The sequence below is a fragment of the Kitasatospora sp. NPDC058492 genome, assembly GCF_042720685.1.
Taxonomy (GTDB): domain Bacteria; phylum Actinomycetota; class Actinomycetes; order Streptomycetales; family Streptomycetaceae; genus Kitasatospora.
On sequence record NZ_JBHXMU010000020.1, the window covers coordinates 1 to 56,435 of the forward strand.

Genomic DNA, 56,435 nt, shown 5'->3' on the forward strand with positions numbered 1-56,435 from the left:
GCCCCTCGCCCGTGCTGGGCGAGGGGCCGACGCGTGCCTGCGGCGGGCCGCCGACACGGCCCAGGCCGCCCGGTCGAGGTCGACGCGGGCGGCCTGGGCCGTTGTTGTGGTTGCTCGGGTGTTCCTTGCCCCGGGCAGGGCCTAGCTGTGGCGACCGCGACGGCGGGCGGCCAGGACGGCGAGACCGCCGAGGCCGAGCAGGCCGACGCCGGCCAGGCCGAAGACCATCGGGGCGTTGCCCGCGCCGGTGGAGGGCAGCTCACCGCCGCCACCGGGGTGGTGGCTGGTCGGGTGCTCGGACGGGTGGTGGCTGGTCGGGGCCGGGCCCGAGCTGGACGGACTGGCCGTGGGCGACGAGGACGGGGACGACGACGGCGAGGAGGAGGGCGAGGAAGACGGGGACGACGACGGCGAAGAGGACGGCGAAGAAGACGGGGACGACGACGGCGAAGAGGACGGCGAAGAAGACGGGGACGACGACGGCGAAGAAGACGGCGAGGTGGACGGCGACGGGCTCGGCGTCACCTGGCAGTCCGGCAGGTCCCCGTCGAACGGGTAGCTGTGGATCTCGTAGCCGCCGGTGCCGGTGTGGATCAGGTTGCCCGCGAGGTACACCCGGCCGTTCATCCCGGGCTGGGCGATGGTCGTGGTGCCGCCCGGGTTGCCGGCCAGGACCGAGCCCTGGAACTGGGCGCTGCCGAGGATCTGCGCCGAGGTCGCGGTCGGGAAGTTGTACATCAGCTTCGACCGCATGTCGGTGGTCTGGTCCCCGGCCAGGCCGGTGCCCGTGTAGGTGTTGATGATCGGGCTGTCCCCGAGCATGTTCACCACGACGGTGGCCCCGGCCGGGATGTTGTCGAAGACCAGTCCGATCTGCCCGCCGCTCGGCGAGGCGAGGTTCTGGGTGACGTTGAAGACCTGCTTCAGGCTGGTCCCGTCACCGGTGAAGGTCGCCTGGCTGGAGGAGATGTCGACGGTGCCGGTCGCGGTGGCCTTTCCGACGCAGTCGGAGATCTCCTCGATCTGGGTGAGCACCGTCTGGTACGGGGCGGCGGCGTTCGGGTCCTGGATCGCCTGGCCGGTGGGGTCGATGCTGACGGTGCCGGTGACGCTGCCCGCGTGGCGCAGGTTGCCGAAGGCCGGGCCGTGGGAGTCGCTCCCGCCGATCAGGATCGAGTTGCCGGTCACGACGTCGACGTTGCCGCCGGTGGTGACGAAGTCGCTGCCGTTGGGCGGCACGACGCGCGAGCCGACGCCGACGACGCCCATGTTGTAGATGCCGCCGCCGTTCTTCTCGACGGTCAGGTTCCCCAGCGTGACGATCTTGCCCTCGGCCTCGGCGGCGCGACCGGTCACGGTGTAGTTGCCACCGGTGAAGACGTTGATGCTGGCGTCCCGGCCGGGGAAGTCGCCGTTGTTCGGCGGCGGCCAGGTGGCGGGGCAGTCGGGGCCCGTGCAGGCGCCCAGTGGTGGGGCGAGCGGAGCAGCCGAACCGACCGTCAGCACGGCCGCCAGCGGCAGCGCCGCGACGACGGTCGCCACGGCGACCCGGACGGTCCGACGCCTGCGGGTGGCGGGTTCTCTTCTCACGGCGGTCGTTCTGTGATCCGGCGTACCGGTGCCCTGACCCATCGACACATTCCTCCGCGCATAGGAAAAAGAGCAGGCGCGCATAACCTGCCCCGTTCGTACTATCTGCTGGCGATCCCGCAGATCCGGGACATCCAACCTCAAATCGGGCGATTCCTACCCTACAGATCTTCAGATCCGATCCGAAAATCCACCGCGCGGCGCAGCGGTCCCCTCCCACCGGCCCTGCCTGGACGACGTCCGCGCCGCCCCCGCCCGACGTCCGCGCCCGTTAGGTTGGAGCAATGACCTCCGAGGCCCAGGACCAGAGCACGCCGCTCGTCGCCGTCGCGTCCGCCGACGCCGTACTGCGGCACCCCGAAGCGGGCGAGCACCTGCTCACCCCCCTCGAACGCGAGCGCGCCGCACGCTTCCGGCACGAGTCCGGGCGGATCGACTTCACCGCCGGCCACGTGCTGGTCCGGCTCTGCGCCGCCCGGCTGCTCGACGTCCCGGCGGCCTCGCTCACGCTCGCCCAGCAGTGCCCGGACTGCGGCCTGGCCGACCACGGCAAGCCGTACCTGCCGGACCACCCCGAGGTGCACGTGAGCCTGTCGCACACCCGGGGCGTGGTCGCGGCCGGAGCCGGCCACCAGCCGGTCGGGGTGGACGTCGAGCTGGCCGCGCGCGGCGGATCGCTGGGCGCGGTCGCCCGCCGGGTGCTCTCCCCCGCCGAACTGCGCCTGGTCGAGGCGGCACCGGAACCGGACCAGGCGTTCCTGCGGCTGTGGGTGCGCAAGGAGTCGCTGATCAAGATCGGGCGGGCCACCCTGGACACCCTGGCCTCCGTCGACCTGTCCGACCTGCCCCTGGACGTCCCGCCCGGCGCCCCGCTGCGCAGCCGCCACCAGGACCTGCACCTGCTCGACTGGGCCGACCCGGAGCACGGCGCCGCCGTCGCGGCGGTCAGCACCGCCGCGCCGAGGATCGTCCAGCTGACGACGGCGGGCTGAACAGGGCGGAGCACTGCAGTCCTGCGGAACGAGCACGCCCACCCGCGCGGCGGGCCCCCGGATAAGCGGTGTTAGCGTGCCTGATCGCGGGCGCGCCGCCACCGGACGCCCGTCGCACCAGCTGCCCACCGCCGGATTTAAGGGTGTCCCCGCCATGGCCAAGTTCCTGCTGAGCCTGCACGTCCTCGCGTCGGTCCTGTTCATAGGCCCGGTCGCGGTGGCCGTCAGCATGTTCCCGCGCCGGGCCAAGGCCGCGCTGGCCGGCGGGCCGGACCAGGCCTCGGACGCGGGCGTGCTGCGGATCCTGCACCGGATCACCCAGGTCTACGCCCTGCTGGGGGTCGCGGTGCCGGTGATGGGCATCGGCCTGGCCCAGGTGATGGACGTGCTCGGGCAGTCCTGGATCATCGTCTCGATGGTGCTCACCGCGATCGCCGCGCTCTCGCTGCTGCTCTTCGTCCTGCCCGGGCAGCAGGCCGCGGTGGACGCGCTCGGCGCCGACACCGCACCGGAGCAGCACGCCAAGGCCGTCCAGGGCCTGCGGCTGCTGCCGATGACGGCCGGGGTGTTCAACCTGCTGTGGGCGGTGGTCGTGGTGCTGATGGTCATCCGGCCGGGGTCGAGCACCGGCGTCTGAGCCGGACCCCCGAAGCCGTACCGAACGAAAAGCTCCACCGCCCAGCCGTGCCACCCGAATCCACGCCGACCGGGCCGGAAGGCCCTCTCCCCCGGGGCGGGCCCGGTCCAGTACCGTCCTGGCCATGACGATCATGGCGGGCATGGGCAGCCCGACGGGTACCGGAGTCGGACCGCTGCTGCGCGGCTGGCGCGAACGGCGCCAGCTCAGCCAGCTGCAACTGGCCCTGCGGGCGGACTCCTCGACCCGGCACCTCAGCTTCGTCGAGAACGGCCGGTCCCGCCCGAGCCGGGAGCTGGTGCTGCGGCTCGCCGAACACCTGGACGTCCCGGTCCGCGAGCGCAACACCCTGCTGCTCGCGGCCGGCTACGCCCCGCACTTCCCCGAGACGCCACTGGACGACCCGTCGATGGACGCGCTGCGCGGCGGCCTGGAGCGGCTGCTCGCCGCCCACGACCCGTACCCGGCGCTGGTCGTCGACGGGACCTTCCGGGTGCTGGCGGCCAACCGCTCGCTCGGGCTGCTCCTCGACGGCGTCGCCCCGCACCTGCTGGAGCCGCCGCTCAACGCGATGCGGATCGCCCTGCACCCCGAGGGGCTGGCGCCGCGCATCGTGAACCTGCCGCAATGGCGGCGGCACCTGCTGGAGCGGGTGGAGCACCGGATCGAGCTGCTGCGCGGCGAGGCGCTGCGGCGGCTGTACGAGGAGGTCGCCGGCTACCCGACGGCGGCGGACGACCCGGGCCCGGGCGGGGAGCAGGCGGACGGCGCCGGGCTGTCCCCGTTCGCGCTGCCGATGCGGATCCGGCACGAGGGGCGGGTGCTGTCGTTCCTGTCCACCATCACGACCTTCAACACGCCGCTGGACGTGACGGTCTCCGAGCTGGCCATGGAGACCCTCCTGCCGGCCGACGCGGAGACGGTGCGGTTCCTCCAGGACGCGGTCGGCCCGGAGCGCTGACCCCGGTTCAGGTGCGACGCCCCCCGGTGCCGCCCCCGTCGCGGCGGCGCAGTGCGGTGAACTGGAGGACGGCGAACAGGGCCACCACCGCCGCCTGCACCGGGATCCAGACGGCGCCGGCCGTGGTCGGCTCCAACCAGGCCGCCATCGCCACCAGGCTGAGCACCACCCAGACGGCGTTGAGGTCGATCACCGCCTGCACCGCGAGCCGCGGCGGCCGCCGGCGGGCGGCCAGGGCGCCGACCCCGAGGGCGTAGCCGGTGAGGAAGAGCCCGAGGGCGAGCAGGACGCTGCGGCCGACCCCGAGCAGTTCGCCGACCGGGCCGGCGAAGGCCAGGTAGACGAGGCCGTTGCCGCCGGTGACCAGGGCGTCCAGGACGAGCACGCCGCGCACCGTCCACAGGGGGGAGGCGGAGCCGGGGCGGGCGGGCGTGAGGGCGTTCGCGGACATGGCGGATCAGCCTCCTGACGGGGATGGGGCCCGGCGGCGGTGACGCCGGCCGGGTCCCCCCACCCTGCCCGCCCGGCCGCCGGGCGTCGATTACCCCGCAGGTAAGGGCCCGGGGCCGGGGGTGCTCAGGACCGCGCCCCCGGCGACCGGCCGCCTCAGCCCGCCGGGGCGAGCCCGAAGAGCGCGGCGGCGTTGTCGTGGCAGACGGCCCGCAGCCACTCCTCCCCCAGGCCCAGCCCGGCCAGTGCCTCCAGCTGGTGCACGTACCGGTACGGGATGTTGGGGAAGTCGCTGCCGAGCAGGACGCGGTCCTGGAGGCCGCGCAGGCGCGGCAGTTCGGCGCGCGGGAACGGGACGTCGGCCTCGGCGAAGTCCGTGAAGGCGATCGTGGTGTCCAGCCGGACGGCCGGGTGGCGCTCGGCCAGGTCGAGGAAGTCGCGGTACTCGGGCATGCCGAGGTGGGCGACCACCAGGACCAGTCCGGGGTGGCGCTTCAGCACCTCGCCGATCGGACCGGGGCCGGTGAAGTTGCCCGGCACCGGTCCGGACCCGCAGTGGGTGACCACCGGCGTGCCGGTCTCGGCGAGCAGCCCCCACACCTCGTCCAGCTGCCGGTCCGCCGGGTCGTAGCCGCCGACCTGCACGTGCGCCTTGAACACCCGGGCGCCGTCCTCGATCGCGCGGGCCACGTAGCCGGGCGCCTCGGGCTCGGGGAAGAACGTCGCGGTGTGCAGGCACTCCGGGGTGCGGGCGGCGAAGTCGGCCGACCACGCGTTCAGCCAACCGGCCATGCCGGGCCTGTGCGGGTAGAGCATCGAGGTGAACGCCCGGACGCCGAAGTCCCGCAGCCGCTGGACGCGTTGCTCCTCCGCCTCGCGGTAGGTGATCGGCCAGGGCTGGTTCACCAGCGGGCCGGCCGCGTCGAAGTACGCCCACACCTTGTCGAGGACCTTCTTCGGCATGAAGTGGGTGTGCACGTCGATGAGGCCGGGCAGGCCCAGGGCCTGCCAGAACGCGCGGACCTCCTGGGATTCGCTCACGCCGGCACCGGGCGGGCCCGGTCGATGATCCCGGCGGTGTCGACGCCGGACGGCAGGGTGCCGAAGGCGGAGCCGCGGTCCCCGGCGAGGCGGGTGGCGCAGAACGCGTCCGCCACCGCCGGGCTGCCGTGGCGGACCAGCAGCGCGCCCTGGAAGGCCAGCGCCATCGACTCGACCAGTCGGCGCGTCCGGTACTCCAGGTCGGCCTGGTCGGTGAGCTGCTTGCGCAGGTCGGCGACGGCCGCGTCCAGCCGGCGGTCCGCCCCGGCGGCGGCGTCGAGCTCGCCGAGGAAGGCCTCGACCGTCTCCGGGCGCTTGGCCATGGCGCGCAGCGCGTCCAGGGCGGCGACGTTGCCGGAGCCCTCCCAGATCGACACCAGCGGCGCCTCCCGGTAGAGCCGGGGCATCCCGGACTCCTCGACGTAGCCGTTGCCGCCCAGGCACTCCAGCGCCTCGGCGGCGTGCGCCGGGCCGCGCTTGCAGACCCAGTACTTGGCCACCGCCAGGCCCAACCGCCGTACCAGCGCCTCGGGTTCGTCCCCGGCCAGGGCCAGGTCGGTGCTCCGGGCGAGCCGCATCGCGACGGCGGTGGCCGCCTCGGACTCCACGACCAGGTCGGCGAGCACGTTGCGCATCAGCGGCTGGTCCACCAGCGGCCGGCCGAACGCCCGCCGGTGCAGGGCGTGGTGGACGGCCCGGGTCGCGCCGTAGCGCATGCCGGAGGCGGCGCCGACGGTGCAGTCCAGGCGGGTCATGTTGACCATCTCGATGATGGTCGCCACCCCCCGCCCCTCCTCGCCGACCGGCCAGCCGACCGCGCCGTCGTACTCCAGCTCGGCGGAGGCGTTGGACTTGTTGCCGAGCTTGTCCTTGAGCCGCATCAGCTGGAGGCGGTTGCGGGTGCCGTCCGGGAGGACGCGCGGCAGCATGAAGCAGCTGAGCCCGCCCGGCGCCTGGGCGAGCGTCAGGAAGAGGTCGGACATCGGCGCCGAGGTGAACCACTTGTGGCCGGTCAGCCGGTAGGTGCCGTCCGGGTGCGGGGTCGCGGTGGTGGTGTTGGTGCGGACGTCCGAGCCGCCCTGCTTCTCGGTCATCGACATGCCGGCGATCAGCCCGCGCTTGGTGCGCGGCTCGCGCAGCCCGAAGTCGTACGTGGTGGCGGCCAGCAGCGGCTCCAACTCGCCCGCCAGGGAGGGGTTCGCGCGCAGGGCCGGGACGGCGGCGTAGGTCATCGAGATCGGGCAGGTGTGGCCGGCCTCGACCTGCCCCCAGACGAAGAACTTGGCGGCCCGGGCGGAGTGGGCGCCGGGCCGCTCGTCCCGCCAGGGCGCGGCGTGCAGGCCGTGGGAGACGGCGGTGCGCATCAGCTCGTGCCAGGCCGGGTGGAACTCGACCTCGTCGACGCGGTGGCCGAAGCGGTCGTGGGTGCGCAGGACGGGCGGGTTCTCGTTGGCCAGCCGGCCCCACTCGGCGGCCTGCTCGGAGCCGGCCAGGCGGCCGAGCTCGTGCAGTTCGGACTCGGCCCAGCCGGCGCCGGCCCGGTGCAGGGCGGCGAGCAGGGTCGGATCGGCGGCGGTGTCGTGTCCGTACGGCAGGGGCACCTGGTTGGTGACCTCATGCGTCGCTGTCATCGCGTCCTCCCAGGGCACGCAGGGTGAAGGAGACCAGTGCGGGGACCACGTCGGTGGTGCCCGCCGGCTTCGTGGGCGCGGCCGTCCGTGCGGGCGCGGCCGTTGCCACAGGCGCAGGCACAGGCACAGGCACAGGCGCGGCCGCGAGCGGGCCGGCCAGCGCCTCGCCGACCGCGCCGACCAGCGCGGCGGCGGTCAGCACCGGGTCCTGCTCGGGAAGCTCGCCGCTCGCCACGGCGGCGGCGATCTCGGTGGCGATCACGTCCCGGAACGCCCGGCGGAACACCAGGCGCTCGCTGTCCACGACCGCGTCGGCCGGCTCGACCAGCAGCGCGTACGCCAGCCGGGGCGCGCGCAGGGCGCGGGCGGCGAAGGTCTCGACGACCGCGGCGATCCGCTGCCGCGGGCCCTCCCGGAGGGCGACGGCCGCGTCGACGGCGGCCATCTCGCGGGTGACCACCCGGCGGAACAACTGCACGGACAACTCGGCCTTGCTGGCGAAGTGCTGGTAGAGGCTTCCGGTGGCGATCCCGGCACGGTCCGCTACGGCGGCCATCGTGCAGCCGCCGTAGCCGCGCTCGGCGAGCAGCAGGACAGCTGCCTGCAGCACGGCCTCGCGCTGGGCGTCCAGCCGGGCTTGGACGGCGGGCGTGCGTCGGTAGGCCATAAAAGCATTGAAGCACTGATTCAGTACTTCAGATAGGGCCCGGCCCGTCCCGAGCGGGCCGGCCCCGCCAGATACGCGAGGAGGCCGCCCCCGGGCTGGGGGCGGCCTCATCCAAGGCGTCACACAGCGCTACGACCTGCCGGTCACAGCGGGTGGCGCTTTACAGCGGGTGGCGCTGCGACTCCAGCTTCAGGCCCTCCTCGTCGAGCGGGCCGAACGGCGGGATCTGCTGCTTCTTGCCGAGCGAGCGGGCGGCGTCCTGGTCGCCCAGGCCGGCCCACTCCAGCACCTTGGCGGTCGCCTCCGCCGACTGCGCGGCCGGCAGCTGGCCGATGTTGGAGCCGTGGTTGCCGCCCGGCACGGTGTAGACGTAGCTGTCGTCACTGCCCCGGCCGAGCTTGAACGGCTTGGCGCCCCACGGGTCGTTGCCGCCGTAGACGTAGATGATCCGCTCGGCGTCGTGCTTCACCCAGCGGTCGATGTCCCGCATCGCGTTCGGGTTGAAGGAGATCGGGATGTCCTTCGGCACGTACGACCGGGCCGAGTACAGCTCCTTGTAGTCGTAGTGCAGCACGCCCTTGAGGTGCGAGACGTCGAAGAACGGCGCACCCAGCTCGGTCGCGGCCTGGTAGTAGTACGCGGTGTACTTCGCCAGCGACTGGTCGCTGTTGCCGGTGATGCCGGACTGCGAGTCGAACCACGCGTACAGCGCGTCGTCGGTCGCGGTGGCCGCGGCCGGGACCTTGGCGCAGTCCGCCTCGGTGCTGTACTGCCAGAACGCCCAGACCACGTCGAGCACGCCCGCCTCGTACGCCCGGTCCGGCGTGCCGAGGGTGTTGAAGGTCGAGCCGGCGGCCTTGTTGTCGGCCACGTAGCGGGTCTCCAGGCGGTCGCGGCGCACCAGCAGCTCGCGCTGGGCGGCGTTCAGCGCGGCCCGGCATTCGGGGGTGCCGACGGTGCGGAAGAAGTTGGTGTAGGCCGCGTAGTCGTTGACGTCGGTGTTGTTCGGCGCCACGTACGCGATCGTGCCCACGACGTCGTCCGGGTAGAAGCGGCGGAAGTAGGTGGAGGACATGCCGCCCTTGCTGGCGCCGGTGGAGAGCCACTCCTGCTGGTAGATCCGCTTGAGCGCGGTCACCAGCCGGTGCGAGTCGGCGGCCTGCTGGCGGATGCCGGCCTTGGACCAGTCCGCCGGCTCGGGGCGCGACGGGGTGAAGTACCGGTACTCGATGGACACCTGGTTGCCGTCCACCAGCCGGGTCGGCTCGGTGCGCGACGGGTTGGTGCCCAGCGTGTAGCCGTTGGTGTAGAAGACGGTCGGGCGGTCGTAGCCCCGGTGCAGCACGCTGAAGCGCTGCTGGAAGGTGCCCAGCCAGGGGCGGAAGTGGTCGATCGGCTGGGTGTAGGTGAGCAGGAAGTAGCGGTGGCCGGTGGTGGTCGGCTTCTCCTCGGTGATCGTCACCCCGGGGATCGCCGCCAGGCGGTCCTTGATGTCGGCATTCGGGTCGTCGGCGGGGCTCCGGCCGTGGGCGGCCTCGGCGGTACCGGCGCCCTGGGCACCGGCGGCCAGCGCCGGGGTCGCCAGGCCGCCGAGCGCGAGCAGCGGTATCAGCAGGACGGAAACCAGCAGCCTTCGCAGCGTGGTGGTCATCAACTCTCCATTGGTCACACGGATATGACTGCCGCCCTGTCGGGACGACAGTGCGGCACGGGTGGTGCGCCGGCCGCCTGGTGGACGGCCGAATGGGCCACCCGCCGTTCACGGGTGGCCCATCGGGGATCGGTGCTGGTCAGCGGGGTCGCCCCGGTTCCGTCACCGCGGTTCAGGTCAGGGCCTTCGCCACGGTCAGGTCAGGGCCGTCGTGACGGTTCAGGTCAGGGCCGGACCAGGGTGCAGCCGGGCAGGGTGAGGTCGAACCGGTTGCCGGCGGCGAAGCAGGCCGGGATGCCGTAGGTCTCCTGGGCGTAGCCGATGCCCTGGTGCACCGTCACCGAGCCGTTCTCGTCGACCTCACACGGGTTGTCGAGGGTGCAGGACTCGCCGTTCTCGTTGATCGTGTTGTTGACCGCGACCACCTGCCCGGTGTTCGCGTCCACCACCGGCGAGCCGGAGGTGCCGCCGATCACGTTGCAGCCGGAGGTGTAGCGGACCGAGTCCTTGAAGGTCCAGTCCGCCTCGTTCAACTGGTAGGCGAAGCCGTCGATCGAGCAGGAGTAGATCTTCTTCCAGTAGCCCGAGACGACCTTGATCGAGGTGCCCTGCGTGGGGTGGGCGGCGGAGATGGTCAACGGGGCGATCCCGTACCGGGACTGGATCGAGGCGTAGCTGGTGTTCAGCTGGTAGATCGACACGTCGGTGTCGGTCATGGCGCCGTAGACCACCTTGGTCGCGCGCAGGGTGCCGAGCCCGCTGCCGCTGGAGCTGAGGAGGGTGAAGGTCCGGCTGGAGGGCTGGTTGAGGATCACCTCGCCGGGGCCGGGCATGCCGGACTCCAGGCAGTGGCCGTTGGACAGGACGAGGGCCGGGTCGCTCGCGGCCGAGCCTGGCATCCGGACCAGCGAACCGGAACAGTTGTTGAGGGCCACCGTCCCGGCGAAGTTGACGGCTCGGGGGGCCGCCTTGGTGTCGGTGACCTGGGCCTGGGCGCTCAGGGACTGGCCGTCCTGGGCCGCGACGGACACGGCGGCGGGGGCCTCCGCGGTGGCGGCCTGGGCCGGGAGGGCGCCGGCGAGGGCGGTTGCTCCGGCGACCAGGACGGTGGCGAGCATGCCTATGAGCGGCTTCTTCATGAGAGACCTCTCGGTGTGGGGGTGCACCAAAGCTGTCGCGGACATGACTCACTGTCAAGAGTCAAGACGACACCAAGAAAGCACTTCGGCCGCAATGGCTCGTTCGCGCGGTGGCGGCGGTCCGCCGGCCCCTCCCTTCGCACGGCCGATCGCGTCAACCCGCCCCACGGCCCCCGTCCGCCACGTACTGTGGCGACATCGGACGGGTGACCACAGGGGGCAGGAGTGACTACCGAGTACCGCAGCGACGCGCCGTCGGAGCCCACGGGGGCGGGCGGGCGGTTGCTCGCCGTGAGCGACCTGCACATCTCCTACCAGGAGAACCGCGACCTGGTGGAGAAGATCCGGCCCACCACCCCCGACGACTGGCTGCTCGTCGCCGGAGACGTCGCCGAACTCACCACCAGCGTCGAGTGGGCGCTCGGACTGCTCGCCGAACGCTTCGCCCGCGTGGTGTGGGCCCCCGGCAACCACGAGCTGTGGACCCACCCCGAGGACCCGGTGCAGCTGCGCGGCGTGGCCCGCTACGACCACCTGGTCGACCTCTGCCGGAACCTCGGCGTGCTCACCCCCGAGGACCCGTACCCGCTCTGGCAGGGCGCCGGCGGACCGGTCCGCATCGCCCCGCTCTTCCTCCTGTACGACTACTCCTTCCGCGCGCCGGGCACGACCACCAAGGAGGAGTCCCTGGCGGCCGCCTACGAGAGCGGCATCGTCTGCGCGGACGAGCGGATGCTCCACCCGGACCCGTTCCCGGACCGCGACTCCTGGTGCCGCGAGCGCGTCCGGCTGACCGAGCAGCGGCTGGCGGCCTGCGACCCGGACGTACCGCTCGTCCTGGTCAACCACTACCCGCTGGTCCGCCACCCCACCGAGATCCTCTGGTACCCCGAGTTCGCCCAGTGGTGCGGCACCGAACTGACCGCGGACTGGCACCGCCGCTTCAACACCGCGGCGATGATCTACGGCCATCTGCACATCCCCCGCAAGACCAGCTACGACGGCGTCCCGTTCGAGGAGGTCTCGCTCGGCTACCCGCGCGAGTGGCGCAAGCGCGGGCTGCCGGAGCCGCTGCTGCGCGAGGTCTTCCCGCAGGCGTAGGTACGCGCTGCCCCGCCGCCGGACCGTCCGGCGGCGGGGCAGATCTCCGACGGATCAGGCCTGCTGCTCCTCCGCCCCCGCCTTGTCCCGCGTCTCCTCCTGCGCCTTCTCCTGCGCCTCCTCGAAGGTCGCCGACGCCTCCGGCCGGGCGAGCGTGACCACCAGGTCGCCGTCGCTCACCTCCGCGATCAGCGTGTCGCCCTCCTGCACCGTGCCGTCCAGCAGCAGGTTGGACACCCGGTTGTCCAGCTCCGACTGGATCGTCCGACGCAGCGGCCGGGCCCCGAACTCCGGCTGGTACCCGCGGTTGACCAGCCACTCCTTGGCCGCCTCGGTGACCTCCAACTGCACGTCCTGCGCCTTGAGCCGACGCCGGCTGCGCTCCAGCAGCAGACCGACCACCGACAGCAGGTCCTTCCGGGTGAGCGCGTGGAAGACGATCACCTCGTCGATCCGGTTCAGGAACTCCGGCCGGAACTGCTGGTGCAGGTCGCGCATCAGGTCGCCACGGATCTCGTCCACGTTCCCGGCGTGGTCGAGGATGCGCTGCGAGCCGATGTTGCTGGTCATGATCACCACGGTGTTGCGGAAGTCGACCGTCCGCCCCTGGGCGTCGGTCAGCCGCCCGTCGTCCAGTACCTGGAGCAGCAGGTTGAAGACGTCCGGGTGCGCCTTCTCCACCTCGTCGAAGAGCAGCACGCTGTACGGCTTGCGGCGGACGGCCTCGGTCAGCTGCCCGGCCTCGTCGTAGCCGACGTACCCGGGCGGGGAGCCGACCAGCCGGGAGACGGTGTGCTTCTCCTGGAACTCGCTCATGTCGAAGCGGATCATCCGGTCCGGGTCGCCGAACAGCAGCGCCGCCAGCGCCTTCGCCAGCTCGGTCTTGCCCACGCCGGTCGGCCCGAGGAAGAGGAAGGAGCCGGTCGGCCGGTCCGGGTCGCCCATCCCGGCCCGGCCGCGGCGCACCGCCTGGGCGACCGCGGTGACCGCCTCGTCCTGGCCGATCACCTTCTCGTGCAGGTGCTCCTCCAGCTTGAGCAGCCGCTCCCGCTCGGTCGCGTTCAACTCCGCGACCGGGATGCCGGTCCGGGACGACAGCACCTGCGCGATGTCGTCGGCGGTCACGTCGACGACCTCCTCGCGGGACTCGGCGACGGCCGCCAACTCGTCCTCGGTCTGCCGCAGCTCGGCCTTCAGGTTGGCCGCCCGCACGAACTCCTCGTCCGCGACGGCCTCGTCCAACTCCCGCTTCAGCTTGGTGATCCGGTCCTGCACCCCGGTCGCCTCGGTCGAGCCGCTCAGGCTGCGCAACCGCACCCGGGCACCGGCCTGGTCCAGCAGGTCGATCGCCTTGTCCGGCAGGAAGCGGTCGCTGACGTACCGGTCGGACAGCGTCGCCGCCGCGTCCAGCGCCTCGTCGGTGAACCGCACCTGGTGGTGCGCCTCGTACGCGTCCCGCAGCCCCCGCAGGATCTCGACCGTCTCCTCGACGCTCGGCTCGGGCACCAGCACCGGCTGGAAGCGGCGCTCCAGCGCGGCGTCCTTCTCCACGTGCTTGCGGTACTCGTCCAGCGTCGTCGCACCGACCACGCTCAGTTCACCGCGCGCCAGCGCCGGCTTGAGGATGTTGCCGGCGTCCATCGAACCCTCGCCGCCGGAACCCGCGCCGACCACGGTGTGCAGCTCGTCCAGGAACAGGATCACGCTCTTCTCGGCCGCCGTGACCTCGTCGATCACCTTCTTCAGCCGCTCCTCGAACTCGCCCCGGTACTTGGAGCCGGCCACCAGGGCGGTCAGGTCGAGGGTGACGACCCGCTTGTCCCGCAGGCTCTGCGGCACGTCCCCGGAGACGATCCGCTGCGCCAGCCCCTCCACGATCGCGGTCTTGCCGACGCCCGGCTCGCCGATCAGCACCGGGTTGTTCTTGGTCCGGCGGGACAGGATCTCGACGGTCTGCTCGATCTCCTCGGCCCGCCCGACCACCGGGTCCAGCCGGCCCGAGCGCGCCGCCTCGGTGAGGTCCAGCCCGTACTCGTCCAGCGTCGGCGTCTCGCTCGGGTGCGCGCCCGTGCTGCTGCGCTCCCCGCCGACACCGCGCCCCTCCAGCACCGTCCTCAACGCCTCCTGCGAGGGCGCCGCGTTGCGCAGCGCCGTCCCCGCCCCGGACCGCTCCTGGTCCAGCAGCGCGCCGAGGATGTGCTCCGGCCCGATGTACGAGGCCCCGGCCGCCTGCGAACGGGCATGCGCCGCCAGCAGCGCACGCTTGGCCGACGGCGTCAGCGCGGGCTGCCCGTCCACCGCCGCCGGATCCCCGGACGGCAGCGACCGCTCCAGGTCACCGGCCAGCTGGTCCGGGTCGATCCCCGCCCGCTCCAGCATCCGGCGCGACGGCTCCACCCGGGTGGCCGCCCAGGCCAGGTGCCCGGTGTCGAGATCACTGATCCCGTCCTCGCCGGCCCGGTGCGCGGCCAACCCCAGCAACTCCTGCGAGGACTCGCTCAGCAACCGCCCGATCGGCACCCGCTGCACGGCGGGCGGGGAGGCCATCGGACTCATCCCGAAGAAGCGGCTGAGCAGATCGGAGAACGGATCACTCGATCCGAACGGGGGCATGGTCACGGAGGATCACCTCTCCCAAGCGGTGTGCAGCCACCCAAACACAGCCCACCCCACCCCGCCTCCCGAACCCCGGCCCCTCCCGCACGGGCGCCGGCGCGCCCGTCGACGCACGCGGTCAGCTCTGGGCGGCGTCCAGCAGGTCGTCGAACGCGGCGGCCACCGCGATGGCCTTGCCGATGTCCCTGGGGGTGGCCTCCGGGTTCGGCCCGCCGTACCAGACGTTGGCCTGCACCTGGTACTTCGCGATGTAGTCGATCGCCTGGTCGGAGGCCAGGCCCGGGTAGCCGGCCGCCACGTCGTTGAACATGTGGTCGATCCACGGGGTGGCGAAGCGGATGACGTCGATGACGTAGGGCTTGAACTCGTCGCTGTAGGTCGCGCAGAACAGCACCTGATGACCGTCGTTGACGAGCGCGACCCGCAGATCGTGGACCGTCCCGAGGCGGTTCTCCCAGTAGGGCGCCTCGATGCAGGCCTTCTCGGCGCGCTCCAGGAAGACGGCGGGCCCGGTCGGCTGGATGACCGGTGCGATCAGGGTGAATTCCGACCGGTTCACCGCCCGCAGGCCGACGCCCTCGGTCTGCTGACGGGGGCTCTGGAAGGCCTTGGCGATCTCCTCGACCGACACGTCCGGTGAGATCGGCTGGTAGGTCGACGGGTCGAAGTCGTACATCTGGATTCCTTTCGGGCGAAGCGTCAGGACGGGTCGGGAAGCACGTCGGCGGCCGAGGCCGGCTCGGCGCGGCGCCGGCCGTTCAGCTCGTGGCGCAGCACCGACGAGCGCCGGTACACCTCCTTGCGGACGGTCTGGACTGCTGGAGGTGCCGGTCGAAGTCCGGCTCCGGTGGCACGAGATCGGGTGAGTGCCGCACGGGGGTGAAGTCCTTCTCGGGCGGGGTCACCTGTCGTCCTCCGAGGTCGATGAGTGCGGCGCGGCGGACGGGCCGCCGGCCGGGTCCGGCAGTGCGGTGAGCCAGGCGATCGCGGCGAGGCCGGGCAGGAAGCAGTACTCGCCGCCGCGCACGGTCACGAACCGGGGCAGCCCGGTGAGCCGGCGCCGGACCGGGCGGGCCGGGATGGTGTGCACACCGGCGCCGCCGCTGTTGCCGACCAGCGGGTCCTGCTCGGGGCCGAGGCCGGCGAAGTCGCCGTCGTTGAGCCACACCTGCTGCACGAACTCGAACTGCCGGGACAGGCTGGCGCCCATGAAGATGAAGATGATCCCGCGCTCCGCACCGTCGTCCTCCAAGGCCCCGGCCGGCAGCAGCGGGCCGTACGCCGCGCCGCGCCGCAGCACCCGGTGGATGCCGGTCTCGACCACGGTGTCGGCCAGGCCGTCCCTCGGGTTGGCCCGCCGGATGTGCGCGCCGCGCGGGACGAGCAGGCCCCGCGGGTCGTCGTGGTAGCGGAAGTCGTTGTTGCGCGTCGGATCGGCGCCCAGGTCCGGATCGTCGTGCTCCGGCGCCAACGCCAGCGGCGCACCGCTGCGCCAGCGGCCGACGATCTTGGCTGCGAGCAGTTCCTCGTCCTCGGGCGAGCGGGCCTGGTCCCGCAGGTACCTGCGGAACGCGGCCACGTCCGCACGCATCTGACGGAAGGCCAGGTAGCAGCCGTTGCGGCCGAGCACGTCCGGCGCGGGCCCCGCCGGCGCCGCCCCGGACTCGTCCGGGTAGCCGAAGAGGAACTCGCCGGGCTGGACGGCGTCCTGGCCGGGCAGCGGCCGCTCGGCGCTGCCGAGCAGGTACGGGCTGGAGATGCCGTCCCGGAACCCGAAGTGCTCGCGCCCGGTGACCGGGGAACCGACGTCGAGCCGGTAGACCAGGCTCACCCCGGCCAGTCGGCCAGCCGCCGCCACCGGCTCGTGGAGCCCCTCGGGGGCCGTCGCGATGATCACCACCCCGATGTGCACGTCGGGGCCGCCCAGCGGCGGGGGCCAGTTACCGGGGTCGCTGGCACCGAGGTCTCCCAGCACCTCCTTCCGGGCGGCCATGCCGGCCCGGAACTCCGGGGAGAACGAGGCGAGCGAATCCGGCGGCACGCCCAGCCGGGCCAGCCCCCGGTACGTGAAGGCGACGTTGAGGGTGAACGGGCGGGGCCGCTCCCAGTCCGCCGCGCTGGTGACCTCCGGCAGGACCTCACGCAGCGACCGCTTCGCCGCGGCCGGGTCGTCGATCCGGTAGAGCAGGTACACACCGTGGTAGACGTCCGGACGACGCCGCAGCACGGTGCCCTGGATGTCCTCCAGCTCCAACGTCGGCACCGCACCGGCGGTGGGCCCACTCACCCGCGCGGGGCGAACGGTCGGAGGGTCAGGGGCATGGCGGCCTCCTCAGCACAGTCACAAACCTGCGCACACTGTGCAATGCGGACATCGCCCACAGTGGGAGTTCACGCAGCGTGTCGAGCCGGCGATCTCACGCCGGAACCACCAGGCAGATCACAGCCACGGGAAGGATTCCGACCGCCGGCACTCGAAGGCCCGGGAGTCAGCCGCCCTGGAGGCTCCAGTCGCAGAAACTGCGGCGTGACGTGTTCTCGATGTTCTTCGATCTCGGCGCGGACCCGCGGCGCGCTGAGGCCCCACTAGACGATGTGGACCCGCTCAAGGACTCCATCCTTGTCCCGAAGGAGCAACTCCTTACCCTCAGCCATCTGCTGGGCGAGGAAGCCGTAGACCTGGACCGACCGGTTGATCGCATCGGTCTTGGAAAGTCCAGTAGCCAAGGTGAGGTCAGCCAGCGCTCGAACGGCTGCACCAATCAACGTGATGCTGAACCGCTCACTCGGCGCCCCTGCACTCTTTGAGTCGGTCACTGTTACAGCCTCTCTGTTACTGAGTGTGCACGCCTGACGCGCCTAACGTGCTCCAGCATCTCATGAAGCATCGATGGTGAACCAGATCAACACCAGATTGGTGCACTGTCGGTGTCTTTGGTTACAGTGTGAGCGCTGCCTCCCCGCCGACTACGGCCGGCGGGGAGGCGCGTTAGATCACTGACACGAAAGGAATCCGATGGCCACGACGGTCCATCCAGTTCTAGGCGTCAACCACTCCGGGGCTCCCTAGCCCGGACTGCTACCGCCTGGGACTTGCGATTGAGGATGCGGCAGCCTGTCAGGAGATCGCCGATCTCTAGCTGAGGCATCCCAAGAAGGACTCCCAGTGACAAACACCGATCCCGCGATGTACGGCGACTCCACCCGCATCGCTCCGTCAGCGAGCGCTGAGGTCAAGATCTGGACGAGCCAGGAGCGTCCCGTTTCGGCCGAGATGCCCAGCGATGGAGCATCAGTCGAGATCAAGCTCTCGCCGGACATCCACGGACGGATGCAGGTGCCTGCCCTCAGCGCCAGTCAGCTGATCGAGATGATCGGTTACACGGTCATCCCGACCGGAGGGGCGCTGCTCATGGTTCGGGAGAGTCACGACGTGATGCCCTGGTGGGCAACCCTCGTGCTGACCCTGACCATCGTCGTCGTGCCCGGTGTTAACCGGATCATGTCGCATAGCAGGACCGCCACGCGGCGCAGGAAGGTCTGAGCCCTCCGCCCGCGCCTATGTAGCCAAGGAACGGTGCCACCCAGCGGGTTTCTCTCAGAAGAGACCCGCTTCACCGCTTCAAGATCTGGGTGAGAGGTGTCAATGAGAACCAGCAGGTTGGACTTGATCAAGCGGATCGGGAAGGTGAAGCCTGCCCGTAGGCGGACTGGTCAAGCTCTGCATCGGCCCATTCTCTTGCTGTGGGCTATTTCCCAAGCTGTGCACGGGCAGCCCCGTGAGCAACCATGGTCCGCAGTGAAGTCCGCCGTTGCGCCGCTCCTAACCGCGTTCGCAGATGCGCCAGACGGAGAACGGGCCGTGGTGTACCCCTTCTGGGCACTGCAAAGAAATGGTCTTTGGCAGGTGGCGGAAGCTGCCGAACTCCCACTAACGAGTGACCGGCGCCGCCCCAAGACTTCCGCCCTTGACGCGGCAAACCCCCTTGCCGGACTGTCTAAGGAGGACTACGACCAACTGGTCGAGGATCCGGAGCTGGCTGCATGGGCCATCGCCACGTTGCTACTTCGCTTCTTTACGCCGGCACCAGCCGGCCTGTTGGAAGCTCTCTCACTCACGGAGTTGATGGAAGGGCGCATCGACTCGTCTCTCCACCCGACCGCGGGTGAGCCGCATTCGAACCGAGACGTCATCGCAGACGCCTACGGCGGCAACCGCGTCCTCGGTATCACCCCGCTCGCTGATGGCGTCCTCACCGTTTACTCGGACGACAAGGGGCCCTACGCGGACCAGCGAATCCCTGGGATGGACTGGATCGCCTACACCGGCGACGGCTTGTCGGGCGATCAAATGCTTGCTGGCGGAAATAGATCCATGGCTGAATATCAGGATCAGCAAACGGCGTTGCGTTATTGGCACAAGCCGCACCGCGGACACTGGACCTTTGAAACCTGGGCGGTGATCGTCCAGCGGCGGCTGCGGTGGGGTCGCGGACAGGATGGCGAACCTCGCCGGGAGTTCGTGTGGGTTCTTGCCCCCGTCCCGTCGCCTCTGCGTGAAACGTGGACTGCGGAGGTCGTCGACGCTCTCAACGAGGATGACGGGTGGCTTCATGACGATTCCCTTGACGTACCCGCTGTGTCCGCGGCCCCGGATCGAGAAGAAAGCCCGACCGAGAGCCGTAACAGGTACCGAAAGCTGAATGAGGCGGCCCATCGAACCACCGCTAGCCGATCCCGCCGGTCGAAGCTCACACAGGTCGAGCGCTACCTTCGCTCACCGGCCGCCCGGCAGGCCGTAATCCTTCGCAGCGACGGTCAGTGCGAAAACCCCGCATGTCTCGGGCACCCGTCAGAACTCACAGACGCTGGCTTGCCCATACTGGAGGTCGACCACGTCAATGACCTCGGGCGTGGCGGCCAAGACACTCCAGAGACGATGATCGCGCTGTGTCCGAACTGCCATGCACTCAAGACACGCGGGTCCAACCGGCACAGCCTCCGAAAAGAGCTCCTTGTGGTGGCAGGCTCCCGGCACCAGGCGTTTCTTGAGTGACCTAAGAACTTCACCGGCGTAGCGAACATGCCGCGTTTGAACGTCTGTAGGTGACGAGGGTGGCGTCGATGTCCAGGACCAGTCTGGGTAGTTCACGTCCGCCCGCCTTCGGGGCCGGGATGCCATGGCCGGTCTCGTCGGCCTGCAGCCAGGCGACCTCCCGGGCAGCGCACCGAGTGCCGGCGGGTCGATGTCGGCCAGCAATCACCGGGTGGTCGGAGCAGAGGGGACCGGGCCGAAGACGTCGGGCTGGTCGAGTAGGAGGGCCAGGTCGGCGATCGCCTCGCCGCCGTCGGCGAGCGCGGGGTGGTCAGCCGATTGCTGGCCGATCTCGCCGAGGCCACCGGCCCCGCACACGCCTTCGTCGACGCAGCGCCGCCACCGCGAAGGAGTCGCGCCGGGTGCTCCGCCCGGCGCTGAGCGCCGCGTGGCGGGACGAGCTGATCGCGCGGAACGTCTCGACGCTCGTCCCGCCGCCCCGGGTGACGAGCCGTGAGATCAAGCCGTGGACGCTCGACCAGACGCTCACTTTCCCCTCGGCCGCCCGCACCGATCCGCTCTACGCCCCCTTCGTGCTGGCCATCGCGCTCGGCATGCGGCGCGGGGAGATCGTCGGTCTGCGTTGGTCGTGGGTGAATCTGGAGAACCGCGTTCTGTGGGTGCGCCGCCAGCTCCAGCGGGTCGGCGGCAAGCTGTACGAGGACACCACCAAGAGCAGTAAGCGCCGGCCCGTCCCGCTCCCCCGAATCTGCGCGTCAGCCTTGCGCTGGCACCGGATGCGGCAGGACGAGGCCCGGCGCGCGGCCGACCGGGTACGTCTTCACCACCCGCACCAGCCGACCAACCTGTACCGCTCATTCGTCCGGGTGTCCAAGGCCGCCGAGGTCCCGGCCATCCGGCTGCACAACACCCGGCACGGGTGCGCGACGCTGCTCGTCGCCTGCGGGGTACCGCCGCGGGTGGTGATGGAGATCCTCGGCAACATGGACCGGCTGCTCAAGCGGCGCCACTGATGTCAGCCTGAGATGTCAAATGCCCCGGATCATGATCGGTCCGGGGCATTTGGGCTGGTGGGCGCGGACGGTTTCGAACCGCCGACATCTGCTTTGTAAGTTTTCCCCGGGCACGTCTCTGACATGCTGAAACATCCATTACGCCCAGGGTGACCTGCGAAAATAACACTCAGTGATGCTCATTAGCGGTCGTCATTTCTCGTCCTCATGTGTGCCAGATCCGTTCCGCTGGTGCCGCACGAGGCGGTGGGGGTGGTGGGCAAAGGATCCCTTCATCCGCCACCCCGCCGAGAGGCCGAGGTGCCAGCCGGATGGTCCCCAGCATTGCAGCCACATCGACGCCCGCGCCGGCTGAGGTGCAGTCGGGAGAGGTCCGAGCTGTACTACGACCTCTAAATCGGCTCGCATGGCCCGACAGTGAGAATCGACCAGATATAGCATCTGACCTGGGAAAACACTCCTCTTGATCTCTCGCTGGTACTCGTCCGTCCTCGTCGTCTTGTGCACCGGATGTGCACCGGATCCGAGATTCGATGACGGATAGTCAGCAACTGGGGTGGTCCGCCGATCCCGTCGCACCCACTACTGTGAGCGACGGGGCTTCCGGGTGCCGGGAAGCCAGCCCTTCGACCAGCAACACCTCGCCCGGTCGACGACATCGTCCCGACCGCCCAATCAAGGGCCGCGAGCCCTCACAGCGGCGCTTCGCCGGCGCCGATCGAACCGACCAGGGCGAGGGGGTGCCCTGTGGAACCTGTCCGCCCGATTGCGGGCCCCGGTTCAGCCATCGGCCGCCGTCCGCCCGACGGGTTCGCTGCGGTCGGACGACATCGTCGACGCCCTCTCTCCGAGCCCGGGCCTGTCGGCCGGGCCAACGCGGGCGTGCTCACCCCAGGGCCGGCGTTTCCGACGCCGCCGAGACCGATCCGCCTCACCGCCCCAGGCTCGAATATCACCAGGGCCGCACCCCTGTAGGGCGATGACCCACGTCCTGCACGTCCTCACTCTGGCTACCGAGATCGGGCACAACGATCACACTGGCCAGCCTGGTCATGCGCTCGCCGACCACCTATGACCACTAGCCCTTCGCGTCATTCACCTAGCAGCAATTGCGCCCTCTCTTCTCGGAAGCCGAGCGACTCGACGGGCCTCAGGTCAGCCCAGCTAGCGTTTGCTCCGGAAGTGGCAGGCGGGGACGATGAGGAGGGAATGCTCTGCGGAGATCGGAGTACATCGTGATCATCCTTGGAATCATCCTGCTCATCGTCGGCTTCCTGACCAAGATCACAATCTTGTGGACCGTCGGAATCATTCTGGCCGTCATCGGAGCCATCCTGTTTGTCCTGGGATCGGTGGGGCACGCGGTTGGCGGGCGGCGCCACTACTGGTAGGCGCTCTGGCCAGTCCCCAGACCGATGGTGTTGCACGAATTCGAGCGATCGCCACTGGGCACGCGGTCGGGCCGGCATGGGCCCGCGATGTTCTCGGCCAGGAATATCCGGGCACAGCACATCCCCAGGGTCGGGGTTCAGGATCCGAATATTCGATGGCGTTGCAGTCCGGCTTGTCAACCAGACGCCCACGGCGGGTCGCAGCTCGCGTTGCCGGGCATCCGTACTGGCCGAGGGAGGTGTTCCCGTTCATAGTCGTCTTCCTGCTCGCACTCATCGCGTCCATCGTTCTTGGCATCATCGGTGTCGTCGTCCACGGGATGTTGTTCCTGCTCGCCATCGGTGTTCTTCTCCTCGTCGCTGACGGGGCGCTCCTCGCCGTGCGCTCGGCCTGGCGACGCTCAGGCCAGTGCCTGCCCCGCTGACGGAGGGAAGCAGTCCGCCGACCGTGATCGCCGATCGCCTCGCCGAAGGACGGACGGCGCCGAGAAGAGACGACGCCGAGGGGACGGCCAGATCGCCGCACAGGACGCCACCGGCAGCCGTGCGACGACCAATTGTCGACCCTTCGAGGCAGCCCCCACGGGCGTTTGGCCCGAATTGTCCGCGTTTTGACGCGGCGGCCAAGGGCAAGCGCACTTCAGGGGATCCAATGGGTGGGGTTCGTGGGCTACAAGCGGAGGACCCAATGACGACAGGAACCCTCGCCGTGATCATCGGTGCCGTCGTGGTCCTGCTGATCGTGTGCGCGCTGGTGGCACGGCTGGTCGTACGCCGCCGCCACTTGCGGGAGCGATTCGGGCCGGAGTACGACCGGGCCGTGGAGGCCAGGGTCGGCCGCCTGGCGGCCGACCGCGAGCTGCACGAGCGGGAGGAACGCCACGACGCGCTGGATATCAAGCCGCTGCCGCCGGCCGCCCGGGAACGGTACACCCAGGACTGGAACCGGGCGCAGGAACAGTTCGTCGACCGGCCCGACGACGCGGTCCACGAGGCGGACCGGCTCGTCACCACGCTCATGACCGAGCGTGGGTACCCGACCGAGGGGTACGAGCAGCAACTCAAGGACCTCTCCGTCGAACACGGGAACGTGCTGACGCACTTCCGGTCCGCCCACGAGGTCAACGACCGCAGCAGCCGCCACCAGGCGAGCACGGAGGAACTGCGGGGCGCGATGGTGCACTACCGCACCCTTTTCGAGGAACTGCTCCACAACGGCGACCAGCCGCGGGGCAGCCGTGCCTGAGCCCCGCGCCAACGATTCGAACCTGGCGGACCGAATCCGCCGCCGACCGGAACCGCTGAGACGGAAGTGAAGAGATGCACAGCCAACAGACACCCGAACCGAGCGAGGGCGGCCTGTCCACGCAGGACCTGGCCGGCGCCCGACAGGACACCGGCGACCAGGTCCAGGACCCCTGGGCGGATTCGCCACCGGCGTTCCCCGGGGAAGCCACCACCACCGAGCGAGAGGGCGGCGAACAGGAGTCCACGGGCGAAGACCGGGAGAAAGGCGACGCCCAGGCCTCCGAGCCCGCCGAAGATCCGGAAGCGGCCGAGGAGAGCGAACCCCTGCTGGGGGCGGAACAGGAGGAGTTCCGCTCCCGGTGGCAGAAGATCCAGAGCGAGTTCGTTGACGACCCGCGCAACGCCGTACACGCGGCCGACGCACTGGTCGCCGAAGCGATGCAGGCACTCGCCACCACCTTCTCCGCACACAAGCAGGATCTCGAAGGCCAGTGGCACCGCGGCGACGAGGTGCCGACCGAGGAACTGCGCATCGCACTCCGGCGCTACCGCTCGTTCTTCAACCGCCTGCTCAGCACCTGAGCAGCGCAGCAAAAGACACATGCCCTGCGGGCGCCTGCGCTGGTGCCCACCGCGGACGAGGGGATCCAGGCCCTGGCACGGCAGGCGGGGCCTGGAGCGGTCCCGATCTCGGCGGGCAGGAGAAGTGCCGGCTGCTCGCGGAGCCAGGCCTGGTGAAGGGAGTCATAGTGATTCAGGTAGGCGACATCCGGGAGTGGCGTACCCATGACGTCATTGACCCGGACGGGCACAAGATCGGCACCCTGGAGGCCATCTACGTGGACACCAGCACGGACGAGCCCGCCATGGCCACCGTCCAGATCGGCTTGCCCACCCGCCACCGCCTGGTCTTCGTCCCCCTCGACGGGGCAACCGTAGGGCCGGGCTACGTCAAGGTCGTCTACGGCAAGCCGCTGGTGAGGGACTGCCCCGCGATCGGCACCGACGACGTCCTGCCCGCCGAGGACGAGGAGGCCCTCTTCCGCCACTACGGCCTGGCCTACCGGACCGGCGCATCCGGTGAACGCCAGCTCGCCCGCCGCTGAGCACTCCGGCACTGCCCTACATGATCTTCTGCCGGATACTCGGCTGGTTGTCCTGGAGAGGAGGCCGCCATGAACGCGACCGAGCGATGGTGGCCGTGTCCAAACTGTGCGGGGAAGCCAAGCACACGAAGGTCCACTGGGAGGATCCGCAGCTGACATGGATCCGCGACGAAGAGACCGGCGAGACACTCCAGCTTCACAACTCGATGCATTTCCAGTGCGACAACTGCGGGAAGAATGGCCGCTTGGTGTACGCAGAGCGGTGACCCTCCGAAACTGTTCTGATCACATGTCGCGTCCGCCAGACGGGCCGGGCCATCGCCGGTATCGCCTGTCGGCTCCTCGTGTCGTGTGAGGGCGTCGGCCGGTCCTGCGGCCGCATCGTCCAGGAGCCGTTGGACGGCCCGGGAGCGGGCCGTAGGTCGTAGTCGGCGTCCGCTGCGGGCCCAACCACCGCAGGACGGCGAGGAAGCCGGAGCCGGCGAAGGTGACGCGGGAGGTGTCCAGCGCGAGGCCGGTGTAGCCATCGGCGGCCGCCGAGGCGAGGGGCGCCCACAGCGGGCGGCGCTGAAGTGGTGCGGGAGTGGACGGCTATGGGGCAGGGCGCGGTGTCCGCGCCCTGGTCGTGCGTGGAAGGACCGGCCGGCGTCGGGAGGGCGCCGGGCAGTATCGGGGCGGTGGTTGAGGTGGTCACGTCCCCGTCAACGCTGCCCGGGGCGGGGCGGGCAACGAGCCACTCGGCCGTTTCATCCCATCTGACCAGCACAGATCCCCACGGGGCGGGGAGACGTGTTGAAATCCGGGTGAGGACAACACGGTGGACCGGCGCGGCGGCGGAGCGTGACGTGCCTGTGGCCGCCGCCAGGGTCACGGCGCCACCTGTGCGCGCTCGTTGCCGGGCGGGGGCGCAGACTGGAAGTGCACCGGCAATCGACCCGGGCCCACCTGGGCCGCAGGGAGGTATGTGATGGCTCTGTTCCTCCTAGTCGTCATCGTGGCGATCGTGCTGGGCATCGTCGGCGTCGTCGTCCACGGCCTGCTGTACCTACTCGCCATCGGCATTCTCCTCTTCGTCGCCGATGTGGTCTTCCTCGCCGTACGCTCGGCGCGCAGTCGGCGCGCCCTGCGGTGACCCACCCGGAAGCCGGGCCTCTCCGGCCCCGGCGGGTGAGGTACCGGCCACTGACGGCCACAACCGGTCAGCAGGCCGACCACACCCCACAGCCGACGGAGTGGTGGCGCGTGACGACCACGGTGCCGCCCTGCATGACCTGCCTTGTCACGATGGAGGTGCAGCATCCGGCGACGCGTGGCCCGGAGACCGTCGGCTGGGAAGCCGCAGGAAGTGCCGGATCGGGCGCTGCCGGGCACAGACCGATCTGTTCCAGGGACGTTGAGCCGGCGCGCGCGGGTGCGACGGCGGCTGCGTCTGGTGGGCGTCATCGCGCCAGCATGCCCGCGCGATGGCCGGAGCGGGCGTACCACGCCACAAACGATGCCGCCATCGGCGAGTGTGCGGCCGAACGGGGGGTCGGCCTCCCCACCGCAAGGCACCGTCGCAGGACGGAGACGGTGCCGCACTGTCGGACAGCTGGGTACCGTCGGCGCCCGCCGGCCAGCGCCCCGCCACGGCATCCGGCATGCCATCAGAGGGCCCCAGCGGCGCGCCGGGGCCAGCGGATCAACGCGTCCCACGCTGGGTCGCGCTCACCCGGTACGGCGCGCCCGATCGAGCATCAGACGGCGGCCGGCGTGCGATAGATCGGCACGCCGCGCGCCTGCGCCGTGTCGACCCCGGGAGCCGCAAGGAGCTGACTCGGCATCGCCCGGGCGCGGTGCAGCACTGGATCCCCAGCCAGCGGGCCGCACCAGTACGTCGGCTGCCAGCCGCCTCGCCGCCGTGCTGGTGGACATCATCGACCAGCACGCGCGGTACCTGTGCCGGAGGATGTCAGGGGCGGTCGTCGTGGTGGCCGCAAATCCAGGCGAGTGCCCGGTAAGCACCCAGGGCGTAGCCAGCGTCGGCGCCATGCCGGCCGGTGTCGCGAACGCATACGGCGGCGGCCTGGCATTCGGCGAGCAGTTGCGCGCGACAGGGGCCGGCGGCACCAAGCGGGGCAGTGGCGGTAACCGGTGCCTCGGTCTGGGCGCCAGCTGCCCATCGATAGGCTTCGAGCACGCCGTGCTCGAAGCCGCTCCACGGCCGGGGACGGCCGCCAGCCACAACGATCGCCTCGAACACCTGCTCCAGCCCGCGGACCCCGATAGCGGGGATCATCGTCTCGTCGCTGGTCATGCCAAAACGCTACGCCCACGCCTCACTGACCGCCGCCGGGAGAAACCGGAGACGCGCCCGGCAGCCACCGCAGTCACCGGGGCACGCCACCGAAAGCCCTGCCAGGGCCACCGCAGCGATCGGCATGCTGCGCCCACGACGCACACTGGGGTAGCAGACACTGCTGCCTTCGGATGCATCCGCCGCCCGGTACGACCGCGATCGTCCCCGCCATCGCGAGGGGCAGTCCACGATGGCACATGCGCAGGAACGAGAACACCGTCATGACACCAGCCCCCCGGTATCTGCTCACATTCCCCGGCACCACCGGCACCCACGCACCACAGCGCCAGGTGATCGTCACCGCCACCCACACAAGGGGGCCCGGCGGACATGAGATCTACACCGACGAGACTGGCCGCCTACGCGTCGAGATCAACGAACACGGCTGCGCCCGGCTCCTGACCAGCGGGCCAGGGGCCAATGGTCTGTTGCACGCCGCTGCTCTGGCCTGAGCCGCGTGCGCGGGGCCGCAGCCAATGCGGCACTAGCTGGGACGCCTGGCCCAGCCTCTGGCTGGCAGGGGCTGCCCAGCAGGTGGGAGCGGGCAGGAGCAGTGCTGCACGCCGAGCCGCTGCCCTGATTCGCCCCTCAGGGCTCGTTTCCAGGGCGGGCTACGGTGTCGGTGGTTTCGGGCTGCCGTGCTCCTCCAGCATGTCGAGCACCTCCCGTAGGGGCAGCTCCACGTCCGAGGTGCCGGGGCCGGTGGCCCGTGCGTAGCGGAACACTCCGCGCCAGAGCAGCGCCCGTACCGTCCACTCGGACAGCGACAGCACCAGCGCCTCGTCCGCCCCTCGTCTCACGTCCCACCCGAACATCCGGGCCGTGGCGTCCAGGTAGAAGGCGTCGTTGCTCAAGGGGAGTTCGCGCTCTGACATAGCCTGATGTTCGCCGCCCGGCGCCCGGAACGCCACCCGGTGAAGGGCTGTTCCGCTGACCGGGCACAGTCTGTGCGCTTCGCCCAGCCGGGTGCCTGTGCAAGCGTCGGGCCCGGGCACGCCGATGGGCCACGGGCCGCCCTGCGGCCGGCGTGCCGCCTCACGTGGCGACAGCCGAAGCGGTGAGCAGGCACAGGCGTCAGTGACCGGGCCTGTCCTGGTCCTGTGGGGTGCCGGGTGGTGGTGTGCGGGTGTCGCGGGGTACGGGATGGGGCCCGTCCTCGGGTGGGTGGCTGGCTTCGGTGGCTCGTCCGCGTTCCAGTTCGACGTTGAACTCCAGGCCCAGCAGGATCGCGACGTTGGAGACCCAGAGCCAGAGGAGGAAGAGGATCACGGCGCCGATGCTGCCGTAGGTGCTGTTGAGGCTGCTGAAGTTGGCGACGTAGAGGGCGAACGCGCCGGATGCGAGGACCCAGAGCACGACGGCGACCAGGCTTCCGGGGAGGATCCAGCGCAGCTTGGGTCGTTCGGTGCTGGGGGCGGCCCAGTAGAGCAGGGTGACCATCGCGATGACGATGATGACGAGGACGGGCCATTTGGCGATGCCCCATACCTGTACGGCGTTCTCGCTGACTCCGAGGATCTTCCCCGTCCTGGTGGCCAGTGCGCCGGTGAAGACGACACCGGTGGCGGTCAGGGCGAGGAGCACGATGATGACGACGGTCAGGGCGAGACGGGTGGGCAGGGTCTTCCAGAGCGGTCGGTCCTCGTCGGTGCCGTGGACGCGGTTGGCGGCGCGCATGAACGCGGCGGTGTAGCCGGAGGCGGACCACAGGGCCAGGACGATCCCGATGGTCAGCGCGATGCCCGCCCGGCTCTGGTCCGCCTGGAGTTGCTGCACCACGGTGGTGAGGATCTGGCGGACGGAGCCGGGGCCGAGGTCGCGGAGGCGGTCGAGCAGCGGCGTGGTGGCGGAGCTGCCGGCCAGTCCCAGGATCGACACCAGCGCGAGGAGAGCGGGGAAGATCGCCAGCAGGCCGTAGTAGGTGAGCGCGGCCGCCGCGTCGCTGAGGCTGTCGGCCTTGAACTGCTTGGTGGTGCGTTTCAGGACGCCCCACCAGGATCTCCTGGACAGGTCGGTCGGGCTCTCGGTGGGACCGGCGCCGCCGGTGGCGGGCCCGGCCCCGTCGCCCGTGCCGGTATGCCGGTGTTCGTTCTCGTGTCGTGACATGGGTGCCAACCCGGCGTGTGGGGTGTCTGTTCCGGGGGTCTCAGTCCTTGAGCACCTGGTAGATGCCGTAGATGACTCCGGGCACGTGGCCGCAGAGCTGGAGGAGGAAGGCCCAGAGCACCTTCATGCTCGGCCCGTCCTTGATCAGCACTGCCAGGAAGGGCAGGACCAGGCACAACAGCACCAGAAGGACCTTGCCCATGATCATCCCTCGTTCCGGAGGCGCGGTGGCCGAGGCACGGTGACCCGCCTCTTCATGGTCTCACCGTCGGCCGCCCGGCGGGCAGTCGGCCGAACTCGACCGGCGGGTACGCGTAGGCGGCCCCGGACTGGCGGGCCGCCCGGCCGGACGCTCGACTCCTGCTCGGTCCGGCGTCATCTCCTCGAAGCGCTGTGGGACACCGCCCGCTTCCGTACGGGAGCGGGCGGCCTGCCCGGAGGGTGCGGTTCCCGGGGGCCCGATCGTGACTCGTTTGACTGCGTGACCAGCGGGAATCAGACCGCTTGGAGGGGCCTTGCAAGGCTGGAGGTCGCCATGATTGTTCTCGGAGTGATTCTGCTCGTCGTCGGGTTCGTCGCCAAGATCGCCATCCTGTGGACCATCGGAATCATCGTGGCCGTTATCGGACTGAATCATCGTGGCCGTTATCGGACTGATCCTTTTGCTCCTGGGGTCGGTGGGCCACGCGGTCGGCGGACGGCGGCACTACTGGTAGGCGTCCGGCGCGTACGCGGTGGTCCGGTGACAGCGCGCCCGCGCAGGGGATCGTCGGCGCGACTGCCCTGTTCGGGCTGATCCTCCTCCTGGGCGGTTCACGCCGCATCGCTCGGAAGAACAGCCCACCCCACGATGACCGCCGTCGGCAGGCGGTCGACGGCCACCACGCAAGGCTCCACCTGTTCGGGCACCGGGCCACCCACCGGCAAGCCCCCACCATCCCGCGCAGACTGCCGTCCGGCCCCGCCCGGCAGTTCGACTCACGAAAAGCGGCTCGCCATGAGCATCACCAAGAAGATCGCGCACAAGGCAGAAGCGGTCAAGGGCGGAGTCAAGAAGAAGGTCGGTCGCGTCACCGGCAGTCACCGACTCCAGGCCGAGGGCAGGGGCGACCAGGTCAAGGGCAACACCAAGCAGGCCGGGGCGAAGATCAAGGACGCTTTCAAACACTGACCACACGACACCGGGAGACCATCCGCAAGCCCGTGACCTGCTGAGGTCCCCACCAGGAGGGTGGCGCCTGCGCCGGGGTGCGGCATGCCTCCAACCCCGCGCCGAGCGCCGCCGCCGACCACGTGACCCACGGACCCAGCAGCTCCGGACCAGTCCGATGACGGCCAGGACGCAATCACTTCGAGGGCAAACGGGTGGACCTCGCGTACGAGGGCGTTCGGCGGGCGCCGCTCCGGGCGGCATGCCGCCTACCGTGGACAACAGGCGTGTTCCCCGGAGTTCGGCCTGTGCGCTGGCCGTGCGTGGACGAGACGGCGAAGGAGTCCGCGATGGCCACTTCGAAGCAGCCCGGGGCCTCTCCAGGGCCGCCGGCGGCTCAGGGCCCCTGCGACTACGACGGAACGTCACCCTTCCCCCGGGATGAGCAGGCAGTCGGGCCGGGGGCGCCGAGGTGGTGGCAGTTGGCGCCGGTCGCGGTGATCGTGGCGTTCCCGTTTCTGGCGCTGGCCCTCGCGGGATGGGTGCTGTGGGGACGCCTGATCGGACCGGCGGACGTGACGCTCGCCTTGATCCTGTACGTCGTCACCGGACTGGGCGTGACGGTGGGCTTCCACCGTGGCCTGGCCCATCGTGGTTTCACCCCCCGTCCCGGCGTGGGTGTGGCGCTGGCGGTGGCGGGGTCGATGAGCTTCCAAGGGGATGTGATCGCGTGGGTGGCCACCCACCGCCGCCACCACGCGTTCACCGACCGCCCCGGGGACCCGCACTCGCCGTTTCGCTACGGCACCGGCCTGCGCGGCCAGCTCCGCGGCCTGGCCCACGCCCACGTGGGCTGGCTGTTCGCCGGCACGGTCACCGCAGCCGAGCGCTACGCCCCCGACCTGCTTGCGGACCGGCGCATGCGCGCCGTCTCGCGCGCTTTCCCCGCGCTCTGCGCAGTCTCGCTCGCGCTGCCCTTCGGCGCGGGCTGGCTGATCGGCGCGACCCTGCACGACGCGCTGACCGCCCTGCTGTGGGGCGGGCTGGTGCGCGTCGCTCTCCTCCAGCACGTGACGTGGAGCGTCAACTCCCTGTGCCACATGATCGGGAACCGGCCGTTCCGCACCCGTCGCTACGACCGCGCGACCAACCTGTGGCCCCTCGCCCTGCTGTCTTTCGGAGAGAGCTGGCACAACACGCACCACGCGCATCCCACCTGCGCGCGCCACGGCGTCGACCGCCGTCAGCTCGACCCCTCCGCCGCCGCCATCCGCCTGCTGGAACGCGCCGGCTGGATCACCGACGTGCACTGGCCCGTCGCCTCCCGCCTGCACACCCGGCGACACTGAGCCGTACAGGCCCCCTTTGCGGACACGTACCGCGGGATGGTCACCACGGGGGCCGGGTCGCCAGGTCACGACGCAGGCCACCGCACCACCCCGGCCACCTACGACGGATCCGCAGGACGCGCGGGTGAACTCGCACAGATCCCCCGGACGGCCACATCGAGCTCGTGTAGCTGAGCAGGACCGGCGCGCAGGCATCTCGAAGAACGAGGCCCACGGCTGATACGCCCCCTGACGCCTACACCCCCAAGCCCGGGCCCGGCCGTGGGCCGCTGAAGAAGACCGAGACGTGCCCGGGAAACAACGTGGAGAGCACGGGTGATCGGGGCGAGGATCGGGGGCGTGCACAGCTGCGACCTGGACGCACAGGCCCTCAGCGCTTACACGCCGGTCTGCCGGAGCGGTCACTCCGGCAGACAAACGGGTGAGGACGGGATCAGCGTGCCGTGGCCGGGAAGCGTTCCCAGACCCTGTGTGTCCCGAGTTGCTCCGCCAGTGCCGCAACGGCGTCGGCGCCGTCGGTTTCGCTGAACACACCGGGTGCCTGCGGGTCGACTCCTGCCGCCGCCCACAGGGCGCGGGCGTCCGCCAGGCCGGCGATCGGCTTGGCGTGCCGGTAGGCCTCGTTGACCAGCAAGGCGACTCGGGAGTCCAGCGCGGGCCGATTGGCTGCGACGGCACCGGACTTGGCGTCCCGGACCCCGCGGTCGTCGGCGCCCGGCGCGGGAACGGCAGCCACCAGGAGGGCGTCGAACTCGACGGACCGGGCGGCGGCGAAGGTCCGCTGCACGGCGAGGTCGTCGGACAGCGGCGCTCCGGTGGGCGCGATGACCAGCGGCAGCAGTCCCGCGCTCAGGGCGGCTTCACGGATCCCGCGCACCGCGCCGACGTCGCTGCCGGGGTCGGCGACGATGCCGAGGACGCGGCCGGTGGCCGGCCACCGCTGCCCGAGCTGGGACAGGGCGGGGCTGGGGGCGATGTCGGCGCGGCCCGTGGTGGTGGCCTGGGGGGCGGGCAGGCCCAGCCCGGCGGCGACCTCCTGGCAGAGCGTGTCGTCGATCTGCGCCAGGACGGTCAGGACCCGTTCCTTGATCGCCTGTTCGTACACCTTGGAGAGTTCGAAGGTGTAGGCGGCGATGACGTGTTCGCGCTCCACCGGGCTCAGGCTGAGCCAGAACAGGCGGGGCTGGCTGAAGTGGTCGGCGAACGAGGCGGGCGCCGCGCGGACCTTGGCCGAGGCCGCGACGGGGGTGGGGAACTCGACGAACGCGTGGTCGTCCGGGCCGGCGAAGAACGGGCAGCCGCCGTCCAGCGAGTTCGGCTTGTACGGGGCGACGCCGCCGTGGACGGCGTCCTGGTGGAAGCCGTCGCGCAGCATGTCGTTGACGGGGGCGTGGGTGCGGTTGATCGGGATCTGGGCGAAGTTCGGACCGCCCAGGCGCGTGATCTGGGTGTCGAGGTAGGAGAAGAGCCGCCCGGCCAGCAGCGGGTCGTCGGTGATGTCGATGCCCGGGACGAGGTGGCCGGGGTGGAAGGCGACCTGCTCGGTCTCCGCGAAGTAGTTGACCGGGTTGGCGTTCAGCGTCAGCAGCCCGATCGGCTGCACCGGGGCGAGTTCCTCCGGGACGATCTTGGTGGGGTCGAGCAGGTCGATCCCCTGGAACATCTGCTCGGGGGTGTCGGGGAAGGCCTGGATGCCGAGTTCCCACTGCGGGAAGTTCCCGGCCTCGATGGCGTCGGCCAGGTCGCGCCGGTGGAAGTCCGGGTCCATGCCGCCGATCAGCTGCGCCTCCTCCCACACCAGGGAGTGCACGCCCGCCTTCGGCTTCCAGTGGAACTTCACCAGCGTCGCTGCGCCCTCGCCGTTGACCAGGCGGAAGGTGTGGATACCGAAGCCCTCCATCATCCGGAAGGAGCGCGGGATGGCCCGGTCGGACATGTTCCAGATGGTGTGGTGCGTGGCCTCGGTGTGCAGCGAGACGAAGTCCCAGAACGTGTCGTGGGCGCTCTGTGCCTGCGGGATCTCCCGGTCCGGGTGCGGCTTGCCGGCGTGGATCACGTCGGGGAACTTGATGGCGTCCTGGATGAAGAACACCGGGATGTTGTTGCCGACCAGGTCGAAGACGCCCTCGGAGGTGTAGAACTTCGTCGCGAAGCCCCGGGTGTCGCGGACGGTGTCGGCCGAGCCGCGCGAGCCCAGCACGGTGGAGAAACGGACGAACACCGGTGTCTGCACGCCCTCTTGGAGGAATGCGGCCTTGCAGACGCCGCCGGAGGTGCCGTAGCCGCGGAACACGCCGTGAGCCGCGGCGCCGCGGGCATGCACGACCCGCTCCGGGATCCGCTCGTGGTCGAAGTGGGTGATCTTCTCGCGCAGGTGGTGGTCCTGGAGCAGGACCGGTCCGCGCGGACCGGCCTTCAGCGAGTGATCCGAGTCCGGGAGCCGCGCGCCCTGTGCGGTGGTCAGGTATCCGCCGCTCTGCGACCGCACGTCCGCGGGCGCGCCGGTGTCACGGCCGGTGGGCGACAGCGGCAGGGGCGCCTGCTGGTCCGGCTTCGGGGGCAGCGGAGCCCTCGGCTCGGTGGGCTCCGCCACCTGCGGCGGTCTGCTGCCGGGCGCACCGGGCACTCTGCCCGACGGCTGTCTGTCGTCGTGCACGGTCTCTGCGACGGCGTCGACGATCTTCTTCACGGGGCCCGTCCTGTCGTCCATCTGTCCTCCGGCGTTGGCGTCGAGCCCGCAGGGCCCGATCGGCCGGACCGGCGCCCACAGGCGTACTGGTGCTGTACGAACGACTATCCCGACGGGCGGCGCCCTGCCCGGCACGACACACCCGGCCCCGGCGAAGTACGGTCCGGCTTCGGCACCTTCGCCACCCACCATCTCCCGCTCAGCGACGCGCCGACAGCGTACGAGATGTTCCAGAAGAAGCAGCACGGTGCTGTGAAGGTGCCACGTCCGCGCCGGAGCCGCCAGCCACCGCCTCGAATCCCCCGGCAACATCCTGCAGCACGGGCGAGGCCCGCACCCGGCGGGTCCTGGCCAGCTGCCACTCCCACGGACCTGCGGCTCCCGCGCACGTCGGGAGCCGCAGCCGGGGGTATCAGCCGGGGGCGGATCAGCTGTGGTGGCCGCCGTAGTACCGGCCGACCTGGTCGCGGTAGCCGCTGTCGCCGCGGTGCTTGTCCTGGTCGTACTCGGGTGCGTTCTTGATCTGCTCCTTGGTCCGGTTGACGTTGACCTTCTTTTCCTTCATGTCTACGCGCACAACGGTTCCGGCGGGCAGCAGGACGTGCTTGCCGAAGATCCACGGGCCGGTGTCGACCACGATGTAGGCGGAGCCGACCTCCTCGGTGGCCTCGTCGACCTTGCCGATATGGCCGTCAGTCGCCTCGACCTTGAAGCCGACCAGGCTCACGCCGGGCGTGTAGTGCGACTCGGGGTTGTAGCTCCACATGTCGGTCACGGAGATTCCTCTTCTCTGGATAGGGTGCGGGGATCTACGTTGCACCGGGCAGTCAGGCACCCGGGAGCCGTTGCGGCCGTCATGACCGTCCGCGCCTGCCTCGTCGCGCCAGTGCTCGCCCTAGGCGAGTTGACGGAAGCCGTCGCGCCGGCCGACCAGCAGGATGACCACTACGACACGGTCGCCGTCGGCGCGCTCGGCCAGCGGGGTGGGCGCCGGGCTGCCGGCTGTTGACGTCGCCGACCACTCCGACCTCACCGGCCGGGCAGCCCGCGGGCAGGACGAACGCGACCTCGGTGCGGTCCAGGCACCGCATGCGCTCCACCATGGAACGTCAGCTCCTCACCCGGGGAAACGTCAACGCGATCATCGCGCGCCAAGGCACCGCCGACCACGCGGCACCGCACACCCGGCTACCGCTGTCACCCGCACAGCCGCCCAGAGCTCCTTCCCGCCGGCCGGCGAGCGGCCCACCGGGCCACGCCAGGTGGACCCCGGTCGTTGCCGCACCACCGCATCCGGTGCGCCTCGCGTCACGGCAGCGGGACCGCGTGGAGGCAGGAGTGGCGTCCTGGTCCCGACGCGACGCCCGCTCGTTCCCCGCCGCTCAGGCCGTCAGCCGCGTGAGCCGGTGCCAAGGGCTGCGGGCCGTCCACCGGGCCGCCTCGGGTGGCGTTGGGTACCGTGATTTTGAGGGGCCAACGATGGGCCAAGGCAGCAAGGGAGCGAGGATGGCTGACGCGATCGTGATTGGCGCCGGACCGAACGGCCTGGTGGCAGCCAACGTACTGGCCGACGCGGGCTGGCAGGTCGAGGTCCTCGAAGCGCAGCCCCAGCCCGGCGGAGCCGTCCGCAGCAACCGCGCCCTCGACCCCGCATTCATCAACGATCTGTTCAGCTCCTTCTACCCCCTGGCCAAGGCGTCGCCCGCCATCGGGGCTCTGCAACTGGAGCAGCACGGACTGGCGTGGAGCCACGCCCCCACCGTCCTCGCACACCCCCTCGCGGACGGCCGCTGCGCAACCCTCCACCGCGGCCCCACCGCCACGCGCGACCAGTTGGAGACCGCCTTCGGGGCCCCCGACGCGGCTGCATGGGAACAGCTGACCGCGCTGTGGCAGACCCTGCACCCGCACCTGCTGCGCAGCCTCTTCACCCCGTTCCCACCGATCAAGCCGACCGCCGTGATGGCAGCCAGACTCCGGCCGGCCGGAATCATACGGACCGCGCGCTTCATGACCCTGCCGGTCCGCAGGCTGGCGGAGGAAGAGTTCACCCAGCCGGGTGCCGGCCTGCTGCTGGCCGGCTGCGCCCTGCACGCCGATCTCCTCCCGGAGGCGGCTGGCAGCGCGGCGTTCGGCTGGCTGATGGCGATGCTCGGGCAGCAGGTCGGCTGGCCCGTGCCGGTCGGTGGCTCCACCAGCCTCACCCACGCCCTGGTGCGCCGGTTGGAATCACGCGGCGGCCGGGTGCGCTGCGGCCAGCGTGTCGAGGAGGTGATCGTGCGCGGCGGCAAGGCATTGGGTGTGCGTACCGCGGACGGCCAGTGCTACCGCGCCCGCCGAGCCGTGCTCGCGGACGTCGCCGCCACCGCTCTCTACGGCGGGCTCGTCGGCTGGGAGCACCTCCCGCCGAGGCTGCGCCAGGACCTGCGCCGCTTCCAGTGGGACTTCTCCACCTTCAAGGTCGACTGGGCACTGTCGGGCCCCATCCCGTGGACGGCGGCACAGGCGGCGGACGCCGGCACCGTCCACCTCGGAGCGGACCTGGACGAGCTCAGTGACTACGCCCATCAGGTGACCACCGGCCGTCTTCCCCGCCGCCCCTTCGCGCTGCTGGGGCAGATGACGACGGCCGACGGCTCCCGGTCGCCAGCCGGAACGCAGTCGGCCTGGGCCTACACCCACGTCCCGCAGAAGATCGCCGACGACCTCGGCGGCGATGCCATCACCGGAAGGTGGGACGCGCGCGAGAGCGAGGCGATGGCCGAGCGACTGGAATGCCAGGTGGAGCGGTTCGCCCCCGGCTTCCGGGAACTGGTCACCGCCAGGCGGATCCTGTCCCCGCCCGTGCTCCAAGGCCTGGACGAGAACCTCGTGGGCGGCGCGGTGAACGGCGGCACCACCGCCATCCACCAGCAGTTCGTCTTCCGGCCCACCCCGGGCACCGGCAGGCCCGAGGGCCCGATCGAGCGCCTCTACCTCGCTTCCTCCTCCGCCCACCCCGGCGGCGGCGTGCACGGCGCGTGCGGGGCCAACGCCGCACGCGCCGCACTGCGTTCCCACCGTCTGCTGGCCGGGCGGATCCTGTCACCAGGTCTCAGTGCAGCCCAGCGGTTGCTCGGCGGGAACCCGGAACGCGGGTGACGACTACGCGAGAGGGACAGCGCACATGGCACAACGTCAGCAGCTGATCGAATGCCCGCCCAGCCAGGTATGGGACATCCTGGCGGACGGAGACCGCTACGCCGAGTGGGTGGTGGGCACCAAGGAGATCCTCCACGCCGACAGTCACTGGCCCACGGTCGGCGCCGCACTGCGCTTCCGCGGGGGACTGGGACCGCTGACCTTCGAGGACACCTGCGAGGTCCGGATCTGCGAGACTCGGCGGAGGCTGGAACTGGAGGCCAAAGCCGAACCGTTCGGCACCGCCAGGATCGCCTTCACCCTCATTCCCTGGGCCGACCACACTCTCGTCATCCTCGACGAACACCCGCTGCGCGGGCTCGGAGCCCGTCTTCACGGACCACCGATCGAGCTGGCCCTGCATCTTCGCAACCGCCACCTGCTCACCAACCTGGCCCGCAACGCCACCCGCGGACAGTAGGCAGCCGGAGCGCGGGCCTGCGGATCTCGCGCATCGAGATCTGGCGAGGAGTCCGCAGACCTCGGCGACCGCGGTCACAACGGCAAGCCCGGCACGGCAACGCAAACCGACCAAGGCATGGACCCCGGCCGCCCGGCCCGGCGCGTACGTCGGCGACCCCGCAACCGCCGTCCTCAGGGAATCGGCGCCGTCGCCGGACGGACACCGGCTCCTTCTCGAAGGCCAGCAGCGTGAAGGGAGCCCCGGAAGCAGGCGTCCCCGAGGATTGCCGTGACGAATCGGGCGGCGAGGTGGTGCCAGCCGCGGGTGCTGGTGATCACGGTGTGGCCGCCGCGGAGCACGGCGATGAAGCGTACGTCGGATCCGGCACGCTGGGCCCTGGCAGCGAATGAATGGGACTTGCCGGCGCTGGCGACGCGGTCCGCACGGCGTGCAGGACGACGAGCCGTTTACCCCGCAGGTGTTCCACGGGGTTGCCGGGTTCGCACCAGGGTGCCAGCACGACCGCGCCCAGGACGTGGAGCGGCCTGCGGCGGCGAGCGGCACCCGGTTGCCCCTGGAGCTGCCGAGTTCGCCGCCACCCTGGCCAGACTCGGGGCCGCGGAGGCCGCGGTGCCCGTGCAGGCCACGAAGAACCAGGTGATGCCAACACTGGCAACGCTGCGACAAGAGGCGCCTTGCACCGCGCCCGCTCGTCTGCTCGCCCGCGCCGCCGGCTCCAACAGGAGCACAACCTTGCTGACTTCCTCACCGCGCTCGACGCCCGCACCGACACCGCGACCGCCACGGAGGGGGCCGGCACCGGCACGGTGGTCTGGTCACACAGCCGAGGCTAGGCCAACCTCCCCCGGCCGCAACGCCTGGACCGGCTCCTACTCGGTGGCACTGGGCACCTTGAGCGGGTCGCGGGTGGCGGTCTTCTTCGCCTCCTCCAGCTGGTCGCCGAGGTGCTGAAGGCGGTTGCGCCCCATGGCCTTGCGGACTTCGGGGAACCAGTCCTTCTCCTCCTCCTCGACATGGTGGCGCACGGTCTCCATGAGCACCGTCATCTTCGCGTCGAACCGCTCGTCCTCCGGGTCCAGACCGGACAGTTCGGAGAGCATCCACACCACCACGTGGTGCTCCTCGATACTCTCCAGCACGTGGTCCTTCGTCTCAGGTGCGGCCTCACGGGCCGCCGGGTAGAAGACCTTCTCCTCGATGACCGCGTGCACCGTCAGCTCCTCGATCACCCGGTCTGCGATCCTGCGCTTCTCCGCGAAGGCCCGGTCGCCTGCCTTTTCGAAGGCCTTGAACAGCTTCTCGACGGTCTTGTGATCTTCCTTCAACAGCACGATCGCGTCCATGCACGCATCCTTCGCTGGGCGGGTGGCCAGTGGTCGCTCGGACGCGTACCCGACGGCCCGGGGTGCACGCGGACGCGCCGAACAGACCACCCGCATGCCGCAGCCCGCCGCGCGAACCGGCTCGCGTACGGCCAGACTCGCCCCCGTGAACCGCCCAGCAGCCCAGGGAGCACCCGCCGTGATGAGTGACCAGCCCGCGCCGCGGGACCCGACCGAACAGCACCCGAAGCCGCCGTTCCCGGAACAGTCCCAGCCCCACCCCGGCACCGCTGACGAGATGACGCCCCGGCCGGACCACGGCGAGACCAGCTACCGCGGCACCGGCCGCCTGACCGGCCGGGTCGCGCTCATCACCGGCGGCGACTCCGGAATCGGGCGCGCCGTCGCACTCGCCTTCGCCCGGGAAGGAGCCGACATCGCCTTCTGCCACCTGCCCGAGGAACAGGCCGACGCCGAGGAGACCACCCGCCTGGTCGTCGACGCCGGCCGACCTGCCCTCGCCGTCGCGGGCGACTTGCGCGACGAGGACTTCTGCACCGACCTGGTGACACGCTGCACCGACATGTTCGGCCGCCTCGACATCCTCGTGAACAACGCCGCCTACCAGATGTCCCAGCCCGACGGACTCACCGCGATCACCACCGGGCAGTTCGGCCGCGTCATGAGAACGAACCTGTACGGCATGTTCTTCACCACCCGTGCCGCCTTGCCCCACCTGCGCCCGGGCGCCTCCGTCATCAACACCGCCTCCGTCCAGGCCTACAAGCCCAGCCCCCACCTGCTCGACTACGCCATGACCAAGGCCGCGATCGTCGCCTTCACCCAGGGCCTCGCACTCCAGCTCGCCCCCGACGGCATCCGCGTCAACGCCGTCGCCCCCGGCCCAGTGTGGACACCGCTGATCCCCGCCACCATGGACGAGGAGAAAGTCGCCCACTTCGGCGAGCAGTCCCCTCTCGGCCGCGCCGCCCAGCCCGCCGAAATGGCCCCCGCCTACGTCTTCCTCGCCTCCCAGGAGTCCTCCTACATCACCGCCGAGATCCTCAACGCCACCGGCGGTACACCCCTGCCCTGACCCCGCCCCGTGGAACGCTGTCACGGAGCGCCCGGAAGCAGGCGAGTTCGCGGAATCCTGGAGGCTACGAGCCGCAAACCCGACCCGTACTGCCGCTCTTGACCGCAGCGCTGGCGTCGATCTGGAAGATGCAGGCGATGTCGGGGTTGGCCTTGAACATGGGGAACTCAACCGTCTCCCAGGTGTTGTCCGGTCGTACGGTGGTGCCTCGTACGACCCAGGTATTGAGGGAGTCGTAGCGGGCGAAATTCCTCTGAGGCGTAGTTCCAGATGTCGGCCGTGGCGGGGGCATTGGGATCGTAGTCAGGCATCGTGACGCCTGCGTCGGCCAGTAGAGCGTCCAGCGTCTTGCCGCCGGAAACCCGGTTCACCGAAGACGCGGGCCCTGCTGGTCCTGGCGGACCCGCGGCGGCGGCTGGGCCGCTGGCTGCGGCGTGGCCGCGCGCTGGGCCGGGGCCTGGTTCTGGCGCTGCTCGGCCGGTTCGACCCGGCGGAGCGGCGCGGCCCGGGCGGTTCGGGCGGACTGTCTACCCCGCTGGAGCAGCTGTTCGCGGTGGGCCTGGCGCTCGGCCTGGCGGCCGGCTCGGCGGCGCTCGGCGAGGGTGGGCTGACGCGGCTCCGCTGCCTGCTGTTGCTGCTCAGGTTGGGCGGCTTCGGTGGTCAGCTGGCGGCGGTCGGCGAGCACGGTGGTGACCTGCTCGGCGACGTGCTGCTGGGCCAGGGCCGCATCGTCCAGGCGCGGGAGGGTGGCGAGCCAGGTGGCGCCGGTCCGGGTAGCGACGGCGCGCAGGATCTCGGCCTGGTCTGCCTCGGGCAGGGTGCGGTAGACGTCGGCGGCGAGCTGGCGGCGGGCCTGCTGGTCGGTGTTTCCGGTGGTGGTCTCCGCGCTTGCCGGTGCGGCGGCGATGCGTCGGGCGGCGATGGCGGCTGCGGTGGCCTGCCAGTAGGCGTCGTGGCCGGTGCGGCCTTCCTCGATGTGGGGGCCGGCGGGCTGGGCGGCGTTGTCGTCGGTGACCTTGTACTGGTCGCGGTAGGCGGCGACGAGGGCGAGCTGCTGCTGCCACTGGGCGCGCTGGGTGGGGTCGGTCGGGGCTTCGCCGAGGGTCCGGCTCCACTCCGGGCGGTTCTCCACGGTGCGGTCGGCGAGCACCGAGACCCGGTTGGCGATGAGGACGGCGCTGTCGGTGAGGTACTCGTGGTGGAGCGGGTTGGCCGCGGTGGAGCGCGGCACGGCGCTGATCCAGGCCGGGAGGTCGGCTCGGCCGGAGGCGGCGCGGGTGTGGGCGAGCACCTGCTGCTGGGCGTGCTGGAGAAGCTCGGGCAGCGCGGTGCGGCTGGTCACCTCGGAGAGGGCGGTCTCCGCGGTGGTGCCGGTGTTCTCGATCGCCTTGAGGGTCCAGGCGAGGGTGCGCCACAGCTCCGCTTCGGCGCGGTCGTTCTGCTGCTCGGTGGTGGCCGGTGCGGCGGTGGCGAGGTGGCGGCCGATACGCCAGGCGAGGACCTGGCTGAGGCTGTCGGCGCCGGTGAGCGGGCGGCTCTCTGCGGCCTGGCGCAGCAGGGTCGCGGGTTCGTGGCCGGCGGTCTCGGCACGGCGCAGGGCGGCGGTGAGGGCGGGCCATGTGCCTTCGTTGCGGGCGCGGGTGGCGAGTTCGGCGCCGAGGATGTCGGCGGCGAGGGCCTGGTGACGCAGGGCGGCGGGGGTGTTCTGGTGGTTCTCGGGGATGCCGTCGTTGGCCAGGTTGGTGCGGGCGGCGCGGGTCAGGGCGGTGACCGGGTCGCTCGTGCCAGTGGTCTGGTTCGCGGCGGCGGTGAGGAGGGCGTTGGTGTCGCGGGTGGCGCGCTCGGCGGCGGCCAGGGCGCCGGCGAGGTGCGGCCACTGCGGGTGGGCGGTGACCCTGTCGGTGGTGGTGCCGACTGCGGTGGCGGCGGCGTCGGCGTAGCGGTTGAGGGTGTCGGCGGAGACGTGCGGGTGCGCATCGGGGAGCTGGGCGGCGGCGGGCGCGACGCCCAGGGCGGCCGGTTCGACGGTCGCGGCCGCGGGGTCGAACCGGTGGGCGGGAAGGTTGGTGAGCGCCGCGACCAGGGAGGCGTAGCGGGCGGTGTCCGCAGTGCTCGGGGCGTCGAGGTGGGCCGGGGCCGGGCGGTCGTCGGTGATGGTGTTCAGGCGCCAGGCGAGGGCCTGGGCCGGGGAGTCGGCGGAGGTCAGGTCGCCGCGCCAAGTGGCGGCGGCGATCAGCCGCTCGGGCTGCCAGCCGCCGGCTTCGGCGGTGCGCAGCGCGCGGACGACGGCGGTCATCGCGTCGTCGCTGGTGATCTGCTCGGCGAGGGCGGGGCCGAGGAGTCGGTGGATCAGCTGGTGGTAGTAGGGGGTGGTGAGGGTCTCGGTGGCGTGCTGGTGGCGGGGTGCCAGGGTGGCCAGGGAGACGGCGTCCTCCTGGGCGTTGCGGATGGTGTCGGTGGCGGAGAGCTGGGCGCCCTCACGGCCCAGGACGCGCTCCAGGACCTCGCGGGCGGCGAAGCTGTCGGGGTCGTTCTTGGGCTGGTCGAGCTGCTCGTCGGTGTCGAACGGCAGCAGGTCGTGGGTGGCCGTGTAGATGGTCGTCTTGTGGCGGGCGCGGGAGAGCTGGACGTACAGGTCCTCGCGGGTCATGTCCTCGGTGACCAGCGGGTGGGCGGTGTCCACGGTGCCGCCCTGGGAGCGCATGACGGTGGAGGCGTAGAGCAGCTGGACGTTGGCGGCGACGTACTCGGCGGGCAGCGTGAGGCGTCCGCGGTGGCCCATGTGACGGACCTTGAGCGAGCCGTCCTGGTGGCGCTGGAGGATCTCCCAGGCGTCGCCGTTCTTGACGAAGTCGCGGCCCCGGTTGGTGGTGATCTTGCGGTTGTTGTCGCGGGTGACGATCCAGTCACCGCGTCCCGCACGGTTGCCGTCGCGCAGCAGGACGCCGTCCGCCTCGACCTGGCCGGCGGCCACGCGCTCGTCGCGGGCGCGGGCGGACAGGGTGGTGACATCGGCTCCGGAAGCGGCGCTGATCAGCGTGGTCTTGCCCGCGAGCATGTCGGCCTTCCAGCCGTCGTACGCGGCCTCGATCATGGCGGTGCGCGAGCCGCTGACGACCCGCTGGTTGGTGAAGTAGAAGTCCAGGCCGCTGCCGTCGCCCACGCGGATCTTGAGGGTGGCGTCGGCTTCGGCCTTGTCGCTGAACCGGTGGAGTTCGGTGAGTTCGACGGCGCCCGCTACGGCGGCGATCAGGCGCAGCGCGCCGCCGGCTTCGACGGAGCTGAGCTGGCGGTAGTCGCCGAGCAGACGCACGGTCGCGCCGCGCTGGGCGGCGATCCGGGTGAGGTTGTCCAGGTTGAGGGTGCCCGCCATCCCGGCCTCGTCCACCAGGACTACGTCGCCCGGGTTCAAGGCGAAGCCGGCCCGGCTGGCGGGGATGTTCTCGCCTCGCTGGAGCTGACCGGCGTAGGTGCCGCCGGTGTACTCCCAGAGGAACTTGTGGAGGTTCTCGGCGGGCTGCTTGAGGTCCTTGGCCAGGACGGCGGCGGCTGCGGCGGAGGTAGCGAGTGGGACGACGCGCTGCCCGGCCTGGTTGGCGACGTGGACGTACGCCTGCATGGCAGTGGTCTTGCCGGAGCCTCCCGGGCCGAGGCCGACCGCGAGCAGCCTTTTGTCGGTAACGAAGCTGGTGACGAGGGCGCGCTGGCCGTCGTCCAGGGTTCGGTGGCGGGCCTCGAAGCCGTCGATCGCCGCGCCGACGAAGGCGGGGTTCGGGCCGCTGGTGAAGGGGGTGAGGGCGGCGTCGACCAGGCGGCGTTCGGCGTCCAGGATGGTGCTGCTGGTGTACCGGGCGGAGGCGTGCTGGACGAAGACGGAGTCGCCGTTGGAGCGACGCAGTTCCTCGGGTTCGGTGAGCAGGGCGGGGGCGTCCACGCGGATGCTGTGGACCGGGGAGATCGCCTCGGTGACGATCGCCTCGACCAGCTGCTGGTGCTCGTCGGTGCTGTTGGTGGGGTGCTCGGAGCGGGCCAGGCGCTCGGCGTGGGCACGCAGGTTCCAGACCGTCCACACCGCGCGTTCCTCGGCAACGGCGAGCAGCACGGTGCCGGCCAGGGTCGGGATGTCGGCCGCTTCGCGCACCTGCTCCTCGGCCTGGGCGGAGGCGGTCTCGGGCGCGGGGACGGCGGCCATCACGCGGTGGATGACGTCCTGGCCGTGGGCCTGGGCGACGGTGTGGGTCCAGTCGGCGCGCATCTCCTCAAGGGAGCGGGCGGCCTTCTTGCCCTCGCGGGTGTCGAGGTTGGCCTGGCGGGCGAGCTGGTGGGTCATGCCGCGAGAAGGGTCGTGGCCGTGGTCGCGGCGGTACTCGCGAAGGAGTTGCTCGTAGCGGGCTTCGATCTCGGTCCGGCGGCTGGAGAAGTGGGTGATCGCCTCGACGGGGACGCCGACGATCTCGCGTACCGGCTGCCGCTTGGTGACGGAGTCCTCGCGGGCTTCGAACTGCACGCCGAGCCGGGCGGTCAGCTCGGTCTCGAAGTGGGAGTTGTAGAACTCGGAGGCGGCAACCGTCATCGCCAGCAGGCCCCGGGCGTCCAGCGAGCGCCACTTGCCGTCGATCCCCTGGATCTTGTTGGCGATGGCGACGTGGGTGTGGAGGTTGGGGTCGCCGGCCCGGGAGTCGAAGTGGTCGAAGGCGACGGCGACCAGGCCCTTGGTCTCGATCTGGGCCTGGCCGGTGCTGCCGGTGCGGGTGAAGGCGGCGTGCTCTTCCAGCAGCTCCAGCGCGGCGTCGCGGGCGGCCTCGTGGGCGTCGCGGACGGCGGCGCGGACCTCCTCGCGCTCGTCCAGCGCCCACAGCACCGCGGCGGACTTCACCGGGGCGAAGACCAGGTCGAAGCCGGCGACGGCGGCGCGCTGGCGGCGGGACTCCTCGTGCTGGATCTTCTTGATCTCGGCGCGGGTGGGCTCGCGGCGGGCCTGCTTCTCGATGACGGCCAGGCGCTTCTCGACGCGCTCGGCGAACGGGTCGAGCGGCTTGTACTCCGGGTACTTGCGTCCGAGGGTGGCGGCCTTGATCGCGGCGGCGCGCACGGCGGTCAGCTGCTCGGCGTCCATGTCGGCGCGCACGTTGGCGGCCAGGTGCTCAGCGATGATGCGCTCGGCGTCCGGGTGCTGACCCAGGCCGAAAAGGGCCTGCATCTGCGCCTCAGTGACGGTGGCGCCGTCGAGCCCGAGCAGGGGCGCACCGCGTCCGAGCCAGATGCCCGGAGGGTTGCCCTTCTGGGTGTAGTACTCGGCTGCCGACTGTCCCCGCTGACGCTGTACGTCGCCGCCCGCGACCTGGCGCGTCAGGTAGGTGTAGCCGTTGCCGGCGGTGAGCTTGTGGATGGTCATCAACGCGACCACCCCCAGCTTTTCCGGTTACGGATGAGGGTGGGTGCGACGACTATTCGAGCCGCCGATTCACCTGCCTCATCAAATGCCATGCGAGTACTTTAGCCCCGCGCAGCGGACCATGCTCAGAATATCTGCAAGAGGTGTCTGGATGGCTTGGCGATGCTGGCATATGGGCAGTTCAGAGCGCTGCTGGAGGTGAATGTGTGACGCTCGCCTCGGTTTTCCTATCGAGATCTCTCGACATTTATCGACGTTTATCGATAGGAATTCAAAGGGGTTTGCAACCTAGGCTTTCTCGGATATGTTCGATGCATGAGCGGACGAATTTCGGCGTCGCGGGCCAGTGCGGTTCGAGCGGCGCAGCAGGCGAAGGCCGCGCGGGACGTGAAGCGTCTTCAGCGCGAGCGGCGGGTGGAGTCGGCGCTGGCCGACTTCTACGAGCAGACGGGGAGGGCGGAACAGCTGCGGGCCAGCGCGAGTGCTCGGGCGGCGAAGATCCTGGCGGACGCGGAAGCGGCGGCGTTGGAGCCGGAGCGCCTGGCCCGCGAGGCAGTTGCGGCGCTCGCCGATCTGGGCGAGGCGCGCGATCAGATCGCGGAGTTGACCGGGCTGTCGTTGCCGGAGGTACGAGCGATCCTGGCAGAGGCCGCCGACGACAAGAAGCCGCCCGCCGAGGAGGGGGTCATCTTGGCTGTTGCGTCGGTCCTGGTTGCTGGAGAGCGGCCAGAGTCATCGGGCGGCGGTGGCACGACGGCGGGGTAGAGCTCGGCCGGCTGGCAGCGTCGCGACGAGCGCATCGGTTGGTCTTGGTGTGCTTCGACGAGGGTGCGCAAGGCAGCCGCAGAACGACGTGCGGAGATCCGAGTTGAGCGTTGCATTGCCCGGTGCTCTGAGCATCTCTTCCTGATGAATCTGCCGTACCTGTCCGTCGGGGTCGCTAGCATCGCGCTCATGGCCGTGAACGTCCTCGCGTGGTGCCTGGTGGTCTACATCGCAGACCTGCTGGTCGTACTTACCTTCCTGTTGCCGTGGGGAGGCAGGCCACGCGTTCCTGGCAGGGCTTTTTCCCTGGAGCGGAACAGGTTCGTTCGGAGGGCTGCGGCGCGACGCTCCATCCGTGCGCGGGAACACTTGTTGCAAGCTGGCGTGCCAGAGTCTGGCGTGCCGAATCTAAGCGCTCTGCGGCGGCGACTCGCGGGAGCGATCGCCGGCCGCATTGCGCTTGGGGCGCGCTGGACGGTTCCGGCGTTGGCTCTGGTCGTCTCCCTGCAGCTGAGCGTCGCCCTTCACACGCCGGGGTGGCCGCTCGCCGTGATCCTCGTGCTCATCGCCCTGACCGGAGTTCTGGCTGCCCTCGACGGGCGGGCTTACGCCCGCTCGGTCCCGCAGGAGCACACCGCGATGGCGGCGGTGGCCGCGCTGGAGGCTCTCACAGCTCCTGATCTTGGTGAGGTGCGCGGGAAATCGAGGGCATCGACTGTCTCGGACGCCGTGGGCCGCTTCTGCACCGCACTGACCGTTCATGCGGAGTGCGAACCGCGCCGAACAGACCCAGCCCACCGGGACCACCTTCGGGAACGGGCCCGGCAGGTCGTCGAACGCGTTCTCGCTTTGCGGGAACAGAGCTTGTGGGGTGATCCGGAATCCCATCGACAGCTCGTGGCGATCGTTGCCTCGGTCCTTCAACACGTTGCGCAGCCGACAAGTGATCCCCAGACCACTCTGAACCTTGTCGACCCCGAGCTGGTGGCCCCGGCACACGGGTGGGGCACCGGCCGAACAGCCCTCGTCACGGCCGGGACGCCGCAGCGCGGCCCACTGCTCGCACCGAGCCTCAACCAGCGGCGCCAGGCTGAGCTAGTCGAAGCAGCTGTGCTTCTACTGGTCGCAGCTGTTGCCTACTTAGTCGCCTACGTCGCCGCGCGCTCCGCTCTAGACGACATCGCTAGCGCGCGGTTCAGCCCGTCCGACACAGCACAGGTGATCACTGCGATCGGTGGAGCAGTCGCAGCAGGAGCGGCGGGCGTGGCGGGAATCATCAAGGCTTGCGCCGTTTTGATCCACGCTCGGGCTGAGATGGTGCGCGCCCGAGCCAGCCTGCCTTCCCCGGAGACCGCTGGCGACGAGCAGGACGACTCATCCGGTTCAGAGCAGCCCGAGGCGACGACCGCCTGAACCCGCAGAGACGGCACTCGGCGGTCCAGGCTGCCTACTTCCAGAAGTTGTCGAACTCCCGAGGGTCGTAGCGCTTGCCATCCTCGGTGTCGGTCGGGTGCGGCACGGGCTGGCCGGCTTCCTGGGCGCGGGCGATGCGCTTGCTGATCGCGCTGATGCTGACGCCGTAGTACTTGGACAGCTCGGTCGCGGAGCGGGGTGGTCCAGCGAGCCAGGCGCGGTGTTCGACGCTGCCTTCCTCGTCGTAGCCGAACTCGCGCAGCACGGCGCGCTGCTCGGCGGTCGGCTTCCCCGTGGCGGGCAGGTAGCCGAGCTCGACCAGGACGGCGGCCGGTTCGGCACCGAGCGGGCCGGAGGCCGGCAGGTAGCCGAGCTGCCACAGCAGCGGCAGCAGGGCGTCGGCGGACCACACCCGGAGTCGGCCGACCTTGGTGCTGAGCGCGGCGATCTCAGGCCTGCGCACCAGGGTCTTCACGGCCTCCTTCCCCTTGCCGGTCAGGCGCTCGATCATGGCGGTGGTGACCTTGTCGAGCACCGGCTGGGTGGTGGGCTCGGCAGTGGGAGCGGGGGGCTGGACCGTTCCGCGGGGGCCGGTGCGGCTGGACCGTCGGCCGAGCCAGGATTTGACCTCGCCCCAGCTGTAGGTGCCGAGCGGATCGGCGGTGGGGAACGGGTCTGCGCTGTTGCGGTAGGTGGAGGGCATGCGGCTGACGGTCTCGCGCAGTCGGCCGGTCCGGCTGGCGACCTCGGTGAGGGTGACGCGGTCGGCGTCGTCCCCCGGCAGCTCGGCCACGTCGATGCGGGCGGCCTGGTTGTCGCGCATCCACGCGGCGACGGCTTCACGCGGGTACCGCTCCTCGCGGTGGTCGCCGGATTCCTCGGAGCCGGGCCACTCCGGGTCCTTGGCGAGGCGGCGGACGGTGGACTCGGACAGCCCGGTCGCGTTGCTGATGTCAGCGACGCTGAGACTGTCCGCGGTGGCGGCGTCCAGCCGTTCCGCGAGCGTCGGGGCGGGGGGCACGGAAGTCTCCTTGGGGTGGTTGTTCAAGGGGGAGGACCCTCCCCGAGTTCGACATGGACTAATCTACCGGCGCGGAGTAGCGGTCTTTCGGGATCGGTCTTCGTGGGAGGGGGCCAGCGGCTTGCCCAAGCCGGTCCATCGAGGCCGGTACGGCTTCGGCCGTGCTGCTGGCCCCCGTCATGCATTCCGCTCACGCCGCGAGCGCGACCGGGGGCGTGAGATCGGCCTGGTGGTGCAGCCGTTCCCACCACGCCGCGAACGCGGAACGTTCCTTGTCGGCGACGCCGGCCGGTGCCAGGGCCAGGGTCATCTCGATCGCGGGGAACCCGTCGGTGCGGGGGATGATCTCGGCCCTGCTGATCCCGTACTGGTCGGTGACGGCTCTGCCGGTGGCAATGGCCGCCAGCGCGGCGGTGGCATCGGTCCGGCTGCCGCTGAACACCGTGCGCACGCTTCGCCAAGCGGCGCCCTTGGCGGTGGGGTCGTGCCGCCGGGGGTGGATGATGCGCCGGACCTCGTAGACGCTCCAGCGCTGCCGCCGAAGGTGTTCTTCGAACTCGGCGAGGACGTCGGCCAGACCGTGAGTGCGGGCGAGGTCCTGGGCTGCGGTGTCGCCGTAGAGCTTCGAGCGTGGGTTGAGGGCCATCGCGGTGTACTCCAGCGCGAGGGCCTGGGCGCCGATGTCCGGCTCCGCCCGCCAGCGCTCGACCAGCTCGGCCCTCCCACGCCGCCCGGCGGAGAACGGGCAGTACCCGCAGGCGCTCCTCGTCCACGGCTCGCCGAAGCGGTCGATCAGGTACTGCTCGCACCGGTGGCGGTCCCACCCCCAGTCGTTGATCAGCGGGTACTCGGGGAGGCGGCCGAGGGCGGTGAAGCCTTCGTCCCTCTCGGCTCGGCGGAGTTCCTCGCTGGCGAAGCCGAGCACGTGCCGGAACGGGGTGCCCCGGAACTCGTCGCCCAGCCAACCGTCGAGCACGTCTCCCTTCGCGTGCAAGCTGCACAGCCGGCGTTTGGCGGCGATCTGCGGGACGGTGCCGCTGGCGCGGAGTTCGTCGGACAGCCGCCACGGTCCGCGGGTGATCAGGCGGCGCGGGCTGCGGGAGTCGTCCAACACGGTGTAGCCGCCCCGCTGACTGGTCCTGCTGAGCTGGACGAACCGCACGCCACTGCTGCGCATCATCGGCAGAAGGTGTTGCTCGACCAAGCGTCGGGTGACGTCGGGCTCGTCCCCCGTCATCGCGGTCAGCACGGTCAACCGGTCGAGCGGGAAGTCCCGGCTGGCCGGCTCGGTGAGCCATCGAGCGGCAACGGCGGCACTGTCGACCCCCATGCCGAAACTGAGTACGACCGGGAGGGCCGCCGAGTCGGTACGGGTCATGCGGCGCACACCTCCATACGGTGCGGAAACGTACGGAGCGCGGCTCCGCACGGGCGCAGGGCCCGTACGGGGCCGGGGTCCTCACGCTCGGCGGCTTCGATGATCTGGGCCATCGACAGGTCGCGGCGGAACGGTACGCGGATCTCGTCTTCGACCAGGGCGTAGTCCAGTGCGGTGTCGGGTGCCATCCGTGCGGCGGTGATGAGGGAGCGCCGTCCGGCGAACGGGCACAGTCGGCAGCTCAGGCGGTCGAGGTTCTGGTAGACAGGGTGGGGCGGGATGCCGCTGGCCCGTACGGTCTTCCACACGGCGTCGGTGCTGAGCTGGTGGATGGGCAGCCAGGTGGTGACCTGGCGGCGGCCGGAGCTGGCCGCGCGGTCCAGGGCGAGGGTGGGGGGAACGGACTGTGCTCTCGTCGGCTCGCAGTCCGAGCGCGGTGACGATGCGGGCGGGCCGGCCGGTGACGCCGAGCCGGTTGGCCAGCTCGGTGTAGAACTTCCGGGCTACGTCGCGCTTGAGGTAACTGCGGCAGAAGGGAGTGGAGAGCCCGGGCCAGCGGCCCCGTTCCCGGACCAGGTCGAGCAGCCCGCCGCGCTCGCGGCGGCGGACCTCGAAGGGCAGCCCGTACGCGGCGGCCTGCTGTGCGGCGAGGGCCAGCACGCCGTCCCACTCCGCGTCACCGAGGTCGAGGTGGAGGACGACGGTACGTTCCAGCATCTCCTCGGTGGCGGTGGCCGCCCACAGGTGGAGCATCGCGGCGGAGTCCTTGCCCGCGCTGTTGTTCAGTACGTAGGCGTCGGCGTCACGCAGCTGTGGCGGTATGTGGAGGGTGGTGCTCATGCGCGGGTTCCTCGTACGGATTCGGTGCGGGTCGGGAGGTCGGCGGGAGGGGCCGGTCGTCGGCGTCCCGGGCTGTACGAATCGGAGCGCGGGGCCGCGGGTCTCCCGTGTGGACGGGGGGCTCCTGCCCGGGGCTTGACTCCGTACGGCCATGGAGTGTGCGGGCGTCGGCCACCCGCTTCTCGCACCACGACCGGCTGTAGCCGGTGCTGGTGGTCAGCTCGTCGTAGTCGGGGCGCCAGTCGGGGTCGGCGCGCATCTCGGCGAGCAGGTCGGTGATGACGCGCAGCTTGCTCGGCCGCTCCGTCGGCGGCACGGTGGCCGGCTGCTCGTCGATCTCATCGGCTTCGACGTCGTCGGGCACTTCGGCAGGGTCTTCGGCGCGGGTGTGGTCGTCCGGCTCGGCCGGGGGTGGGCCGGGCGGCGGAGGGCAGGCGGCGACGTCCTGGTGCTCATGGGTGTCTGCGTCGGCGGACCGTGGCGGTGCGAAGTCGGTCGGCGGGCCGGAGGGGCGGGATTCGATGATTCCGGCGGCGGCGAGGAACGCCAGGCTGGGCCAGGCGGCCATCACGTATCCCCACGGGGTGGGCCGGGCGACGGCGAGGTTGGCGGCGAGGCTCATCGCCACGCCGAGCACCAGGACTCCGCGGGGCCACCGGGCCGGTTGTCGGGCGCGCTTGCGGCGGCGGATCTCGGCGACGGCGCCGAGCGCCATCAGCTCGACGGACACGGCGATGGCGTAGGCCACCCATCCGGTCTGGCCGGCCTCGGTGGCGGTCTGCACGACGTGGGTGAAGGAGACGGCGAACGCGCAGACGCCGAGGATGCCGACGGTGAGGTCCGCAGTGAGAGCGTCCCTGTCGGTGGTGGTCGGGGTCACGATCTTGTTCTCTCGGTTTTCGTGGGCGGGTGCGGCCCGGTTGCCCTCCGGGCCGCACCCGTTGATCGGATGGAGCGCACCGTTAGTGCGCGGTTCTGACGTGCTGGCGGCGCGCGTCGTCCACGAAGCCCTTGCCTGCGTGCTTGACCGACCATTCGCCGCAGCTGCATTCGGCCTAGGAGTAGGCGCGTCCGGAGCACCCCGGGGTCAGGGGCTTGCCGGAGGTGGTGTGCCTGTGCTCGGGCGGACACTCGGTGTCGTCGGCGTGGTGGTCGGTGCGCGGTGCACGGAACCGGACTGCGGGGGTGCTCTCCTTCGCCGGCCGGGCGGGGAACGGGACGGTCACTCGTCCGAGGTCCTCACGGCTGGAGGCTTCCTGGTGGGCGTCCCACTCGGCTTCGGTGTGGGCGTCGCCGACGCACAGCGGCTCGGTGTGGTCGTACCAGGTCTTCCGGTCGATGGTGACGATGCGTTCGGCTTCGGCCTGGGCTGCGGCGGGGGTGGGGGCGAGGACCGGCACCACGTGGACGGTGATGACGTCGATGGGGACGATGAACTTGGGCATGGTGGTGTCTCCGGTTGGTGATCGGGGGCGGGTTCTGGCCGGGCCTCGGCGCGGTCCGGGGGCCGCGCCGGGACGGGTCAGGTCGCGGGGGTGCCGGCCAGGTGCTCCCAGCTGTTGCCGTTCCAGAACTGGGTCGTGGCACCGGCCGTGAGCGGCAGCCCGAGGGCGGCGTGCGCGCGGCGGCGGTCGTCCGCGGTGGCGGGCATCGGGATGGTGCCGCTGATGGTGACGGTGCGGTTTGGAGCGACTTCCCGCAGCAGGGTGCGGCCCTGGCGCGCCTGTGCGCGCAGCGAGCGGCCGACGTTGAACTCCTCGATCAGGAGGTCCAGCAGCAGGGAGAGGCTGACGGGCCGGCCGTCGAGTCGGCAGGCGTCGGCGAAGTGGGCGAACTCGGCCACGTCGACGTCGCCGTGAGGCACGAACTCCGTGGCGTCCCCGTCTCCGTAGTTCTGGGCGCTGCCGATCTTGCGGCCTCTGCGGCTGAGGGTGGCCAGGAACGGGGTCGCCCGGAGCAGCGCCAGCTCCTGGCAGCTGGTGACCTCGTAGCGAGGCTGGTCCGGCGTCTGGAGCCCGGTGTGGGGCAGGGTGGGCACGCACTTCTCCTGTGGTGGTTGAGGGGTGTGGGTGTGCAGCGGGAGGTGCCGCGCGGGGTTGGGCCGTGGTGCGGGGTCGATCCCCGCAGCTCGGCGCTCCCGGCCGGGGGCCGCCCGGGTGCGGGCGGCAGGGGCCGGCGGGCGGTGCGGCGGGTGGGTGCTGCGGTGGGTGGGCTGCGGGAGGGGTTGGGCCGTGGTGCGGGGTCGATCCCCGCAGCTCGGCGCTCCCGGCCGGGGGCCGCCCAGCTTCGCGCTGGGCGGCCGGTGGGTCGGTCAGCCGGGCTGGTCCGCCTCGGCGACGGTGTCCGTCAGCTCACGGGCGACGGCTTCGACGCTGATGGTCACCCGGTGGAGCTGGTCGCGGGCCTCGGCCGCGCGGTCGGCGCAGAGCGTGTAATAGCCCTCCTCGTCGCCGGGGTCGACGGGGAAGTCCTCACGGTTGGGATCGTAGGACGGCAGGGCCGTGCGGAACTTCTCCTCCCATTCCTCTTCGAAGGTGGTGACCTCGGCCACGAGGGTGCGCAGGCGTTCAACGATGGTGGTCAAGGGGCTTCCCAGTTCTCGCGGTGGGCTGGTGGTGGCGGCCTGTGCCGGGCCGCCCGGCCCCGGTGGGCCGGGCGGCGGGCCGGTCACAGGGTGGCGGCCAGCTCCATGGCGCGGATGCCGAGCGCTTCGACCTCGTGGGCGTCGTCGGCGTCCGGGAGGGTCTGGGCGACGGAGGTGACGGCGTGCAGCACGCCACCGGCGGACAGGTCCCCACCCTGGATGAAGTGGGCGAAGATGTCGGCCCGGCGCTCCTCCGTGAATTTCAGCCGCTGGGCGACGGTGGTGATGGTGGCTTCCGGGTTCTTGATCCGGGTCGCGGCCGTCTCCTGGATGGACCGCAGCTGTCGGACGACGTAGTCGTGGTCAAGGAAGGTGCTGACGGCGTCGGTGGTCTGGGAGGTGACCAGGTCGAGGGTGCGGGCCTGGGTGGTGTCGCTCCACCGGATCACCCCGTCCTGCTGGCGTCCGCCGATGTGCACGGACCGCATGACGTCCTTGGTGATCACCATTCCGTTGTCGCAGACCTGGACGACCAGTCGGGGCACGATGGTGAACGCCCCGCACCCGGTCTCGCTGTTGCTGATCTCGAACCCGGCGAAGACGGTCGGGTTGTCCGCGCCCCTTGCGCCGGTGAACGGGCTCCGGTAGTCCTTCAACAGCTCAGGGGCGTAGGCGCTGACCTGCGGAGCGGTGATCTTGACGTACATCTTCCGGTCGGTGAGGTCGCACTTGTCCAGCCGGACCTCGACACCGGCGTCCCGCACGCCCTGGAGCGCGGCGGCGAGGATGTCCAAGTTGTCGATGATCCGATAGCTGGGGCTCAGGAAGGCGCGGGCAGTGCCGGTGTCCTCGCCCGCACCCGGGCGAAGCGTACGGATCATGAACGACTTGTCGGCGCGGCTCTCGTGACTGAGCCACCCGTTGACGTTGCTGTCCCACAGGTGCGGGGCCTCGGTCCGGGTCTTCCGCAGGTAGCCGACGGGAATGCCCAGCTTCTCGGCGACACCGGATTCGCAGACGTCGGTGAGCCGGAACTCCGCAGGCTTGCTGGTGACTCCGTCCGGGGTGAGGTCGTGGTCCGCGTCCTTGATGATCAGTCGGCCGCCCTCGGCGCGGATGGCCCCGACGGGGGCGACCACATCGGTCTTGCGGGGGTGCTGCTCGCGGAGAATGCCCACGATCTCGGAAAGGCTCGCGTTGCGGGTGGAGGTCCTGGCCAGGGTGACGGTCATGTGTGAAGTCCTTCGCGCCGGGGTCTGTCGCGGGTGCCGGCCGGGGTTGCCCTCCCCGCCCAACAAGAACAATATTACCTCATTAAGGGTTTTTGGTCAACCCTCTGGATATGGGTTCACCCGGTCGCGGCGTTCACCTCCTCCGACATCGCACGGAAGTGCGACACGGTGACGGCAACCGCCCAGCGGCGGGCGCGGGCGGGGGCGACCCCGCTGGCCGCGCCCCATGCGGCGGCGGCGGACAGGCCCGGCCGGACGGACAGGTCGGGGCTGATCACGTAGTGCGCGCCGGGGAGGTAGGCGTCACGCCAGGCCAGGCCGATCGTGTGGAGCGCCAGCACGAACGACCAGCGCAGCTGTCGCCGGGGGGTGAACCGGCCTTCGGCGAGAGCGGCGGCCACCTTGGCATGGGCGGCGGCCAGGAAGGTGTCGAGTTCGACCAGTGCGGGGCACGCCCGCTGCCAGTCGGCGACGGCCAGGGTGGGTGCGGGCGGGAGCGCGGCCCACTCGGCCGCGGCGACTTCCCGGACCACTGCGGCGGCGGCGTCGAACTTCTCGCCGATGTCGGCGAGGACCGCGAGCACTTCGCGGGAGCGGACGGGGCGGGCCACGTCGGAATCGTGCTGAACGTCAATGATCTTCAAGATGCTTCCTCGGAGTGCAGGGCGGGGCCCGGCCCGGCGGATCGCCGGGCCGGGGGCGGGGATGGGGCTACCGGAGGCCCGCCGCCCAGAGCAGGCCCGCAAAGCTTCGGGCGATGTCGGCGAGGTCGTCCCGGCCCCCGATCCACGTCGGGGCCTGGTCGCTGCGGATCTGCGCGTCGGGGCTCGCCCACATCGCACCCCGGAACAGGGCGTACTCCTCGCCGGGGGCGGGGATGCGCAGCTCCCACGTACCGAGCTCCTCGCACATGACCTGCACCGCGTAGGTGCGGGCACCGGAGACGATCACGACCGTGCGGGGTGCGCGGGGAATACCGAGTTCGGTGAGCCGGTGGTCGAGATCGACGGCGACGGCCAGGCGCTCCGCGTAGGGGAGTTCGGCAATGGCGTCGGGGGTGAGCCAGCACCAGGCGCAGCCCGACCCGCCGCTGTGGCCGCACTCGGCCTGCTTGGCCGCGTTGATCTCTTCGAGTCGGTCGCGGTCGAGAGTGATCGTCATGCGTTGACGCCTTTCGTTCGGTCCATCGCGGGCGCCGGTCGGGGTTGCCCTCCCCTCCCAACAAGAACAATATTACCTCATTGGGGGTTTCTGGTCAAGCTTGACGACATAGTTCGGCACGCCGGTCGGACGACTGACTGACCGTCAGATCAACGGCCGCACCTCCCCCGTCCCCCCGACAGCTGCCTGGGGTCCGGGGCAAAGAGGCCGCCCGGGTCAAGGGCCGGCGCAGCCGGTGGCGAAGCCACGCGAAGCGCCCTTGAGGCGGGCGGCCGGCTCCGGATACTGGGCCGCGGAGGGGGGCCGGGGGAACCACGCAGCGGGGCGCCCGGACCAGAAAAGGGCGCCGCGCCGAAGGCGCGACCGAACCCGCGCCGTACGGCGGCCACCGTGCGGTGGCCGCCGTACGGGGACCTCAGAGCGGGTCGAGTCCGGCGAGTCGCTCGCAGGCGGCTTCCTCGCGGTATCGGTAGTAGGCCTGGAGGGCGAGTTCTTCCCGGTCGCCTTCGACTCCGGTGGCGTCGGCCAGGTGAAGCAGGGCAGTGATCACGTCGCGGATGATCACAGACACACCTTCGACGTCGGCGGGCTCGCCTCGGTACGAGCCGGGATCGGTGGAGATGAAGGCGCGGACGGCGACCAGCGCGGAGTCGGCGGAGTCGGCGGAGGGTCGTTCGGGGGCGAGGACGGACACAGGGCTCC

General features: G+C 70.9%; 53 protein-coding genes and 1 pseudogene. 22 read left to right on the forward strand and 32 right to left on the reverse strand.

Features of this window, described 5'->3' with window-relative positions; genetic code table 11:
• Positions 1-141: 141 nt before the first annotated feature.
• A complete protein-coding gene (locus tag ACFWPI_RS15490; RefSeq protein WP_380375130.1) occupies positions 142-1,590 on the reverse strand; it encodes a choice-of-anchor A family protein in 1,449 nt (482 codons plus the stop codon).
• 284 nt (positions 1,591-1,874) lie between these two features.
• On the opposite strand from ACFWPI_RS15490, the gene ACFWPI_RS15495 reads away from it, so the two are divergent.
• The 3 genes from ACFWPI_RS15495 (at position 1,875) to ACFWPI_RS15505 (ending at position 4,180) form a co-directional block, all read left to right on the forward strand.
• Positions 1,875-2,582 (forward strand): 4'-phosphopantetheinyl transferase superfamily protein, encoded by a 708-nt coding sequence (locus ACFWPI_RS15495; protein WP_063347417.1) that lies wholly within the window; start codon positions 1,875-1,877, stop codon positions 2,580-2,582.
• Positions 2,583-2,736: 154 nt separating this feature from the next.
• Positions 2,737-3,219 (forward strand): DUF2269 family protein, encoded by a 483-nt coding sequence (locus ACFWPI_RS15500; RefSeq protein WP_063347418.1) that lies wholly within the window; start codon positions 2,737-2,739, stop codon positions 3,217-3,219.
• 124 nt (positions 3,220-3,343) lie between these two features.
• Positions 3,344-4,180: a helix-turn-helix domain-containing protein gene (locus ACFWPI_RS15505; RefSeq protein WP_380375128.1), complete on the forward strand. Its 837-nt coding sequence runs from the start codon at positions 3,344-3,346 to the stop codon at positions 4,178-4,180.
• Between the two features lie 7 nt (positions 4,181-4,187).
• Here ACFWPI_RS15505 and ACFWPI_RS15510 read toward each other — a convergent pair whose 3' ends face one another.
• The 6 genes from ACFWPI_RS15510 to ACFWPI_RS15535 all read right to left on the reverse strand — a co-directional run bounded on the left by ACFWPI_RS15510 (position 4,188) and on the right by ACFWPI_RS15535 (position 10,759).
• Complete coding sequence (locus ACFWPI_RS15510; protein ID WP_380375127.1) at positions 4,188-4,631, reverse strand: hypothetical protein; 444 nt, start codon at positions 4,629-4,631, stop codon at positions 4,188-4,190.
• A gap of 155 nt (positions 4,632-4,786) precedes the next feature.
• Positions 4,787-5,671 carry an amidohydrolase family protein gene (locus ACFWPI_RS15515; protein WP_380375125.1) on the reverse strand — a complete coding sequence of 295 codons (885 nt, stop codon included), beginning with the start codon at positions 5,669-5,671 and terminating at the stop codon, positions 4,787-4,789.
• Complete coding sequence (locus tag ACFWPI_RS15520) at positions 5,668-7,302, reverse strand: acyl-CoA dehydrogenase family protein (RefSeq protein WP_380375123.1); 1,635 nt, start codon at positions 7,300-7,302, stop codon at positions 5,668-5,670. Before ACFWPI_RS15520 ends, ACFWPI_RS15515 begins: the two co-directional genes overlap by 4 nt.
• Entirely contained in the window at positions 7,286-7,969 is a 684-nt protein-coding gene (locus ACFWPI_RS15525; RefSeq protein WP_380375121.1) for a TetR/AcrR family transcriptional regulator, read from the reverse strand. Before ACFWPI_RS15525 ends, ACFWPI_RS15520 begins: the two co-directional genes overlap by 17 nt.
• 160 nt (positions 7,970-8,129) lie before the next feature.
• Entirely contained in the window at positions 8,130-9,620 is a 1,491-nt protein-coding gene (locus ACFWPI_RS15530; protein ID WP_380375119.1) for a S28 family serine protease, read from the reverse strand.
• Between the two features lie 224 nt (positions 9,621-9,844).
• Entirely contained in the window at positions 9,845-10,759 is a 915-nt protein-coding gene (locus tag ACFWPI_RS15535) for a serine protease (protein WP_380343765.1), read from the reverse strand.
• A gap of 225 nt (positions 10,760-10,984) precedes the next feature.
• Between ACFWPI_RS15535 and ACFWPI_RS15540 the strand changes: the two genes are divergently transcribed.
• Positions 10,985-11,860: a metallophosphoesterase gene (locus ACFWPI_RS15540; protein ID WP_063347425.1), complete on the forward strand. Its 876-nt coding sequence runs from the start codon at positions 10,985-10,987 to the stop codon at positions 11,858-11,860.
• A 54-nt stretch (positions 11,861-11,914) separates the two neighbouring features.
• On the opposite strand, the gene ACFWPI_RS15545 is transcribed toward ACFWPI_RS15540, so the two are convergent.
• The 4 genes from ACFWPI_RS15545 to ACFWPI_RS15560 all read right to left on the reverse strand — a co-directional run bounded on the left by ACFWPI_RS15545 (position 11,915) and on the right by ACFWPI_RS15560 (position 17,293).
• Entirely contained in the window at positions 11,915-14,473 is a 2,559-nt protein-coding gene (locus tag ACFWPI_RS15545) for an ATP-dependent Clp protease ATP-binding subunit (protein ID WP_380375135.1), read from the reverse strand.
• A 121-nt stretch (positions 14,474-14,594) separates the two neighbouring features.
• The gene (locus ACFWPI_RS15550; protein ID WP_380375117.1) at positions 14,595-15,152 is read right to left on the reverse strand and encodes a hypothetical protein; all 558 of its coding nucleotides are present in this window, start codon (positions 15,150-15,152) and stop codon (positions 14,595-14,597) included.
• 225 nt (positions 15,153-15,377) lie between these two features.
• A complete protein-coding gene (locus ACFWPI_RS15555) occupies positions 15,378-16,763 on the reverse strand; it encodes a Dyp-type peroxidase (protein WP_380375116.1) in 1,386 nt (461 codons plus the stop codon).
• Positions 16,764-17,062: 299 nt separating this feature from the next.
• Positions 17,063-17,293, reverse strand: coding sequence for a hypothetical protein (locus tag ACFWPI_RS15560; protein WP_063347429.1), 231 nt, complete (start codon positions 17,291-17,293; stop codon positions 17,063-17,065).
• Between the two features lie 349 nt (positions 17,294-17,642).
• Between ACFWPI_RS15560 and ACFWPI_RS15565 the strand changes: the two genes are divergently transcribed.
• On the forward strand, positions 17,643-18,020 hold the full coding sequence (locus ACFWPI_RS15565; protein ID WP_380375115.1) for a hypothetical protein: 378 nt from the start codon (positions 17,643-17,645) through the stop codon (positions 18,018-18,020).
• 318 nt (positions 18,021-18,338) lie between these two features.
• Positions 18,339-19,532: an HNH endonuclease gene (locus tag ACFWPI_RS15570; RefSeq protein WP_380375113.1), complete on the forward strand. Its 1,194-nt coding sequence runs from the start codon at positions 18,339-18,341 to the stop codon at positions 19,530-19,532.
• 204 nt (positions 19,533-19,736) lie between these two features.
• Here ACFWPI_RS15570 and ACFWPI_RS15575 read toward each other — a convergent pair whose 3' ends face one another.
• Positions 19,737-19,889: a hypothetical protein gene (locus tag ACFWPI_RS15575; RefSeq protein WP_244293752.1), complete on the reverse strand. Its 153-nt coding sequence runs from the start codon at positions 19,887-19,889 to the stop codon at positions 19,737-19,739.
• 44 nt (positions 19,890-19,933) lie between these two features.
• On the opposite strand from ACFWPI_RS15575, the gene ACFWPI_RS15580 reads away from it, so the two are divergent.
• The 7 genes from ACFWPI_RS15580 (at position 19,934) to ACFWPI_RS15610 (ending at position 25,422) form a co-directional block, all read left to right on the forward strand.
• Complete coding sequence (locus ACFWPI_RS15580) at positions 19,934-20,545, forward strand: site-specific integrase (protein ID WP_380375111.1); 612 nt, start codon at positions 19,934-19,936, stop codon at positions 20,543-20,545.
• Between the two features lie 1,235 nt (positions 20,546-21,780).
• Entirely contained in the window at positions 21,781-21,936 is a 156-nt protein-coding gene (locus ACFWPI_RS15585) for a DUF6131 family protein (protein WP_371520432.1), read from the forward strand.
• A 239-nt stretch (positions 21,937-22,175) separates the two neighbouring features.
• Positions 22,176-22,361 (forward strand): hypothetical protein, encoded by a 186-nt coding sequence (locus tag ACFWPI_RS15590; RefSeq protein ID WP_380375109.1) that lies wholly within the window; start codon positions 22,176-22,178, stop codon positions 22,359-22,361.
• 263 nt (positions 22,362-22,624) lie between these two features.
• Positions 22,625-23,182: a hypothetical protein gene (locus ACFWPI_RS15595; RefSeq protein ID WP_380375108.1), complete on the forward strand. Its 558-nt coding sequence runs from the start codon at positions 22,625-22,627 to the stop codon at positions 23,180-23,182.
• A gap of 74 nt (positions 23,183-23,256) precedes the next feature.
• Positions 23,257-23,766 carry a hypothetical protein gene (locus ACFWPI_RS15600; protein ID WP_380375106.1) on the forward strand — a complete coding sequence of 170 codons (510 nt, stop codon included), beginning with the start codon at positions 23,257-23,259 and terminating at the stop codon, positions 23,764-23,766.
• Positions 23,767-23,933: 167 nt separating this feature from the next.
• A complete protein-coding gene (locus ACFWPI_RS15605; RefSeq protein ID WP_380375105.1) occupies positions 23,934-24,290 on the forward strand; it encodes a PRC-barrel domain-containing protein in 357 nt (118 codons plus the stop codon).
• A gap of 967 nt (positions 24,291-25,257) precedes the next feature.
• Positions 25,258-25,422 (forward strand): hypothetical protein, encoded by a 165-nt coding sequence (locus tag ACFWPI_RS15610; protein ID WP_380375103.1) that lies wholly within the window; start codon positions 25,258-25,260, stop codon positions 25,420-25,422.
• 819 nt (positions 25,423-26,241) lie between these two features.
• On the opposite strand, the gene ACFWPI_RS15615 is transcribed toward ACFWPI_RS15610, so the two are convergent.
• Positions 26,242-26,586 (reverse strand): hypothetical protein, encoded by a 345-nt coding sequence (locus ACFWPI_RS15615; protein ID WP_380375101.1) that lies wholly within the window; start codon positions 26,584-26,586, stop codon positions 26,242-26,244.
• Positions 26,587-26,825: 239 nt separating this feature from the next.
• Between ACFWPI_RS15615 and ACFWPI_RS15620 the strand changes: the two genes are divergently transcribed.
• Positions 26,826-27,080 (forward strand): DUF6296 family protein, encoded by a 255-nt coding sequence (locus ACFWPI_RS15620; RefSeq protein WP_380375100.1) that lies wholly within the window; start codon positions 26,826-26,828, stop codon positions 27,078-27,080.
• 159 nt (positions 27,081-27,239) lie between these two features.
• Here ACFWPI_RS15620 and ACFWPI_RS15625 read toward each other — a convergent pair whose 3' ends face one another.
• The 3 genes from ACFWPI_RS15625 to ACFWPI_RS15635 form a co-directional block, all read right to left on the reverse strand.
• A complete protein-coding gene (locus ACFWPI_RS15625; protein WP_380375098.1) occupies positions 27,240-27,503 on the reverse strand; it encodes a hypothetical protein in 264 nt (87 codons plus the stop codon).
• A gap of 199 nt (positions 27,504-27,702) precedes the next feature.
• A complete protein-coding gene (locus tag ACFWPI_RS15630; protein ID WP_380375097.1) occupies positions 27,703-28,734 on the reverse strand; it encodes a YihY/virulence factor BrkB family protein in 1,032 nt (343 codons plus the stop codon).
• A gap of 40 nt (positions 28,735-28,774) precedes the next feature.
• Positions 28,775-28,936, reverse strand: coding sequence for a YqaE/Pmp3 family membrane protein (locus ACFWPI_RS15635; RefSeq protein ID WP_380375096.1), 162 nt, complete (start codon positions 28,934-28,936; stop codon positions 28,775-28,777).
• Between the two features lie 333 nt (positions 28,937-29,269).
• Between ACFWPI_RS15635 and ACFWPI_RS15640 the strand changes: the two are divergent.
• From ACFWPI_RS15640 to ACFWPI_RS15650, 3 genes and pseudogenes are all read left to right on the forward strand, one after another.
• A pseudogene (locus ACFWPI_RS15640) lies at positions 29,270-29,450 on the forward strand (hypothetical protein).
• Between the two features lie 281 nt (positions 29,451-29,731).
• Entirely contained in the window at positions 29,732-29,905 is a 174-nt protein-coding gene (locus tag ACFWPI_RS15645) for a CsbD family protein (RefSeq protein ID WP_371520454.1), read from the forward strand.
• A gap of 329 nt (positions 29,906-30,234) precedes the next feature.
• Positions 30,235-31,233 carry an acyl-CoA desaturase gene (locus ACFWPI_RS15650; RefSeq protein WP_380375134.1) on the forward strand — a complete coding sequence of 333 codons (999 nt, stop codon included), beginning with the start codon at positions 30,235-30,237 and terminating at the stop codon, positions 31,231-31,233.
• 433 nt (positions 31,234-31,666) lie between these two features.
• Here ACFWPI_RS15650 and ACFWPI_RS15655 read toward each other — a convergent pair whose 3' ends face one another.
• The 3 genes from ACFWPI_RS15655 to ACFWPI_RS15665 all read right to left on the reverse strand — a co-directional run bounded on the left by ACFWPI_RS15655 (position 31,667) and on the right by ACFWPI_RS15665 (position 34,955).
• Complete coding sequence (locus ACFWPI_RS15655) at positions 31,667-33,943, reverse strand: catalase (RefSeq protein ID WP_380375094.1); 2,277 nt, start codon at positions 33,941-33,943, stop codon at positions 31,667-31,669.
• A gap of 406 nt (positions 33,944-34,349) precedes the next feature.
• Positions 34,350-34,688: a PRC-barrel domain-containing protein gene (locus tag ACFWPI_RS15660; RefSeq protein ID WP_380375132.1), complete on the reverse strand. Its 339-nt coding sequence runs from the start codon at positions 34,686-34,688 to the stop codon at positions 34,350-34,352.
• A gap of 129 nt (positions 34,689-34,817) precedes the next feature.
• Positions 34,818-34,955 carry a hypothetical protein gene (locus ACFWPI_RS15665; RefSeq protein ID WP_380375092.1) on the reverse strand — a complete coding sequence of 46 codons (138 nt, stop codon included), beginning with the start codon at positions 34,953-34,955 and terminating at the stop codon, positions 34,818-34,820.
• Positions 34,956-35,428: 473 nt separating this feature from the next.
• On the opposite strand from ACFWPI_RS15665, the gene ACFWPI_RS15670 reads away from it, so the two are divergent.
• Together ACFWPI_RS15670 and ACFWPI_RS15675 are read left to right on the forward strand one after the other, a co-directional pair.
• On the forward strand, positions 35,429-37,063 hold the full coding sequence (locus tag ACFWPI_RS15670) for a phytoene desaturase family protein (RefSeq protein ID WP_380375091.1): 1,635 nt from the start codon (positions 35,429-35,431) through the stop codon (positions 37,061-37,063).
• Positions 37,064-37,088: 25 nt separating this feature from the next.
• Complete coding sequence (locus ACFWPI_RS15675; protein WP_380375089.1) at positions 37,089-37,523, forward strand: SRPBCC family protein; 435 nt, start codon at positions 37,089-37,091, stop codon at positions 37,521-37,523.
• An 872-nt stretch (positions 37,524-38,395) separates the two neighbouring features.
• Here ACFWPI_RS15675 and ACFWPI_RS15680 read toward each other — a convergent pair.
• Entirely contained in the window at positions 38,396-38,869 is a 474-nt protein-coding gene (locus ACFWPI_RS15680; RefSeq protein ID WP_380375087.1) for a hemerythrin domain-containing protein, read from the reverse strand.
• Positions 38,870-39,050: 181 nt separating this feature from the next.
• Between ACFWPI_RS15680 and ACFWPI_RS15685 the strand changes: the two genes are divergently transcribed.
• Positions 39,051-39,944, forward strand: coding sequence for an SDR family oxidoreductase (locus ACFWPI_RS15685; protein WP_380375085.1), 894 nt, complete (start codon positions 39,051-39,053; stop codon positions 39,942-39,944).
• 367 nt (positions 39,945-40,311) lie between these two features.
• Here the strand turns inward: ACFWPI_RS15685 and mobF are convergent, their stop codons facing one another.
• Positions 40,312-45,339: a MobF family relaxase gene (mobF, locus tag ACFWPI_RS15690; protein WP_380375084.1), complete on the reverse strand. Its 5,028-nt coding sequence runs from the start codon at positions 45,337-45,339 to the stop codon at positions 40,312-40,314.
• Between the two features lie 315 nt (positions 45,340-45,654).
• On the opposite strand from mobF, the gene ACFWPI_RS15695 reads away from it, so the two are divergent.
• Together ACFWPI_RS15695 and ACFWPI_RS15700 are read left to right on the forward strand one after the other, a co-directional pair.
• Positions 45,655-46,104 carry a hypothetical protein gene (locus ACFWPI_RS15695; RefSeq protein ID WP_380375082.1) on the forward strand — a complete coding sequence of 150 codons (450 nt, stop codon included), beginning with the start codon at positions 45,655-45,657 and terminating at the stop codon, positions 46,102-46,104.
• Between the two features lie 189 nt (positions 46,105-46,293).
• A complete protein-coding gene (locus ACFWPI_RS15700) occupies positions 46,294-47,517 on the forward strand; it encodes a hypothetical protein (protein WP_380375081.1) in 1,224 nt (407 codons plus the stop codon).
• A gap of 34 nt (positions 47,518-47,551) precedes the next feature.
• Here the strand turns inward: ACFWPI_RS15700 and ACFWPI_RS15705 are convergent, their stop codons facing one another.
• From ACFWPI_RS15705 to ACFWPI_RS15755, 11 genes are all read right to left on the reverse strand, one after another.
• Positions 47,552-48,538, reverse strand: a complete 987-nt coding sequence (locus tag ACFWPI_RS15705) for a hypothetical protein (RefSeq protein WP_380375080.1) — start codon at positions 48,536-48,538, stop codon at positions 47,552-47,554.
• 190 nt (positions 48,539-48,728) lie between these two features.
• A complete protein-coding gene (locus ACFWPI_RS15710; RefSeq protein WP_380375079.1) occupies positions 48,729-49,916 on the reverse strand; it encodes a hypothetical protein in 1,188 nt (395 codons plus the stop codon).
• The gene (locus ACFWPI_RS15715; protein ID WP_380375077.1) at positions 49,913-50,224 is read right to left on the reverse strand and encodes a hypothetical protein; all 312 of its coding nucleotides are present in this window, start codon (positions 50,222-50,224) and stop codon (positions 49,913-49,915) included. Before ACFWPI_RS15715 ends, ACFWPI_RS15710 begins: the two co-directional genes overlap by 4 nt.
• A 494-nt stretch (positions 50,225-50,718) precedes the next feature.
• The gene (locus ACFWPI_RS15720; protein WP_380375076.1) at positions 50,719-51,636 is read right to left on the reverse strand and encodes a DUF2637 domain-containing protein; all 918 of its coding nucleotides are present in this window, start codon (positions 51,634-51,636) and stop codon (positions 50,719-50,721) included.
• Positions 51,637-51,811: 175 nt separating this feature from the next.
• Positions 51,812-52,201, reverse strand: coding sequence for a hypothetical protein (locus ACFWPI_RS15725; RefSeq protein ID WP_380375075.1), 390 nt, complete (start codon positions 52,199-52,201; stop codon positions 51,812-51,814).
• 77 nt (positions 52,202-52,278) lie between these two features.
• Positions 52,279-52,794, reverse strand: a complete 516-nt coding sequence (locus ACFWPI_RS15730; RefSeq protein ID WP_380375073.1) for a hypothetical protein — start codon at positions 52,792-52,794, stop codon at positions 52,279-52,281.
• A 273-nt stretch (positions 52,795-53,067) separates the two neighbouring features.
• On the reverse strand, positions 53,068-53,340 hold the full coding sequence (locus tag ACFWPI_RS15735) for a hypothetical protein (RefSeq protein WP_380375072.1): 273 nt from the start codon (positions 53,338-53,340) through the stop codon (positions 53,068-53,070).
• 83 nt (positions 53,341-53,423) lie between these two features.
• Positions 53,424-54,572 carry a DUF932 domain-containing protein gene (locus ACFWPI_RS15740; protein ID WP_380375070.1) on the reverse strand — a complete coding sequence of 383 codons (1,149 nt, stop codon included), beginning with the start codon at positions 54,570-54,572 and terminating at the stop codon, positions 53,424-53,426.
• A gap of 116 nt (positions 54,573-54,688) precedes the next feature.
• A complete protein-coding gene (locus ACFWPI_RS15745) occupies positions 54,689-55,216 on the reverse strand; it encodes a hypothetical protein (protein ID WP_380375068.1) in 528 nt (175 codons plus the stop codon).
• Between the two features lie 67 nt (positions 55,217-55,283).
• The gene (locus ACFWPI_RS15750; protein ID WP_380375067.1) at positions 55,284-55,733 is read right to left on the reverse strand and encodes a hypothetical protein; all 450 of its coding nucleotides are present in this window, start codon (positions 55,731-55,733) and stop codon (positions 55,284-55,286) included.
• 415 nt (positions 55,734-56,148) lie between these two features.
• Complete coding sequence (locus ACFWPI_RS15755; RefSeq protein WP_380375066.1) at positions 56,149-56,427, reverse strand: hypothetical protein; 279 nt, start codon at positions 56,425-56,427, stop codon at positions 56,149-56,151.
• Between the last annotated feature and the right edge of the window lie 8 nt (positions 56,428-56,435).

Bases quoted from the DNA above. Each gene is read 5' to 3' on its own strand.
- ACFWPI_RS15525 (WP_380375121.1), bottom strand. From the start codon at position 7,969: ATGGCCTACCGACGCACGCCCGCCGTCCAAGCCCGGCTGGACGCCCAG.
- ACFWPI_RS15510 (WP_380375127.1), bottom strand. From the start codon at position 4,631: ATGTCCGCGAACGCCCTCACGCCCGCCCGCCCCGGCTCCGCCTCCCCC.
- ACFWPI_RS15595 (WP_380375108.1), top strand. From the start codon at position 22,625: ATGACGACAGGAACCCTCGCCGTGATCATCGGTGCCGTCGTGGTCCTG.
- ACFWPI_RS15615 (WP_380375101.1), bottom strand. From the start codon at position 26,586: ATGACCAGCGACGAGACGATGATCCCCGCTATCGGGGTCCGCGGGCTG.
- ACFWPI_RS15740 (WP_380375070.1), bottom strand. From the start codon at position 54,572: ATGACCGTCACCCTGGCCAGGACCTCCACCCGCAACGCGAGCCTTTCC.
- ACFWPI_RS15600 (WP_380375106.1), top strand. From the start codon at position 23,257: ATGCACAGCCAACAGACACCCGAACCGAGCGAGGGCGGCCTGTCCACG.
- ACFWPI_RS15550 (WP_380375117.1), bottom strand. From the start codon at position 15,152: ATGTACGACTTCGACCCGTCGACCTACCAGCCGATCTCACCGGACGTG.
- ACFWPI_RS15530 (WP_380375119.1), bottom strand. From the start codon at position 9,620: ATGACCACCACGCTGCGAAGGCTGCTGGTTTCCGTCCTGCTGATACCG.
- ACFWPI_RS15500 (WP_063347418.1), top strand. From the start codon at position 2,737: ATGGCCAAGTTCCTGCTGAGCCTGCACGTCCTCGCGTCGGTCCTGTTC.
- ACFWPI_RS15750 (WP_380375067.1), bottom strand. From the start codon at position 55,733: ATGACGATCACTCTCGACCGCGACCGACTCGAAGAGATCAACGCGGCC.
- ACFWPI_RS15520 (WP_380375123.1), bottom strand. From the start codon at position 7,302: ATGACAGCGACGCATGAGGTCACCAACCAGGTGCCCCTGCCGTACGGA.
- ACFWPI_RS15700 (WP_380375081.1), top strand. From the start codon at position 46,294: ATGGCCGTGAACGTCCTCGCGTGGTGCCTGGTGGTCTACATCGCAGAC.
- ACFWPI_RS15495 (WP_063347417.1), top strand. From the start codon at position 1,875: ATGACCTCCGAGGCCCAGGACCAGAGCACGCCGCTCGTCGCCGTCGCG.
- ACFWPI_RS15535 (WP_380343765.1), bottom strand. From the start codon at position 10,759: ATGAAGAAGCCGCTCATAGGCATGCTCGCCACCGTCCTGGTCGCCGGA.
- ACFWPI_RS15545 (WP_380375135.1), bottom strand. From the start codon at position 14,473: ATGCCCCCGTTCGGATCGAGTGATCCGTTCTCCGATCTGCTCAGCCGC.
- mobF (WP_380375084.1), bottom strand. From the start codon at position 45,339: ATGACCATCCACAAGCTCACCGCCGGCAACGGCTACACCTACCTGACG.
- ACFWPI_RS15685 (WP_380375085.1), top strand. From the start codon at position 39,051: ATGAGTGACCAGCCCGCGCCGCGGGACCCGACCGAACAGCACCCGAAG.
- ACFWPI_RS15695 (WP_380375082.1), top strand. From the start codon at position 45,655: ATGAGCGGACGAATTTCGGCGTCGCGGGCCAGTGCGGTTCGAGCGGCG.
- ACFWPI_RS15675 (WP_380375089.1), top strand. From the start codon at position 37,089: ATGGCACAACGTCAGCAGCTGATCGAATGCCCGCCCAGCCAGGTATGG.
- ACFWPI_RS15725 (WP_380375075.1), bottom strand. From the start codon at position 52,201: ATGCCCAAGTTCATCGTCCCCATCGACGTCATCACCGTCCACGTGGTG.
- ACFWPI_RS15635 (WP_380375096.1), bottom strand. From the start codon at position 28,936: ATGGGCAAGGTCCTTCTGGTGCTGTTGTGCCTGGTCCTGCCCTTCCTG.
- ACFWPI_RS15680 (WP_380375087.1), bottom strand. From the start codon at position 38,869: ATGGACGCGATCGTGCTGTTGAAGGAAGATCACAAGACCGTCGAGAAG.
- ACFWPI_RS15660 (WP_380375132.1), bottom strand. From the start codon at position 34,688: ATGTGGAGCTACAACCCCGAGTCGCACTACACGCCCGGCGTGAGCCTG.
- ACFWPI_RS15645 (WP_371520454.1), top strand. From the start codon at position 29,732: ATGAGCATCACCAAGAAGATCGCGCACAAGGCAGAAGCGGTCAAGGGC.
- ACFWPI_RS15650 (WP_380375134.1), top strand. From the start codon at position 30,235: ATGGCCACTTCGAAGCAGCCCGGGGCCTCTCCAGGGCCGCCGGCGGCT.
- ACFWPI_RS15630 (WP_380375097.1), bottom strand. From the start codon at position 28,734: ATGTCACGACACGAGAACGAACACCGGCATACCGGCACGGGCGACGGG.
- ACFWPI_RS15620 (WP_380375100.1), top strand. From the start codon at position 26,826: ATGCGCAGGAACGAGAACACCGTCATGACACCAGCCCCCCGGTATCTG.
- ACFWPI_RS15625 (WP_380375098.1), bottom strand. From the start codon at position 27,503: ATGTCAGAGCGCGAACTCCCCTTGAGCAACGACGCCTTCTACCTGGAC.
- ACFWPI_RS15670 (WP_380375091.1), top strand. From the start codon at position 35,429: ATGGCTGACGCGATCGTGATTGGCGCCGGACCGAACGGCCTGGTGGCA.
- ACFWPI_RS15505 (WP_380375128.1), top strand. From the start codon at position 3,344: ATGACGATCATGGCGGGCATGGGCAGCCCGACGGGTACCGGAGTCGGA.
- ACFWPI_RS15655 (WP_380375094.1), bottom strand. From the start codon at position 33,943: ATGGACGACAGGACGGGCCCCGTGAAGAAGATCGTCGACGCCGTCGCA.
- ACFWPI_RS15610 (WP_380375103.1), top strand. From the start codon at position 25,258: ATGGCTCTGTTCCTCCTAGTCGTCATCGTGGCGATCGTGCTGGGCATC.
- ACFWPI_RS15710 (WP_380375079.1), bottom strand. From the start codon at position 49,916: ATGACCCGTACCGACTCGGCGGCCCTCCCGGTCGTACTCAGTTTCGGC.